Source organism: Streptomyces sp. NH27, from assembly GCF_056859195.1.
In genome coordinates this window covers 1-44,221 of sequence record NZ_JACEGK010000005.1, presented here as the reverse complement: position 1 = coordinate 44,221, position 44,221 = coordinate 1, and the positions used below count along the sequence as shown (strand labels likewise).

Sequence of the window (44,221 nt, the reverse complement as noted above, 5' to 3'; positions counted from 1 at the left end):
CCACGATGTCGCTGGCCGCGCCGCGAATCCTGCTGCCGGCGCTGCTCGGGGCCGGCCGGCGCGCCGCCTCATCAGGCCCGCCGGCCGACCCGCTGGCACCCCGCGACCGGCGCCCGCACCCGGACGCGGCGCCGGAGACCGCCTGACCCCCGGCCGCCGCTCAGGACTTGGCCGCGTTGGCCACCTCCTGCTCCAGCACCCAGCGGGTGAGCGCCACCCGGCTGGACAGGCCCAGCTTGGCGAAGGTGTGGCGCAGGTGGCTGTCGACGGTGTGTGGCGAGAGGATCAACTGCGCCGCCACCTCCCGGTTGGTGAGCCCTTCGGCGACCAGCCGGGCGACCTTGATCTCCGATCGGGTCAGCTGGTTCCACGCCGAGGCAGTGGGCTGTGCCGGCCCCGCCGCGACCCGCGCCCCGGAGGACCGGCCGAGCCGGTCGGAGACCCGGTCGGCGTCCACCCGCAGGCCCGCCCTGGCGAACAGCTCAAGCGCCCCGCGCAGCAGGTCCGTCGCCTCGTAGCGCTGGCCGGCGTGCTGCAGCGCCGTGCCGAGGTCCTCCAGCGCCTCGGCACGCAGCGGCGTCCAGGGGCTTTCCTGGTAGGCATCGACCGCGACCCGCAGCATCGCGGGATCCGCCTCCAGCAGCCCCCTGGAGTGAACGTCCGCGGCGGCCAGGGTGACGCAGCTCGGGTTGCGGCGGGACAGCCGGCTGGCGGTGTCCGCCACCAGCCGCGCGGTGTCCCGGTCGCCAGCTCTGAGGGCCAGCCGCACCACCTTCGAGGCGGCGCCCGGCTCCTGCACGAACAGCACCACCCGGTCCGGCAGGGCCTTCAGTACCGGATCGAGGGACCGGATGGCCTCGGCCGGACTGTCCTCGGCCTCATGGACCAGCGCCGTGCACCACGCCAGGTCCTCGACCCGGGAGCCGAGCCCCTCCGCGTCGAGTCGGCGGGCCTGCTCCAGTTGTGCGCGTGCCGCCCCCAGATTCCCGGCGCGCAGCGCGAGACGGGCCAGGATGCCGAGCAGCGGCACGCTCATCGCCACCGTGGTGAGCTGTTCGGCCATGCGCATGCCTGCCTCGGCCTCCGCTATGGCGTCGTCGATCAGCCCGCGGGCCAGCCACAGTTCGGCCCGGTGGTAGTGCCACAGCGGATGCGACCAGGCGGTGCCGAGCCGGTACGCCTCGCGCTGGCCGTATCCGTACACGGCGGCGGCCTCGGTGAAGCGGTCGGCAGCCGCGAGGGCGGTGCCCAGCCAGACGCGCGGGTGGTACGTCGCGGACTCGCCACCTGACTCGTCGGCGACCTGGACCGCCTCGCTGGCCAGCGAGATGGCGCTCGACACGTCGCCGGAGGACAGCGCGGCGATGCTCTTGGCGGCGATCCCGAGGGCCATCGAGGGATACTCCTCCGAGCTGCGGGCGAGCTGTACGGCCTGGTCCGCCGCCTCGGCCGCCTCCCGCAGGTCGCCCGCGTTGAGCAGCGCGTGGGCCCTGATGGCCAGCACCCGCGCGCGGACCGGGTCGGCGACGCTCGGCAGGGCGAGCGCCCGCTCGGTGTAGCGGACCGCGGCGACGTCCTGCCCGGCGTGCTTGAGCGCGGAGGCGAGGCCGTACAGCAGCATCGCCTCGGTCTCCGGGTGCATCCCGGTCTTCAGGACGGACTCGCCGAGCTCCTGCGCCTCGGCCAGCCGACCGACGCTGGACAGCAGACCGACGGCCTCAGCGGCCAGCCGCGGCCGCATGACGTTGTCGTTGTCGTTGTCGTTGTCGCCGATGGCCGTCAGAGCGCGCAGCGCCAGGTCGGCCGCGGTGCCAGGGGCGGTGTGCGCGAGCTGCACCACCGCGGTGTGCAGCGCGTCCACGGTGTGGCTGTTCCAGTGCGAGCACCCGTTGATGATGTGCTCGGCGATCTCGGTGGAGGGGCGGTTCTCCGCCCGCAGTACGATCACCGCCTCGCGGTGCAGAACCTTGCGCACCGGACGGGAGATGGCGCTGTAGACGGACTCGCGGATCAGGTCGTGCCGGAACGCCAGTTCGGTGCCGGTCTCCACCAGGGCGTCCTGCTGCATCGCCTCCTCCGCGGCCATGACCAGGTCCACGGCCCGCTTGCCCCACAGTCCCGCCGCCTCGTGCACGGTGAACGGGCGGCCGAGCACCGCGCCGGCTTCCAGCAGCCGGTGGGCGTCGGGCGAGAGGCCCTGCAGATGGCGCTGCACCGCGCCGATGAAACCGGCGGGTAGCTCGGCGTCGGGTGAGTGGCTGTCCTGCTGGTGGGCCGGCCCGCCGTTGGACAACCGAGTGTCCTGCCCGCGCAGCGAGAGCAGCAGTTCCTCAAGCAGGAAGGGGTTGCCGCCGCTGCGGTGGACCATACCGAGCAACTGCCGGTCGGGTTCAGTCCCCAGGAACGCCGCGCACAGCGCGCTCGCCGCGGTGTCGTCGAGGGGCTGGACGTTCATCCGCTCGATGCCCGCGTCCTGCAGCAGCAACTCGACCGCCTTGCGGCCGGGGGAGTCGGCCGGCGCGGGTCGGCGGGCGAGCAGCCAGAGCACCGGGGAGGAGGTGAGCGAGGGGACCAGCAGGCGCAGCGCCAACGCGGTCAGCTCGTCGGCCCACTGGACGTCGTCGAGGGTGATCAGCAGTGGCTGCTTGGCGACGTGCCGCTCCAGGATCTCGCCGAGTCGGTCGATCAGCCAGAACCGGCTGGAGGGCGGGGCGTCCAGCCGGTCGATGGCGTCGATGGCGTCGGCGAGGGCCGAGTTGTTGCGCAGTGCGCCGAGCAGGGTGCTCAGTGGCGCCGCGTGGTCGAACTCGGTGGCCTGCCCGGTCGCCGTCGCCACGTTCTGCTCGGCTGCGTAGGCGGTGGCCGCGGCCAGCAGCCTGCTCTTGCCGATGCCCGGCGGGCCGTCGATGACCAGGCACCCGCCCCCGCCTGCCACGGCCCGGTCAACGGCTGCGCGCAGCCGGGCCAGTTCAGCGTTTCTACCGACTATATGCCTCAGTACCATTTTCGTTTGTCCTCCCCCGCGTAAGGCGTACCACCGTCCTACCCGTGTGGTACGCCATCGCTACTACACGATGAACAATTCAGCCCGCCCGCCATCGGCGGTTACCGGCGTTGGGCTGATTCTGCAACACATACATGAGTAAACGACCGTCGTTCATCGGTCATCTGACACAGAGTCAATGTGACCCCTGCGATTGCCGTGACCAGCCATCTCGCCGCCGGAGTGGAGGATGACAGGGCGGGAGCCAATCGGAAGAATGGCCTGAACCGCTCACCGGACCCGGACTGCCCGGCAGTTCGCGGACATGACGGCGCCCCGACCGGGGCTCCGGTCGGGGCGCGGGGGCGTCGCTGCCCATGGGATCGATACGCCCTCGGGCCGCCGTGCGGCGGCCCGAGGGCGTCAGTGTCAGGCGCGTTCCCGCCGAGGAACCAGCAGGCTGACCGCCGCGATGGCGATGGCCAGCCCGGCCGCGATGAGGAAGACCACGTCGTACCCGGAGGCGAGGGCCGATGCCCCGTTTCCGCTGCCTGACTTGGCGCTGGCGGCCGTCGCGAGCGCCGCGAGGCCCACCGACCCGCCGACCTGGTTGGAGGTGACGGTCACGCCGCCGACGATCCCCGCGTCGCTGGCCGGGGCGCCGGAGGTCGTCGCGGCCATGAGGGTGGGGAACACCAGGCCGATGCCGAGCGAGATGAACAGCGTCGGACCGAGGACACCGGTCAGATAGCCGCTGCCGGCGTCGGCCTGGGACAGCCAACCGAAGCCGGCCACAAAGCAGGCACACCCGGCCACCACCAGCGGACGCACCCCGGTGCGCGGCAGCAGGGACGACGCCCAGCGGGCGATCAGCATGAACATCACCGCGGCGGGCGTCTGCCCGAGCCCGGCCTTCAGCGCGCTGTAGCCGAGCACGTCCTGCATGAACAGCGAGGTGAAGTACCACATCGCGATGGCGATGCCGCCGAACAGGAACAGCATGGCGCTGCCGGTGGCGATGCCCCGGACCCGGAACAGCCGCAGCGGCAGGATGGGCTGCTCGGCGAACCGCTCCTCAAGCACCACGAAGAGGGCGAGCAGCACCAGACCCGCCACGATCGGACCGAGGACCTGCGCGGAGGACCAGCCGTGGTCGGAGCTCTGCATGACCCCGAAGATCAGCGCGGCCAGACCGGCTGTGCCGGTGACGGAGCCGGGCACGTCGAGGAACTGCCGCTTGCCGGCCGTCTTACGGACCAGCGCCACCACGGTCGTGCCGATCAGCACCGCGCCGATCGGCACGTTGATGAGGAAGACCCACCGCCAGGACAGGCCGGTGGTGAGCGCGCCGCCCGCGACCGCGCCGGCCATGCCGCCGACACCACCCGAGGCGGACCACGCGCCGAACGCCTTGGCCCGCGCGCCCTCCTCGGTGAAGTAGGTGTTGAGCACCACCAGCGTCGACGGGGCCATGAACGCCGCGCCCAGGCCCTGGGCCACGCGGGCCCCCACCAGGATCCCCGGAGTGCCGGCCAGGCCGCCCACCAGGCTGGACGCCGAGAACAGGAACAGTCCGACGACCAGCATGCGGCGCGGTCCGAACAGGTCCGCGGCGCGGCCGCCCAGCAGCATGAACCCGGCGAAGGTCAGCAGATAGCCGTTCACCACCCAGGCCAGGCTGGTCCCTGAGAAGCCCAGGTCCTTGTCGACCGAGGGCAGAGCGACGTTCACGATGGCCGAGTCCAGGATCACCATGAACTGGCACGCGCACGCCAGCGCGAGGACCATCCAACCCGGTGGGGTCCTCGGCCTGGCAGCATCCTGGCTGCGGGGCAGATCAGTTTGTTCGGTCGCCACGAGGCGTCCTCCTGAATATCTGCGTTACATATGAAAAACGGGAACTCAAACGGGTTTCAGGACCTGCGGTCGAAGCCCGCCGCGGCCGCCGGGGACATCGCGAGCTCGCTCGCCGCGCCCCTGACCTGGTCGATGACACCGTCGGGGTCGGCCGGGCCGTGGTCCCCGCGCCAGGCGACATGCTGGTCCGGGCGGACCAGTACCAGGTCGCGCTCCCACAGCTCCCGTACCCGGCTGTCCTTGACCACGAGATGGCGGACCGGCAGGCCCCGTCGGGCGGCGGCGGTCAGCAGTGCCTCGGCTCTTCCGTCGCCCACGGTGTCCACCAGCGTGAACTCGGGGCCGAACCGGTCGAAGAGCTGCCCGCCGTCGGCCAGGATCACGCTCGGCGGGCGGACACCCGGCCAAGTGCTCGGGGTGTATTGCAGCGGGTCGAAGGCCGGTTCGCCGGTCCCGTCCGTGCAGACAATCGAGGAGGTCGGGTACCGGTAGTCCAGGTAGACGCCCTCGTAGGTGTTCTCGCCGGGCTGGGCGTTCAGGAACTCGCTCAGCCGGGCCGGCGGCGCCCCCTCGTGGGTGAGCCGCATGTACGCGAAGTGCACGCCGAGGTGTTCGCGGGACGCCGCCATGTTGCGCAGGCCGACAGGCCGCCGCTCCGCCTCGTAGGAGTCCAGCAGTCCGGGTCCGCCGTAGCCGTTGATCAGCGCCGAGAGCTTCCAGCCCAGGTCGACCGCGTCGCCGGCGCCGGTGTTCATGCCGTGGCTGCCGGAGGGGAACATCTGGTGCGCGGCGTCGCCGGCCAGCAGCACCCGCCCGGACCGGTAGCGGTCGGCGATCAGGTACGTCGGCGTCCAGCGCGAGGTGACCTGCACCTTGTCGATGTCCAGGTCCACTCCGAGCTCGGAGCGTATCCACGCCGCGGGATCGGCCGGCGGCGGGTCGAAGGACTCGTGGCGCAGCGAGTGGAACGCCCAGGTCCCCGCCTCGTCGAGCGAGATGATGACGTAGCTGCTGGTGAAGTAGTGCCAGAAGTAGCCGTGCCGGAACAGGCTCTCCTGGTCGGTGCTGTGGAAGGTCACCGAGAAGGCGGCCGGCAGCTCGCGAACCTCACCGCCCTCGCCGTCCGCGACGCCGCCACTGCCCAGCGGGATCCCGACCGCACCGCGCACCGCGCTGCCGGCCCCGTCGCAGGCGGCCAGGTACTGGGACCGCACGCGGTGGCGGACGTCGTCGGCCAGGTCGTGGAAGGTGCTGGTGACGCCCTCGTCGTCCTGGCTGAGCGACTCGAACCGCCAGCGGCTGCGGACGTCGATCAGCGGATGGCGCCGGCAGTGGTCGAGCAGCACCGGCTCCAGGTCGGCCTGGGACACCCGCTGGTACGGCTGGCTGGGCTGGCTGCCGTCGTTGCGCTCCCTGATCTCCTGCCACTTCTCGTCGACCGAGGGCTGCTTCCAGACCGCCAGCCGCTCGCGGTTCAGCCCGGTCGACCACAGGACGTCGAAGGAGTGCGCGGCAGGCACGCCCGCCCGGCGGATGTCCGCGGCGGTCCCCAGCCTGGCGTGATGCTCCATCGTCCTGGGGTTGCTGAACTCCATCTTCGGATGGACGGTGGGGCCGGCGTTCTGCTCCGCGAGCAGGCTGGGCACACCGTGGTAGGCCAGTTCCAGGGCGGCCATCATCCCGACCGGGCCGGCACCGACCACGACTACAGGGGCGTTGTCCATGCGCTCCTTGCCTCCACTACCTACCGAATGTCGCCCCAGTGTCCACAGGCCGCAGCGGCCGACACATCACGTGTTCCTGGGATCTTGGACGTCGAAGCCGAAACGCGGGTGCGACGGCCCGGGCGTTCGGGAATTACGGCGGGCCGGTGCGCGACCCGCCACGCGCCGGAATCGGTTCTACCGTCGGCCGCAGCCCGCCGGAATGGCGCGTTCACGTGATATCCGCGCCGTCCGGGCCGACCGGGGTCCGCGTGATGGCGGCCTCCGCACTCGGACCGTATGCTCCGTGCGCACATGCCTGAGTGCCCCTCCGACACGACAGGAGAACTGATCCGTGCCTGGTCATTCCGTCACCGTCACCATGTGGTCGGACACGAGCTGCCCGTGGGCGGCCCTCGCGCTGGAGACGCTGCACACCGAAGCGAAGCGGCTGGATGTCGAACTGCTGGTCGACCACCGCGCGTTCCCGCTTGAGCTGTTCAACAAGATGCCCACGCCCAAGCACATAGTGGAGAGCGAGATCGTCGCCATCGCCGGGCGGCTGCCCGACCTCGGATGGCGGCTGTGGAACGCCCCACCGCACACCTACCCGGTGACGATGCTCCCGGCGATGGAGGCCGTACAGGCCGCGAAGGACCCCGAGGTGGGTGGGCTGGCCGGCAGCGACGAGCTCGACATCGCGCTGCGGCGCGCCTTCTTCGTCGAGAGCCGGTGCATCAGCATGCCGTCGGTGATCCTGGAGACGGCCGAGCAGTGCCCGCAGGTGGACGCCGAGCGGCTGGCGAGCGCGATCGCGCAGGGCAGGGGCCGCCCCGAGGTCTACCGCGACTGGCGGGAGGCGCAGGCGATTCCCGTCCAGGGCAGTGCCACGCTGGTCTCCGCGGCCGGGGAGCCGTTGCACAACCCGGGAGCGCAGTACCACTGGTCGAAGCCCGACAGCCCGCTGGAGGGCGGCTTCCCGGTTGTCGAGGGCTACAGCGCCGACTGGGCCGCCGAGTTGCTGACCCGGACCGGCTGACGGGGGAGCGCCGACAGGCCGGCGCCACGGCACACCCCCGCCGGAGTGTGCCGTGGCACGGCGGCCCCGGCGGGGACTTGGTTTTGGTCACATGTCCGAAGGTGCCCGGACGGCCGGCGTCAGCTGCACGGTGTGGTGGTGCTGCCGGATCTCCTCCACCGCCTGGCGCAACTCCTCCTCGTCCGACGGCGGGTTGGCGAGCAGGTCCGCGATGGCCTGCTGGTAGTGCTCGTGGCCGGCCGGCGTCGCCACGAGCAGGAACTTCATGGGCACGTCGCCGGGGTTGCGGAAGCCGTGCGGGCAGCCCTTCGGCACGTACATCACCGTGCCGGGTGTCGCCCGGGTGATCTTCTGGCCGGTCCTCGACTCCCAGTTCGTCCACGAGCCGGGGTCGCTGCTGCGCACCACCGGCTCGAAGGCGAACATCTCCACCTCGCCTTCGAGGACGTAGAAGATCTCCTCGTGGGTGTTGTGGAGATGCGCCCCGACGTCGAACCCCGGTGCGAAGTTGCACTCGACGGCCAACATGTTCGGGGTGTGTGCCTCCCCCACCTTCAGGTTCACCTGGTGGCCGATCGCCCTGCCCTCACCTGGCGCCAAGCCGAATCCGTCGGGCACGCTCATGGCTGCTTCCCTTCGTGTTGCTCTGCACGCCGGGGCCGGCCCCGGCGTGACCGCCGCTGCCGAAAAACACCTGCAGCATCCATTTGCCGCCCGCACGGTCACATCACGTGTTTCTGGGATCCTGCGCCGGCGAGAGGCCGCCGGGCCCGGTGGAAGGCACCGGTCACCAGCGACGCCGCGAAGGTCACATGAATACGTGATGTTGCGCGACCCCGGGTGGGAGAACCTGATTCCACACCTCTGCTGGGCATTGACGAGCACCGATGTGGCCGAGTGCCCGATCGGCCGGCGCACCGGTCGCGGCGGCATGCCGCCGCGCCGCCGCTGGCCACTTCGCCCAAACCCGGATTGGAGATGACTGATGTCGTCCAAGCATGTGCGGCTCGACGAGCAGGATCAGGACCTGCTCTTCCGCGAAGCGCACACGACGCACACCTTTACCGACGACCTGGTCACCGATGAGCAGCTCGCCGCACTCTACGACCTCGTCAAATGGGCGCCGACGTCGTTCAACCAGCAGCCGCTGCGCGTGGCGCTGATCCGGTCGGAGCAGGCGAGGAACCGCCTGGTGCCGCTGATGTGGGACAGCAACCAGGAGAAGGTGGCGAACGCCCCGCTGACGGCGATCCTCGCCGCCGACCTGAACTTCCACGAGCTGCTGCCCGCGTTGCTCCCGGTCTTCCCGGGCGTCGTGGACGCCTACTTCTCCGACCAGGCGGACCGGGTCGAGTCGGCGCAGCTGAACGCCACACTGCAGGTCGGGTACTTCATTCTTGGCGTGCGTGCGCTCGGTCTGGCGGCCGGGCCGATGACCGGGTTCAACGCGGAGAAGGTCACCGAAGAGTTCTTCGACTCGGCGCGGCACCGCGCGCTCGTCATCGTCAACCTCGGCACACCGGGCCCGAACGCGTACTACCCGCGTCAGCCCCGACTGGAATTCGACAGGGTTTTCACCACGCACTGAGACGGGGAGCTGAAGCACCATGACAGATACTCTGGCGGACCCGCGGACCCGTTCCCTGGAACCGCTCAAAGAGCTCTACTACGCGCACTACCGCTTCCAGTACCTGAGCGCCGCCTGCCAGTTCGGGCTGTTCGAGATCCTCGGCCGTGAGCCCGGGCTCACCCGCGCGGAGATCGCCGAGCGGCTGGGGATCGAGAACCAGCCGGCCCGGATCCTGCTGCTCGGCTGCACGAGCGCCGGCCTGCTACGCAAGGAGGACGACCACTACTTCAACACGCCGGTCTCCGAACCGCTCGCCGGCAAGCTGGACGACGTGCCCGCGGCGTTCGTGCCGTGGGAGCAGACGGTCAACTACCGCCCGATGGCGTGGTTCTACGAGTCGCTGAAGGCATACAGCAACGTCGGCCTGCAACGGGAGATCCCCGGTGACTCGCCGACGCTGTACGGCCGACTCGCGGAGGACTCCCGGCAGGAGACCGTCTTCCACAACATGATGGGCTCCGTCAGCCGGCTGGTCGCCGAAGAGCTGGTGCAGCACCTGGACCTCTCGGGCCGCACCCACCTGCTCGACATCGGCGGCGGCACCGCGATCAACGCCTCGCACCTCGCGCGCCGCTGGCCCCACCTGCGGATCACCATCGCCGACCTGCCCACCGTGGCGGAGCGGGCGAACGAGAAGATCGCCGCGCTCGGACTGAGCGACCGGGTCCGCGCGGTCGGACTCGACGTCTTCCAGGACGAGTTCCCCGAGGGCTGCGACGCCGTCCTGTTCGGGCACTTCCTGGAGATCTGGTCCATCGAGCGGAACAAGGAGCTGATCGCCAAGGCCGCCCGTGCCGTACGACCCGGCGCCGGCGTCTTCGTGGTCACGCCCGAGGCGCACGACGACGACACCGGCCCCGACGTGGCCGCCGCGCTGTCGGCGTACTTCCTGACCGTCGCCTCCGGCGAGGGCATGGTGTACACCTGCCGGGAGTACGAGGAGTGGATCTCCGAGGTCGGCTTCGAGCCGACCGGCCGGCTCTCGGTCGGCATCGGCGACGCCGTCATCACCGGCGTCAAGCGCTGAGCCGCACACCGTGGACGTCTGCTCCCCGCCCGTCCAGACGGGCGGGGAGCAGACGTCTGTGCGTACGGCCGGCCGCTCAGGCGGGTGTCGCGGAGGTGGCCGCCCGCAGCGCGGCCAGTACGTCCCGCGTCGGCGGGACGGCAGCGCAGCGCTCGGCCGCGTAGGTCAGCGCCAGGCGGTGGTATTCGGGGGTGAAGTCCGCCACCGCGTCGGCGACCAGGAACGGCTGGATGTCGTTGCTGAACGCGTCGACGGCGGTCATCAGGCACCCCACGTGCGCGTAGATGCCGCAGATCACCAGTTGGTCGCGACCGGTCCTGCGCAGGAAGTCCAGTAACGGCGTACGGTGCAGCGCGCTGTACCGCCACTTGGTGAGCACCAGGTCGCCGGGCACCGGCCGCAGCGACTCGATCACCTCCCGGTGCTCGGGCTCGGCAGTCATCCCGGCCCCCCAGAAATCCTTCAGCAGTCCACGCTGCTCGTCGGACATCGAGCCGGGCTGTGCCGTGTAGGCCACCGGCACACCCGCGCGGGCGCACTCCCGGCGCAGCGACTCCACGTTGCGGACCAGTTCGACGGCGGGCGACTGCCGCCGGGGGAAGAACTCCAGGAAGAACTTCTGCATGTCGTGGATCAGCAGCACCGCGCGTTCCGGGGCCACCGTCCACCCGACCCGGCCGGGCGGGACCTCGTGCGCGGCCGGCATCGGATAGGGGCTGATGGTGGGAATAGTCGAGGCGCCCGGCCGGTCGTCGTGACCGCTGCCGCCGCTGTTCGGGTTCGTCATGAGTCCTCGTTCCGTTCGCTTCCGGTCGTGGCTTCGACGTGCTCCGGGGGTCTCCCGCCCGCACACGGCCGAGCAGACCGGTGACGGCGCGAGCCGGCACCGGTCTGCTGGGGGGGTCGGGGCGGCGCCGGGTCAGACGAGCGCCGCACCGCCGTCGACGTACAGGTCCTGCATGGTGATGTGGGACGCGTGGTCGGAGAGCAGGAAGAGCACCGCCCGGGCCACCTGCTCGGGCGTTCCGACGCGGCCGATCGGTATCCCGACCTTGAACGTCTCCAACGACCCGCGCACCGTGGCGGCGGCCGCCGCGTCCGCGTCGCCGCCCTTCTCCCACATCCCGCGCAGCATGGGGGTGTCGGTGGATCCGGGGGAGACCACATTGCAGCGCACGCCCTGCCCGGCCAGTTCCAGACCCAGGCATCGTGTGTACATCGCGGACGCCGCCTTGGACGCGGAGTACGCGGCCATGTCCCAGCGGGGCACCCCGCCGGCGTTGGAGGCGACGGTGACGACGGCTCCCCGGCCGCGCCGCGCCATCCGCCCGGCGACACAGCGCGAGACCGCGACGACCCCGCGCACGTTGACCGCGAAGGTCTCGTCCCACTCCGCGTCACCGAGGCCGACGGCGGAGCCCAGCCGGAGCACGCCGGCCACGTTCGCCAGCAGGTCGATGGCACCGAGTTCGCGCTCCACCCGCTCGGCCGCCGCCTCCACCTCGGCGCTGTCGCGCACGTCCACGCACATGGCCAGGCACTTGACACCGGTGGCGTCGAGTTCCGCGGCCACCTCGCCGATCGCCTCGGGGTCCTTGTCCCACAGCGCCACCTGCGCGCCCTGCCGGCCCAGTAACCGGGCCACCGCGGCCCCGATGCCGCGGCCGGCTCCGGTGACCACGGCGACCCGGCCGGTGATCCCGCCGGGTTCGGTCGGTTCCACACCGTTCATGAGTTCGCTTCCCCCAGTGCGTCGTACCCGAACAGCCACGCTCGCTGCCTCAAACCGAAGTCCGCGTCGAGGGCAGAGTCCCGTCGGCGCTGCTCGGCGCCGTCCTCGACATGATGGTTGCGCTCGTTGTCCTGGATGAACCTGTGGACCTGTTCCGTACGCGGCCGGCGCACCGTCTCGTAGCGGCGCAGCGCGTCGGGGACCGTCTTGGCCGTCGCTTTCTCCAGGAAGGCGGCCAGCACCAGCGCGTCCTCCACGCCCAGCGAGGCCCCCTGGGCGCCGAAGGGCAGCATCGGGTGCGCGGCGTCGCCGATCAGCGCCACCCGCTCGCTGCTCCAGTGGTCCACCGGGTCCCTGTCGTACAGCGCCCAGCGGGTCACGCTCGCCGCCGCCGCCAGCAGCTCGAGCAGCTCCGGCGCCCAGCCGGCGTAGGCGTCGAGCAGGTCCTGCGGGGAGCCCTGGGCCGACCAGGACTCCTGCCGCCAGTCCCCGGCCGGGGTGCTGGCGGCGAAGCTGACGGAGCGCCCGCCGGAGATCGGGTAGGCCACGCAATGCTGGCCAGGACCCATCCAGATGGAGACGTGCGGCCGCTCCGCCGACGCCGGCCAGGCCGCCCGCGGCACGACACCGCGGTAGACGGACTGGCCGGAGAAACGCGGGGTGTCGCCGATCAGCTGCCGGCGGACGGCCGAGCGGATGCCGTCTGCGCCGATCACGGCGTCCGCCCGGAATTCGAACCCGTCGGCGAACCGCAGCACGACCCCGTTGTCGGACTCGGTGATGGCCACGCACTCCAGGCCCAGGTGCAGGGCGGGCTCGGGCAGCTGCTCCACCAGGGCGCTGTGCAGATCGGCCCGGTGCAGGGCGACGTAGGGCGCACCGTAAATCCGCGTGCACGCGTCGCCGAGGACGGTCGTGGCCAGCTGCCTGCCGTCCTGCCAGTTGCGTACGTCGATGGAGTCCGGCCGTACCGCGGTGCGCTCCAGGGCGCGACCGATGTCGAGGGCCATGAGCAGCCGTGAGCCGTTGGGCGATATCTGGATCCCGGCACCGACCTCCCGCAGGTGCCGGGCCCTTTCGAACACGTTGCAGTCGATGCCGCGCTTGGACAGGGCCACGGCGAGCGCGACCCCGGAGATGCCGGCACCGACGATGGCGACCTTCGGTGGTTGGTTTCCCATGCGCTGCTTCCTTTCGTGCCTCCCGGCCGACTGCCACAGTCGCGGGTGCTGGGTTTCTGACAGGGGCTCGGACGCCGGTCAGTAGTAGAGGAGCGCCTTGCTCCAGTCCTCGTCAGGACCGAACAGGCTGCGCGGCTTGACCACGTCATGAACGCCGGTGAGTGCCTCGGTGGGCACCAGGGTGCCGAGCGGTACGGAGTCGATCCGTGCCGGTACGGCGCCGTACTCGGCCTCGACCGCGGCGGTGAGCGCGGTACGGGCCGCGTCGCGGTGCTCGGCGTCCACCTCGATCTCGATCTCCAGCAGGTCGGCCCCGGCCCGGCCCCGCCAGAACATCACACCGTGCTCGACCGGTAGGCCGAAGACCAGTTCCTCCAGCCGGGCCTGGGTCACGGTGGCGCCACCGACCCGGTGGCCGAAGGCGCTGCGCCCCAGCACCCGCACGGTGGGCAGTTGCCAGCCGCAGGAGCACGGGTCCGTGGAGACCTCGACGTGGTCCGCCAGGTTGTAGCGCAGCAGCGGCATGGCCTGCCGGTACAGCGGGGTGACCACCAGCTGGCCGGAGCCCTCCTGGGACAGCGTGCCGGTGTGCTCGTCGTACACCTCGAAGATGGCCCGGTCCGCCCACAGGTGCAGCCGGCCGGCGCGGCACTCGCCGGCCAGGCTGCCGGTCTCGGTGGAGCCGTACTCCTCGACGACGGGGACGCCCCAGATCTCGCTGATCCGCCTGCGGCGCGCGGGACTGAGCGGTTCCCCGCCGACGAAGACCGCGCGCAGGGCGGGGAAGTCCCGGTGCGGGACCAGCCCGGCGGCGCGTGCCGCCGCGGCCCAGATCAGGATCTCGGTGGGCATCGACCAGGTCAGGCTGACGCCGAGGTCGTGCAGCACCCGCAGGACCCGCGAGTACGGCATGGCCAGCGAGCGGTTGTCGCCGGGGACGACCGTGGCGCCGTTCAGCCGCGCCGCCGCGTGCGCGAGATGACCGGTGATCATCAGCGCGTAGGGGGTGCGTACCAGGAAGACGTCCTCCGGGCCGATGCCCACCCACTTGCGGGCGTAGCGCTCGGCCAGGTCGGTCCAGTCCTCCTGGGTGTAGTACGAGGGGGTGGGGCTTCCCGCGGTGCCGCTGGACTCGTGGTAGGTGGCCAGCTCACTCCTGGGGACGGCCAGCATCCCGAAGGGGTAGGCGTCCCTGAGATCCTGCTTGCCGGTCAGCGGCAACCGCTCGAAGTCGGCGCGGACGGCCGGTGCCCGGCCGTCCGCGAAACGCCGCTGGTAGAAGGGAGAATCCTGGGCCCACGCGAGCAGCTTGGGCAGCTGCTCGTCCTGTAGTTTGCGCAGCTGGTCCTGGTCGCGCCAGTCGCCCGTCCGGGGCAGGCGCTCGGGGCGCCGCTGGGTCATGGTGCCTCCAGTCGGAGTATTCGCAGGGCGTTCCGCCACAGCACCTGGTCCAGCAGGGACTGCGGAAGCCGGAGGGTCTCGTACTTGGCCAGTTCCGCCGAGGGGTGCTGGAGCGGATACTCCGCGGAGTAGAGCACTCGTTCCGCGCCGAGCCGGCCGATCGCGGTCCGTACGGTGGAGCCGAAGGCGCCGGACGTCTCGACGACTACGTTCCGGCAGGGCGCCACCAGGTCGATCGCGTAGCTGTCGATCAGGCCGATGCCCAGGTGGCCGAGGACGAACACCGTCGCCGGGCGTTTGTCGGCGAGCGTGACAAGGTCGCGGACCCGGCTGCCGGCCCGGTCGACGCACACGATGTAGACGGGGTGCCCGAAATCCGCGGCGAGGTCGAGGAACGCGGCGTAGCGCGGGTCGTCCAGTTGCAGGCCGTGCACCGCGGGGGACAGCTCCAGGGCGCAGCACAGCGCACCGTGCTCGCGATAGCCGGCCGGGTCCCCGTGCGGGTTGCCGAACCAGAAGGGCGCCAGCCGGCCGCCGGCGGCCGCGGCGGCCTCCAGCACCGACCGGTTGTCCGGATCGGCGGTCACGTGCCCGCCCTCCACCAGCTGGCGGGCGAGCACGTCCAGGTCGATCACGCCGCCCGCCGCGACCCCGGCGCGCTCGACCCCGCTCTCGTCCATCGCGGACAGCAGGCGGTCGAGCGCGCCGGGTACGGCGGGCAGCCGGGCGTGGAGGTCGAAGACGGGTTGCTGTTCCACGGGACCGGGCCACCCTTACTTCTCAAGGCAGAACTCGTCGATCGGGTACCCCACATGACGATCGGCGTCGGGCAGGTAGCCGAGGACCTTGTCGCCGGGCTTGAGCTCGGTGCTGTTGAGCACCGCCCCGCCGGGGCCGAGGACCCGCACGTGCCAGTCGTCCTGGAGGATCAGGTTGGCCGTGCGCCCGTTGGGCGCGACCGCGTCGACGGAGATCAGCGGACGGGACTCGATCTTCACCCGGCCGACGGTCACCACCCTGGTCCGGCCCTTGACGTCGACCGCCAGCACCTTGCTGCCGGCCTCCAGTTCGCTGAGGTAGTTGGTGCGGTCGTTCTCGCCGGAGATGGTGTACGACATGATCGCGCCGGCGTTGACGCGGAACGGCCGGGTCGGCATGTAGGGCAGCGGGTGCGTCTCGCTGACACACAGGATCATGCCCTTGGAGTGCGAGCCGACCAGGATGCCCTCGTCCTGACGGAAGTGGGAGCAGGTGTCGACGCAGGCCCGCTCGCCCATGCCGATGTGCGCGGTGCGCACCACCTCAAGCTCGACGAGGTCGAGGTTGCCGGGCCTGGCCAGCGCGGCGCCCTTGAGTGCGGTGGCGTCGCCGACGGCCCTGGGGGCCATCATCACCCCGTCCGAGCCGTGCTCCAGGACGCCGAAGAGGATCCCGGCCTCCTCCACGTCCGCTGCGACGGTGATGACGGTGCCGTCGGCGCCGGCCGCGGCCGCGAGCACGATCTCCAGCGGGATCTTGGTGGGATCGCGGAAGAGCAGCACCGCCCACTTCTCGTGGCGCGACACCTGGCAGGCGACGTCCAGCGTCTCGGCGTCGATGATCTCCACGAAACGGCCGAACTCGACCGTCGGGTGGGCCTTGGCGAGTTCCCTGGCGTCACCCTGATCGGAGAGGACCACGACATCGGCCGGGCCGAACTCCGCAGGCAGTTCCTTGCCCTGCGGGAAGAACACCTTCTTCACCGTCGGCGGCAGCCCCTTGAGGTCCGCGAGGCTCGAACTGACCACACCGTCGATCCGCTGGTGCACGGCCTCTTCCACGATGGCCCTCTTCGCGCTCTTCACGGAGCGGACATCGATCCAGGCGAGTTTCACAGGTACACGACTCCTTCGGTCTGGTGCGTGGTGGTTGTGGGACCCGGCAGGTCGGCACCAGGCGGCTGCCGGGTGCCCGGCGCCGCTACCGGGCGCCGACGGACACGGCCTCCTGCCGCGGGGGACGGACGTCGGCGCCCTCGCCGAGGTCGTGGACGATCCGGGAGATCCTGCCCGCCACCGCCCCGGGGTCCGGCGACTGGAAGACGTTGCGGCCCATGGCGACCCCGGCGGCGCCGCCGCGGACCGCTTCGCGTACAAAACCCAGGACCTGCTCCTCGGTGTCCATCCGGACGCCGCCGGCCACGATGACCGGGATGGGGCAGGCGGCGGCGACGTCCGCCATCTCGGCGGCGGAGCCGACGTAGAGCGTCTTGACGATGTCCGCGCCCAGGTCGGCGGCCAGCGTGGCGGCGTGGACGACGAGTTCGGGATCGCGCGGGTTGGTGATCCGGGGTCCCCGTGGATACATCATCGCCAGCAGCGGAACGTTCCAGCGGTCGCACATGTCCGCCACCGCGCCCAGGTCCGCGATCTGCTGCCGCTCCTCCCGGGAACCGACGTTGATGTGCACACTGACCGCGTCCGCGCCCAGCCGCAGGGCCTCCTCGACCCCGGTGACCAGGTACTTGGCGTCCGGGTCCGGCGCGTGCGCGGTGCTGGCGCTCAGGTGCAGGATCAGCGACATCCCGGTGAACCTGTCGGTCTGGACGTGGCGCAGGCTGCCCTTGTGCAGGACTACCGCGTCCACCGCGTTGCCGGCCAGCCGGCCGATCAGGGCGTCGAGGTCGCCGTGCGGGGCGAGTGGACCGTCCGAGACCGAGTGGTCCAGCGGCACGATCATCAGCCGCTGGTCTCCGTGCCGGAAGAGTCGATTCATGCGCAGCGTGCGCGCGAAATGGTTCACTGACATGCCTACCCTTCAACTTCCCCGTGGCTCAGAGCGCCACTGGCTGCTCGGTTCCCGCGCCTTGCGCAGACAGGTCGAACTCCCGGTGCAGCAGGCACACCGCCTCCTCCCGGCGTTGCGCGGGCACGGTGACCGAAGCCCGTAGCTGGGAGAAGGACACCCAGCTGGTGGAGATGCCGGCGGTGGCCAGCACCGCGGTCATCCGGGCCACGTACTCCGGACGGTTGAGCATGCCTATGCCAATGAGCGAGACCTTCGCGACGTCCTCGTCCACCCGGACGTAGCCGCCGTGCACGGAGACCGCGCTGTTCAGGGCGGCGCCGACCTCGGGAACATGGCTTCTGCGGATGGTGAAACCCATCCGGAACTCCTCCTCGTTGGGCCCCGAACGGGCCACCAGATCCACCGGCACCGCGTGCCGGGCGAGGATCGCCAGCACCTCGACCGCCAGGTCGCTGCGCCCCTTGGCCTGTACGAGGACCCGCGCCACGTCGGGATCCGACGTGACGGCGACAACCGTCCCCCCTGTCTCCAGCGAGGTCATCCCGTCCCCCTGTACTTGTCCGACAATGGTTCCCTCCTGTGGTCCGAGCGAGCTCCGAACGTGCAGCTCGACCCGGCGTATGGCGGCGAGTTCGACCGCCCTTGAGTGCAGGACCCTGGCCCCCGCGAACGCCATCTCGGCCATCACGGGGGCGGCGACGAAGGCGATCTTCCGCGCACCGGGAACAATGGTCGGATCAGCGGTGTAGACCCCGTCGACGTCCGTGTAGATCTCACAGCAGTCGGCTTCCAGCGCGGCGGCCAGCGCGACGGCGCTGGTGTCCGAACCTCCGCGGCCGAGCGTGACGATGTCCCCGTAGTCGTTCTGACCCTGGAAGCCGGTGACCACGGTGACACTGCCCTGGTCCAGCAGCCGGGTGACGCGGACCGCGTCGATGCGGTCGACGATGCCGCCGCCGGGCTTGCCCACCACGGCGATACCCGCCTGGGCGCCCGTCAGCGAGACCGCCGGCACGCCGAGCCGCAGCAGCGTCAGCGCCAGCAGGGCGGCCGAGGCGCTCTCGCCGGTGGCCAGCAGCTGGTCGGTCTCCCGCAACTCCTGTGCCACGAAGGCGGAGCCGCCCGCCTGGGCGGCCGCCGCGAGCAGTTCGTCGGTCACGCCACCGCGAGCGGACACGACGACGGCGATCGACGCGCCTCCGCGGTATGCCTCGGCGATCCGGGCCGCCACCTTGTCCAGTCGCTCCGTGCTGGCCAGGGAGCTGCCTCCGTATTTCTGTACCAAGACTCCCATGCGGACTCCCCCGTCGGCTGTGGTCTCTCGGCTGCCCAGCCGCCCACCGCAGGGACTCGGTGACCTGGTGAGTGACCTGGTGGCGGTTCTGAGCCTCCGTTCGTACCGTGTCGGCCAGCCTGGTCCAGTGCAGGGCCGCGGTCATCGCGGGTTCACGGGATATCTCCCGTGACTCTGCGCAACGCACGGAATCCCAGGGATCACGCGAAGCCGTGATCCCTGGGATCGGACGCACGGTGAGGATGTCGGGAACGCCACGTGTCCACAGGGGCCGTGCAGGACCTGAAGGAGCTGCCGGAGGTGGCTGGGGAAGAACTGAGGGATCGCAAGAGGGACGACGCACGCGTGCTGGTGGCCGGCGCCGGACCCGTCGGCGCGACCCTGGCGCTGGAACTGGCCCGGCACGGCGTACGCAGCCTGGTGGTCGACCGGGCCGCGGCACCGCCGCTGTTCCCCAAAATGGACTACATCAACGCCCGCAGCATGGAGTTGCTGCGCCGGCTCGGCGTCGCGGACCAGGTCCGCGAGGGCGCGGTGCCGGCGCGGTTCGACTCGGACTTCCTGTGGGTACTCGGCCTGGACGAGCCGCCGGTCGCGGTCTGGCGCCAGCCCTCGCCCCGCCGGCAGGCCGCCCGGTACCTCGCGGCAGGGGACGGCGCCGGCGCGGTCGAGCCGTACCTGCGGATCACCGGCTCGCTGCTGGAGGACGTGCTGCGCGGGGCGCTGCGCGCCCACCCGCTGGTGGACTTCGAGGAGAGCGTCGAGGTCACCCGCCTGGATCAGGACGCCGGATCGGTCACCGCCACCCTGGCCGACCGTACCGAGGGCACGCCGGACCGCGGCCGCCAGGTCCGGGCGGAGTACCTGGTCGGCTGTGACGGCGGGGGCAGCACGGTACGGCAGGCGCTCGGGATCGACATGCCGGTCAGTGGCCCGTCCAGCAGCCGCTGCTCGGTGTACTTCCGCAGCTCCGACCCGCTGCTGCGGCGCCAGGGGCGGGCGTTCATCACCACGAGCGCCCGCGGCGTCACCCTGGTCTCGCGGGACGAGGGCGAGCTGTGGACGGCCTCGTTCCAGATACCCGACGGCACCCGCTTCGACGGCGACCCGGTGGACGCGCTGCGCGCGAAACTCGGCGAGGAGTTCACCGTCGACGAGGTGCTGACGATCAGCCACTGGACCGGCACGCTGGCCGTCGCGGACGGCTACCGCGGCGGGCGGGTCTTCCTCGCGGGCGACTCGGCACACCAGTTCTACCCATTCGGCGGCCACGGCGCGAACACCGGGATCGCGGACGCGGTGGACCTCGGCTGGAAGCTCGCCGCCCGGCTGGGCGGCTGGGGCGGCGAGACGCTGCTGGACAGCTACCAGGACGAGCGGCGGCCGGTCGCCCTGTTCAACAAGGAGATGTCCACCAACCTGCTTGAGGTGTGGCGGCGCTTCAGCCGACTGGCCGGGGACGGTGCGTCCCGCGAGCAGCTGGCCGGCTTCCTGGAGCGCGAGTCGTACCAGGTCGACAACTCCGGCATCCACTTCGGCCACCGCTACCACCACTCGCGGGTGATCGCGGCCGAGCCGGGCCCCGCCCCGCGCTGGGACTGGACGGGCATCAGCGTCGGCGTCTGGCCCGGCGCCAGGGTGCCGGCGGTGACGCACCCCGACGGCTCCCCGCTCTTCGACCACTTCGGGCCCGGGCTGACCCTGGTGGACCTGTCCGGTACGGACGCCGGCGAGGCACTGGTCAAGCCGGCCGCGGAACAGGGCGTACCGCTGGAGCACTGCGTCGTGGACAGCCCCGCGATCCGGGCACTCTGGGGCGCCGACCTGGTGCTGGTCCGCCCCGACCAGCACGCCGCCTGGCGGGGCGACCGCGTCCCTGATGACGCCTCGGCGCTGCTCGACCTGGTGCTGGGCCGCGCGACGGCGGTGCGGTCATGAGCGGCCTGCTGGACCTGCTGCTCGGCTCCGCGGATTCCGGTGTCGCGGGCGCGCCGCAGTCCGCAGGACCCGCGACGCCCGAGGCGTTCGCCCTGCTGTACAGGCCCGAACGGAACGCCGACCAGGTGGAGATCCTGCTCGGCGAGCCCGGTACCGCACACCTGCTGGCCGACCTGCCGTCGGCGGCCCCCGCCACCGGCGCCGCCGGCGAGCCCCGCCACGAGCTGCTGGCCCTGATCCCCTACCGGCAGATCGTCGAGCGCGGCTTCGTGTGCCAGGACGACCGGACGCCGATCCGCACCCTGGCGGTACGCCGGCAGGGACCCGTCACCGTCGAGGAGATGCTGCGGCGGCTGCCGCGTACCCCGACCGAGCTCCGCGACGCCGGCTTCGACGTGGACGACGAGGAGTACGAGCGCATCGTCCGCGACGTGGTCCGGGACGAGATCGGCACCGGGCAGGGCGCCAACTTCGTCATCCACCGCACCTACACCGCCGAGCTGCCCGGCTTCGGCGTACGTCAGGCACTGGCCGTCTACCGCCGGCTGCTCGCCCGCAGCCAGGGCGCCTACTGGGTGTTCCTGGTGCACACCGGCGACCACATGGTGCTCGGGGCCACCCCGGAGCGGCACATCAGCCTGGACGCCGACGTCGCGGTGATGAACCCGATCAGCGGCACGTACCGCTACCCGCCGTCCGGCCCCGGCCTCGGCGACCTCGCACGGTTCCTCGACGACCGCAAGGAGGCCGACGAACTGCTGATGGTCGTCGACGAGGAGCTGAAGATGATGGCCGGGTTCTGTCCGGACGGCGGCACCGCACGCGGCCCCTACCTCAAGGAGATGGCCCGGCTCGCCCACACCGAGTACCTGATCGAGGGCCGCACCCGGGTCGGCGTCGACGAGATCCTGCGCGGCACCATGTTCGCGCCGACCGTCACCGGCAGCCCGCTGGAGAACGCGTGCCGGGTGATCGCCCGGCACGAGCCGCAGGGGCGCGGCTACTACAGCGGTGTGGTGGCGCTGATCGGCCGGGACGCCTTCGGCGAGGTGGCGCTGGACTCCGCCATCATGATCCGGATGGCCGAGGTCGACGCCGAGCGCCGGCTGCGGCTGGGGGTCGGGGCCACCCTCGTACGGCTTTCCGACCCGGCCGCCGAGGCCGCCGAGACCCGGACGAAGGCCGCCGGTGTGCTCGCCGCCTTCGGCGCGGACGACCCGGCCGGTCCCACCGGGTCCGGCAGGTCCGGCGGGTCCGCGGAATTGGGCGAGCACCCGGAGATCCGCCGGCTGCTGAGCGAACGCAACCGCTCGCTGGCCCGGTTCTGGCTGGAGCCCGGACGTGGCGACATACCCCGGCACATGGTGCTTGAGGGCCGCCGCGGGCTGGTCGTCGAGGCGGAGGACACCTTCACCGCCATGCTGGCCCGGCAGCTGCGGGCGCTCGGCTGCCGGATCGAGGTGCGGTCCTGGCAGGAACGGCCTGACCCCGACCCGTCGGAGTTCGACTTCGCCGTGCTCGGCCCCGGCCCCGGCGACCCGGGGGACCTGGACCACCCGAAGATCGCGGCACTGCGGCGGACCTGCCGCGGCCTGCTCGCCAAGGATCTCCCTTTCCTGGCGATCTGCCTGGGCCACCAGGTGCTCTCCGGCGTGCTCGGACTGGAGCTGCGGCGGCGCGAGAAGCCCAACCAGGGCGTGCAGTTGCCGGTGCGGATGCCGTGGGGCGAGGAACTGGTCGGCTTCTACAACACCTTTACGGCGGTCAGCCCGACGGACCGCTTCGAGCTGCCGGGCCTGTCCCGGCCGGTCGAGCTGTTCCGCGACCCCGCCACCGGCGAGGTGCACGCGATGCGCGGACCCGGATTCGCCGGCGTGCAGTTCCACCCCGAGTCCGTCCTCACCGAGCACGGCGTCCGGATCCTCGGTGAGCTGCTGCGCGGGGTCCTGGCCCAGGTGCCCGTCTGAGCGACGACCGGCTACATCGAGGTTCCCGAGGACGACGAGGTCCCCAGGGACGACGAGGACGACGAGGACGAGGACGAGGAAGCCCGATGCCGCAGCCCACCCCATCCATCACGCTGCCCGGCGGTCCCCCCTCGGGCGGCGCTCCGCCCGTCGACCCGCCCACGCCGCCGGAGGTCCTGCGCCGCTCCGCGGTGGCCTGGCTGGGCCGGCACCTGCTCGACCGGCAGGAAGGCGGCGTCCATCGGGCCGCACCCGCGGTCGGCGGCAGCCCGATCGCCGACCACAAGCACCTGTACGACCAGTCCGCCGCGGTTCTGGCCTTCGCCGACGACGCGCCGGACGAACTCACCGTCGCGCTGCGCGGCCTGCACGCACTGCTCGACCGCGACGGCCGGCCCGGCTTCTCCGAGCTGGCCGACCGGTCCTGGCGGGTACGCCCGGAGGGCCGGGTGCGGACCCTGCACCACCAGTTCCACGCGGCGACCGCGCTGCTGGTGGGCAGCGGACCCACCGCCGACACCGTCGCCCGGGTCAGGGCCGTCGACCTGCTCAACCGCTGCCTGAGCACCTGCCGGAACGGCTTCTTCCCCGGCCGGGTCAGCGAGGACTGGACGCAGACCGTGGACGAGGGCCCCTCCCCGCTCGCCATGGTCGCCGCGGTGCGCGCGCTGACCATCGCCGACGCTCTCGGCGAGTCCGACACGGACGCCGAACAGCTGCCGCTGATCGCCGCGGCCCTGGGCCGGTTCGTCCGCGAACTGCCGTCGCCCGGCGGCTATCCGCAGATCGCCCTCGCCCTGGCCCACGCGGCCAACCTGCTGGGGTCGGACGAACACGCCGACACCGCACACCGCGTCCTGGACCAGACCACCCGCCACTTCACGTCCGCCGCGGACACGGTGGGCATCGGCGGCGGCGACGCCGCCGACCTGCTGCGGGCCGGCGCCGTGGTCCGCTCCCGCGGGTACGACGACCGCGGCGCCACCGCGGTCTCCCGGGCCGCGATCGACCTGCTGGCCGACCGCCGGCACGGCGGCTTCCACACCGACACGGCCCAGATCGGTTCGCCGACGGCCGTCAAGTACGCCCGGGTCCAGTCCACCCTGGCCCGCGCCCTGGGCGCCACGTCCGCCCTGCCGCCCTACTGCGAGGACCCGCCCGCCGATGACCTCGATACCTGAGCCCGCCGCGCTGCTGCCCGCCGACCCCGCCGCCCCCGGTCCTGCTGCGGCCCGGCCGCGCCGGTGGACGAGCCTGACCGCCCCGCAGAACCCGCAGTGGCACAGCCACCCCGCCTTCCCGTCCAGCATGGACGACCTCGCGGCCGCACCGGCCCTGGTCCGGCCCGCCGACCTGCCGCGGCTGCGGTCCGCGCTCGCGCGGGTCGCGCTCGGGCACGCGGTGGTCGTGCAGGCGGGCGACTGCGCCGAGAGCTTCTACCAGTGCACACCCGAAGCGGTCGGCGCCCGGATGGACATGCTCGACCTGCTCGCCGAGGTGCTGGAGTCCAGGACCGGCCTCCCGGCGGTGCGTATCGGCCGCATCGGCGGCCAGTACGCCAAACCCCGATCCAATCCGGTCGAGCGCGTGGGCGACCGGATGTTGCCGTCCTTCCGCGGACACCTCGTCAACTCCGAGGTGCCCAGCCGCGCCGCGCGGGAGCCCGATCCGCGCCGGATGCTGTGGGCCCACCAGGCCGCCTCACAGGTGATGGGCTGGCTGGACGAGCGCCGTACGGCCCGGTCGGCCACCGACGCCGCGGCGGACCGCGGCGGGCTGCCGCTCGGGCCGTGGTCCAGCCACGAGGCCCTGGTGGTCGACTACGAGGCGGGGCTGCTGCGGGAGGACGAGCGGATCGGGTCGTACCTGGCGTCCACCCACCTGCCGTGGATCGGCGAGCGCACCCGCGATCCCGACTCGGTGCATGTGCGCATGCTGGCCGGCATCGCCAACCCGGTCGGCTGCAAGGTCGGGCCGACCGCCCGCCCTGACCACCTGCGCCGGCTCTGCGAGCTGCTCGACCCGGACCGCACTGCGGGCCGCCTGGTGCTGATCGCCCGCATGGGCCGGGACCGGGCGGCCGAGTCGCTGCCGGACCTGGTCGCCGCGGTACGGGCGGGCGGCCATCCGGCGGTGTGGCTGTGCGACCCGATGCACGGCAACACCGTGACCGCGGCGGGCGGTCTGAAGACCCGCTACCTCGACACGCTCGCCGACGAGGTGCGGATCTTCCTGCGGGTGCTGGCCGAGCAGGGGGTGCCCGCGGGAGGCGTCCACCTGGAGGCCGCGGGCGAACCGGTCACCGAGTGCGTCGGCGGCCCCGTGGCGGACGAGCGGGACCTGACCCGGCGCTACACGACCCTGTGCGACCCGCGGCTCAGCCCGGAGCAGGCGGTGCGGCTGATCGAAGGCTGCTTCCCTGAGCCCCGCCGGTGACGGCGGGCGCACCGCGCGGGACCGGGTCCGTATCGAAGCCTGCGTCGGCGAGCCGGCACTGGACCGAGGCGCTGTGTGCCATCGGATGGAGTACCGACAGTTGGCGTCAACTACCTGGCCCTGAAGGGTCGGGCTTGGAGGTAGAGCCCGGCTGGGTGCTGGGTTGTCTCCTCCGTCCAGCACCCTAAGCGGGTGCAGGGGCGTGTGACTCCGCCCCGCTTCGCCACAACTGCCACGCACGGGCACGGATGTTGCGGGAGGCATTGCGGTCGGCGTGATCAACGAATCCGCACGACCGGCACGCGAACCGCCCCTGAGAGACACGGTTCAGCTTGTCTGTGTATCCGCACTCCGCGCACATGCGGGAGGTGTAGGCGGGGTCGACGAACAGGACGGGGACACCGGCCCTGCGGGCCTTGTACTCCACGAACCGTCCGAGTTGGGCGAAGGCCCAGGAATGCAACGCGACCCTCCCCCAGCCTTCGGCCGGGAGGTGCCCCCAGGGCTTTCTCAGCCGTACCCGCTGGCGGATACCGGCAAGGTCTTCCATACCGATCCCGCACCCGGTGCGTTCAGCCTCGGTCACGATGCGCTTGGAGACGATGTGGTTGGCCTCAGCCGCTTTGCGCTGCTCCTTGCGGCGCTGCCGCTTGAGGACCCGCTTGGCCGACCGGGTGCCCTTCTTCTGGAGCTTCGCCCGCAGGGCAAGCTGACGCTTACGGTAGCGGTTCAGGTCGCGTCCGGCGTGGATCGTCCCGTCCGAGGTGGCGGCGATATTGACGATGCCCAGGTCCACGCCGAGGAAATCGGCCGGCTCGTACCGCTCGGCCTCGGGGACTTCACACGTGGCGATGAGGAACCACATGCCGTCGCGGTGGACGAGATCGGACTCGCCCTTGCGGTGGTCGGCCAGTAGCTTGCGGGCCTGGTCCGAGCAGACGAAACACACCCCACGCATACGCCCGGCGGTGGTCCAGATGGAGACGGTCCGCTCGTCGACCTGCCAGGAAAGACACCGGTCGTCGTACGGCTGTGCCGCATCTTCACGGAAGACGACCGGCTTCGACTCGGCCTTGGCCCCGCGCTTCGATCCAGGCTTGCCGAGGTTCCCGGCACGGACATCGGCGCGCACGGTGGTGTAGGCGTCGGCAACCATCCGCAGCACATGCAGCGCCGGCTGCGCCGACAGGCCCCGGCCTTTCAAGTCGCGGTAGGCGAAGCCCTGCAACGCCTTACGCGAGGTCTCCCCCCGCTCGTGCGCCTGGCCAGACAGCCAGTTCGCCGCGTCCGCGCACTACCTCCGCAAGGAGTACACCGACCACATCCGCAAGCACCTGTGGGGCACGCACTTCTGGTCACCCTCATACTTCGCGGCCTCCGCCGGCGGAGCACCACTGTCCGTCATCAAGGAGTACATCGAGCAGCAAAGACGCCCGCTGTAACGCGAGCGTCAAAACAGTCCAGAGAAGCCATTCCTCCCGAGCCCTAAAGGGCCGGGATTCCTGGCTAGATCATGTCGAAAGTCCCGATCTCCTGTGCTCGGCAGCCTTGCACCAGGTCGTAAGGTTCCGGTCGTGGAGCCTGACTGCGTACATGGGTGGTGCGCCTTTCAAAAGGGGCCGGCCGGCGAGGCCGGCTTCCGAGCGTGCGGGCCGGTCGCGGTGGCGGCATCGGCGGTGGCGGTGTGCGGGGTGGGGCCCGGCGACCTGGGCGAGGACAGGACCCAGCCGGCGAAGGCTTCGGTGCCGTCCACGATCGCCTCGGAGCGCGGCGAGTGGTAGAGGTCCATCACGTGCTGTCCGCCGGGCAGTTCGGCGTAGACGACGGCGTTGTGCGATACGTCGCGCAGCCGGCCGACGAAGTTCCGGGCGCCCTCGACGGTGCCCAGCGGGTCCTTGGTGCCGTGGACGACCAGGAACGGCGGCGCGCCGGGATTGAGGTATCGGTAGGGCTGCTCCGGGGGCGGCGTCTCTTCGGGCTGCTCGCCGAAGAAGTGGCCGTAGTAGCCGTAGAGGCAGATCGCGGCGGTCACCGAGGTGTCGGCGTCCTCGAAGCCCGGCTGGAACGCCGGGTCGTTCGGGGTGAGCGCGCAATGGGCCGCCATGTTGGCGCCGGCCGAGCCGCCCGCCACGAACACCCTCGATGGATCGGCGCCGTACCCGGAGCCGTGCTCGCGGACCCAGGCGATGACCTTCTTGGCGTCGATCTGGTGGCCGGGGAAGGTGGTCTGGGGCCGCAGTCGGTAGTTGGCGCTGATGCACACCCATCCCTGTCCGGCGAGCCGGTGCAGCAGGGGACGCCCCTCGCGGCTCTTCGCGCCGCGGGAGTAGTGGCCGCCGTGGAAGTAGATCAGGACCGGTGCGTTCGGCGGTGCGTCGCGGCGGCGGTAGAGGTCGAGCAGATTGCGGCGCCCGGCGTCCCCGTAGCGGATGTTGGGGATCCGCTCCACGCCGCGCGGTCGCAGGAGGCCCGGTGGCGGCAGCAGCAGGATGCGGGCCCAGGCCCGGTGGCGGCGCGGCGGCGCGTGCACGTGATCCCGCCAGTCGGCCCCCAGCCCTTCCCGGAGGCCCTGCCCGACGGCCCGGTCCGACCGCACGCCGCGCCAGGCGGCGACGGCCAGCCCGACGACGGTGGCGGCGGCCACCCCGACCACCGCCCGGGCGCCCGTCGACCCCAGGTCACCCTGGGCCGCGGCGAGTGCGGTGGAGGCCACGAGGGCGTAGATGGCCACGAACGGCAACTCGTTGGGGAGCAGGCCGAAGACGAAGCTCATGCTCGCCACCGGGCCGCGCCGACGCGGGGAGACAACGGCGAAGAAGGTGCACCAGGCGATGAGCGCCACGGTGATCAGATAGCCGACTGGCACGAAACCTCCAAGGACGTGAACGCTGACCGAAGATCGCAGCCCACATGAGCGTAGACGAGGGACTGCCGCCGCAACCGGGTCGAGCGCGACGGCTCGGGCGGCGGACACGGCGTTCCCTTCGGTCGGCTCCGGGAGTGTGCCGAGAGTGATCCTGTGGGCGCCGTCCCGTACGGACAGGCCCGCCAGCCGCTCGAGTTTCCAGGACTCACCATCCCGGATCGCCGCCCGCCGCTCCCGAAAATCCTGCTTGTAGTCCTCGCGTGTGCGGTGTGTCAGGATGTGCCCCTCATGACCTCGCCCGACCCGCAACTCGACCCGCAACTCGACCCGCAACCCGCTCCCGGGGTGCCCCCCGCCACCGCTCGCGACCCTGATCGCGGCCCTGATCGCGGCCCCGGTCCCGCCCCCGGTCATCGCTTTCGCGCGGGCCTCGTGCTTCGGGTGGAACTGCTCGGCTGGTCGCTGGTGCTGCTGCTGGCCTCGGCGGTGTCGTTCGCCCTGCTGTTGCTGTGGAGCATGGCGGTGGGCCTGGTCCCGATGGGGGCCGGGCTGCCGGTGGCGCTGCTGGCGACGGTGCTCGTGCGCCGGTTCGCCGACCGGCACCGTAACTGGGCGGAGCAGTGGGGCGGAGAGCCGGTCGCCGACCCGTACCGGCCGGTCCCGGAGGGGAACTGGCTGACCCGGCTGTGGGTCATCCTGCGCGACCCGGCGACCTGGCGGGACTGGGCCTGGCTGGTCGTGGACTCGGTGGCCGGGTGGTTCACCGCCGGCGGTTCGTTCCTGATCTTCGCGGCCGGGGTGTTCTCGCTGACGTATCCGCTGGTCTTCGCCTTGACCCCGGCCCAGGTGTTCCGTACCCCGTTGGGCCCGTACTTCCATGTGCGGACCGTCGCCGAGTCGTTCGCCATGGTCCCGCTCGGCCTGATCCTTCTCGCGCTCTGGTATGTCAGCGCGGTGCCGTTGGCGCGGCTGAACGCGTGGGTGATCCGCTCGTTGCTGGCCCCGACCGAGCAGGCCGGGCTGCGGGCTCGGGTGGCGCAACCGGCTTCCTCACGGGCGGAGTCCGTCGACACCCAGGCCGGCGAACTGCGCCGGATCGAACGGGATCTGCACGACGGCGCCCAGGCCCGCCTGGCCTCGCTCGGGATGAGTCTCGGTCTGGCCGAGCAGTTGCTGGCGGACGACCCGCAGGCGGCGGCCCGGCTGCTGGCCGAGGCCCGCGAGTCGACCTCGACCGCCCTGGTCGAACTGCGCGATCTCGTACGGGGCATCCATCCGCCGGTGCTGGCCGACCGGGGCCTGGACGGCGCGATCCAGGCGCTGGCCCTGGCCAACCCGGTGCCGACCACGGTCACCATCGGCATTCCCGGGCGGCTGCCGGCTTCGGTGGAGTCGGCGGCGTACTTCGCGGTCGCCGAGGCCCTGGCGAACTCCATCAAACACGCGCAGGCGCACCACATTTCGATCCGCCTCGACTACACCGGGGACGGCGGCGGTCTGTTGAGTATGGTCGTCGGTGACGACGGCCGCGGTGGGGCCTCATTCGAGGGCGGGACCGGATTGCGGGGCATCGAACGGCGGTTGAGCGCGTTCGACGGAACCGTGCGAGTCGACAGTCCGGTCGGCGGACCTACCGACGTGAGGATGTCCCTGCCATGCGTGTTGTCGTAGCGGAGGATCTGGCCCTGCTGCGCGACGGGCTGATCCGTATCCTCGATGCCTACGGGTTCGACGTCGTCGAGGCGGTGGACAACGGCCCTTCCCTGGTACGGGCGTTGGACACCCATCGCCCCGACGTGGCCGTGCTCGACGTGCGGCTTCCCCCGACGTTCACCGACGAGGGACTGCGCGCCGCGATCGACGTCCGTACCCGCATCCCGGGCCTGCCGGTACTGATGCTCTCGCAGTACGTGGAGCAGCTCTACGCCCGCGAGTTGATGTCCGACCGGGCCGGCGCGGTCGGATACCTGCTCAAGGACCGGGTGTCGAACGTGGGGCAGTTCATCGACACCGTGTGCCGGGTCGCCGCCGGTGCCACGGTCATGGACCCGGACGTGGTCGCGTCGCTGCTGGCCAGGCACGAGGGCGACGAACCGCTACGGGCGCTGACCCCCCGCGAGCGCGAGGTGCTGTCGCTCATGGCCGAGGGCCGCTCCAACGCCGCCATCGCCGCCCGGATGTTCGTGACCGAGAAGGCGGTGAGCAAGCACAGCAACAGCATCTTCACCAAGCTCGGGCTACAGCAGTCCGAGGAGGACAACCGTCGGGTCCTGGCCGTCCTGGCCTACCTACAGGCGTGAGGACGTCGCCGGCGCAGCGGCCGCGGCCGCGGGTCGTAACGACCTGGGAGGTAATAGGGAGTGGATCAGGGAGCGGCGTCATGTGGCTTCGGATCCAAGGCGGAGGAGGGAGGCGATGCTGGGGGCACTCCCCCTGGCTTCGCCGGGGGCACCCCCACCCACGCCGCAGGCTGTGGGGGAATCGTCGACCGACGACAACGCCGGAGGCGGAGTCGCAGGGCGGCGCGAGCCCGCTCCCTACTACCCCCCAGGTCGTAAGCCTCACCCCAGCAGGGTGAGGTACGGATCGCCGGCCGTGCGCATACTCGGGAGCATGAACAAGCACGGGCAGCTCGCGGACTTCCTGCAAGCACGCCGGGGCCAGTTGCAGCCCGAAGACGTCGGACTGCGGACCTACGGTGAGCGGCGCCGGGTGCCGGGGCTGCGGCGGGAGGAGCTCGCCATGCTCGCGGGCATCAGCGCGCCCTACTACACGCGGCTCGAACAGGGCCAGTCGCACAACGCCTCGCCCGAGGTGCTCGACGCCCTGGCCGGCGCGCTGCGGCTGGACGAGTCCGAGCGGGCTCATCTGCACGCGCTGGCCCGCGCACCGAAGAAGGGCCGGGCCACGACCCGGCCGCGTCCCGAACGCATCACCGGGGCAACCCGCGCCCTGCTGGCGGCGATCGAGGGCACACCCGCCATCGTCATCGGCCGCCGCAGCGACGTGCTGGCCTGGAACGGTCAGGGGCATGCGCTGTTCGCCGGGCATCTCGACCCGGCCGCTCCGGACGATCCCGGGCGGCGGCCGAACATGGCCCGGCTGGTGTTCCTCGACGCGCACACCCGTGACCTGTACGCCGACTGGCCCGCCAAGGCGAAGGCCGTGGTGGGCAACCTGCGCCTGACCGCCGGCCGTTATCCCGACGATCCGCTACTGGCCGCACTGATCGGCGAACTGACCATGCGCAGCGCGCAGTTCGCCACGATGTGGGCCGACCACCGGATCCGGGCCTGCGATGTCGCCGACTACGACATGCGCCATCCCCTGGTCGGAACGCTGACCGTCACCCAGCAGACACTGCAGAGCCCGCAAGGCAACGGCCCGGCCATCGTGGTGGCCACCGCCACCCCGGGTTCCCCCTCCGCGACAGCCCTGACGCTGCTCGCCCACGCCACCACACCCCAGGACCACCGAACGACCCGCCCCGGACGCAGCGCCGACACCCCCACCAACTGACACCCCGCCAGCTGACGCCTCCGCCAACTCACCGCACCACCAACTGACTCCACCGCCAAACCCGCACCACCGGACTTCCGCCGCCGGCCCCGGGCACCCCGGGCACCCCGGCTGCGCCCTGCACGCGCCGCCCGGCAACGCGTACACGGCTTCCCTTCGAAGTCCCTTCCTCAGTCCCCTACTTGTGACCACGGCGCCACGCCGCGGCCCCCGCATGCCCGAAATACCCACGAACACCCGAAACGCCCGGAACGCCCCCCTGAACGACCACCGATGACAGCCCTGCCGGGCGACCCCGGCCAGGACCCGGCAGCACACGAAGAAGACCAGGAGCACACACCATGAGCGACATGACCCTCGGCGACGTCGAGATCACCCGGGTCGAGGAGATGCACGGACCGGTCGGCATGACCCCGGACGTGTTCTTCCCCGGCTCGCCCAAGCAGGACTGGGACGTGCACCGCTCCGTTCTCGTCCCCGACTTCCTCGACGACGAGACCGGGATCTGCGAAGTCGCTATGCAGACCTGGGTACTGCGCAGCGAGGGCAGGACCATCCTGATCGACACCGGCATCGGCAACCACAAGGAACGCCCCGCCGTGCCGTCCTGGAGCCACCTGGAACTGGACTACCTCGGCAACCTCCAGCGGGCCGGCGTGCACCCCGACGACGTCGACATCGTGGTCAACACCCACCTGCACGTCGACCACGTCGGATGGAACACCCGCCTGGAGGACCGGACCTGGGTGCCGACCTTCCGCAACGCCACCTACCTGATGCCCAAAGCCGACTTCGAGTACTGGAACCCGGCGAACAACCCGAACATCGCCGGCGGAGTCAACGAGAACGTCTTCGAGGACAGCATCGCGCCCGTACACGCCGCCGGTCAGGTCCGGCTCTGGGAGTCCAGCCACGCCATCGACGCCAACCTGCGCCTACAGGCCGCTCCCGGCCACACCCCGGGATCGAGCATCGTGAAACTGGCCTCCGGCTCCGAGCGCGCGGTCTTCGCCGGCGACCTGCTGCACTCGCCCTTCCAGGTCATGCAGCCGGACCACAGCAGCTGCTTCTGCGAGGACCCGGCAACCGCCCGCACCACCCGGCGCGAGATCCTCGGCTGGGCCGCCGACACCAACGCACTGGTCATGCCGGCCCACTTCACCGGCCACGGCGCGCTGGAAGTGGAACACAGCGGCAGCTCGTTCGCCATCAAGCAGTGGGCCCCGCTCGACCGGCTCTGACACCCGGCCGGACCGCAACCACGGCCCCGGGCACCACACCCCGGGGCCACCGGCCCACCCCCTTCGGAGACGAGATGTCATCCCCCGGTCCCTCCGGCCTGGACGTCACCACCACCTCGGGCCCGGTCCGCGGCCGCCGCTACGCCGACGGCGCCGCCGCCTTCCTCGGTGTGCCCTATGCGGAGGCCCCGGTAGGGGCCAACCGCTTCTCCCCGCCTCGCCCGCACGAACCCTGGAGCGGCATCCGGGACGCCACCCGGCAAGGCCCCACCGCGCCCCAGCCGCACCGTGACCACTTCGGCACCCTCGACATGTCGCCGTACTTCGGCCCGGGCTGGGTCCAGGGGGACGACTACCTCACGCTCAACATCTGGAGGCCAGATCCGCGGCACCGCCCGGCCCCGGTGATGGTCTTCGTGCACGGCGGCGGCTTCGTCGCCGGGTCCGCCAACTGCGCGCTCTACGACGGCCGGTCCTTCGCGCGCGACGGCGTCGTGCTCGTCAACGTCAACTACCGCCTGGGCATCCCCGGCTTCCTGCACCTGAGCGACGCACCCGACAACCGCGGCATGCTGGATGTCCTCGCCGCGCTGCGCTGGGTCCAGGACAACATCGCCGCCTTCGGCGGCAACCCCTCCAACGTCACGCTCTTCGGCCAGTCCGCCGGCGCCATCCTCGTCAACGGCATCCTGGCCGACCCCGCCGCCCGGGGACTCGTCCACCGGGCCATCATCCAGAGCGGAACCGGCACCGGGGCCTTCACCCCCGAGCAGGCCCAGCGCGTCACCGACGCGGTCGGCCGGCAACTCGGACGCCCGCCCACAGCCATGGCCATGGCCGACATCCCCGACGGGGAACTCGTGGCGATCCTGCCGCACCTGGGCGCTGTGGACCTGCGCACCCAGGACGCCTTCCACCCCCTCGGCGGCATCACACCCTTCAGCCTCGTCCTCGACCAGCAGCCCGCCGACACCATCGCCGCAGGAGCGGGCGCCCACGTGGATCTGCTGATCGGCTCGAACACCGAGGAAGGAAACCTCTACCTCGCCCCGCACGGCCAGTTGGTCGACACCAGCGAGGAGGACCTCCTGCACGCCGCCGCGCAGTCCCACCCGCATCCCGCCGAACTCGTCCGGCACTACCGCGAACAGCGCCCGAGCGCCTCCAACCCCGAACTGCACTCGGCGATCGTCAGCGACGCCCTGTTCGGAAACGGCACCCGGCGCACGGCCACCGCCCACGCGGGCTCACATCCCGCCAGGACGTTCCACTACGAGTTCGCCTGGCGGTCCAACGCCCTCGAAGGACGCCTCGGCGCCGCCCACACCATCGAGCTCCCCTTCGTCTTCGACAACGTCCGGCTCCCCCGCCTCCACGGCCCGCAGGCGCTGCTGGGCACCGGGACCCCACCCGCCGACCTGGCACAACGGGTGCACCGGAGCTGGATCCGCTTCGCCACCACCGGCAGCCCCGGATGGCCTTCCCACAGACCCGCTCATCCCCACACCATGCGCATCGCCGACACCTGGACGTGCCGGTAGCCGGCCGTGCTTCGCGCCGCTGTGCCGGTCACCAGCGGCGCGGTCAGCGGCCGGCGCGGTCGGCCGGCGCGGTCAGCGGCCGGCGCGGTCAGCGGCCGGTGTTCACCATGGCCTCGATCTGCGCCTCGACGATGTCGGGGCGGTCGACGGGTATGTCGTGGGAGCTGCGGGCGGCGGTGACGAGGTGCCGGTTGGGCGCCGCCTTGACGAACTCGGCCTGGGCGGTGCGCCACGCCTTCGCGTCGGACGGGGAGGTCGGGAACGGGGTCTGCTCGGACACGATGACATTGACGGGAACGCTCGCCGGCCATGCGATCCGGTGATAGGCACGCTGGTCCGGCACGTAGTCGGCGGCAACGGCCAGGAGTTGACGGTCCGCCTTCGTGAGGGTCTTGCCCTTCAACGCGTCGACCTGGCCCTGGGTGGCAGCCGCGACCCTGGCAACCTCGGTGTCGGTGGAGAACTGCGGCACACTGGCATCCACGAGGACGGCCCCGGCGAACTGGCCGGGATGCTGCCGGGTCAGATACGTCGCGATCTCCCCCGCCTCGGAGTGCGACACCAGAACCACGTCGTGGGTGGCCCCCAGGTCGGTGAGCCCGGCCTCCAGATCCGAAACAGCGCTCTGCACCTTCCACGGGCCCGGAACCGCATCGCTCGCGCCCATCCCCGCCCGGTCGTACGTGATGATCTCCGACCCGGTCTTCTTCGCCAGCACCGGGACGATGCTCTTCCAGTAGGACGAGTCGAGGCCGCCACCCGCGTCCAGGACGATCGCGGGCTGACGGCCGGGCGTCACGTGGAAGGCCAGCCGGTGCCCCTGGTTGGTGATCATGTGCAGGGTCGAACCGGTGCCGGTGCCGGAGTCCGCAGCAGAGGCCGCGCCGTTCGTCGCCTTGGCCGGCGTACTCGCGGCGGAGTGGGAAGCGGTGGGGTGGGAGGCGGTGGAGCTACCCGAATGCCCGCAGCCCGCGAGGACCCCGGTCAGAGCCGCGGCCACACCCACGGCGACCGCCACACGCCGGCCCTTGGACGAACGCACGATCTTGACGGTCATGATGATCTCCCCAGAGTGACAGTCCCGGCACAGACGGCCCGAAACGGTGCTTTCTTCGACGAGATCAACTCTGCCTGCGCCACAGGATCCGCACCCTGGTGCTGAAACCCCAAGGTGGGGTAGACAAAACCCCACTGTCCGCCGGGAGGAAAACCGCCCAGGACGAGCGCACCAAGCCGTCGAGGGGTTCTGCCGCAGCCGCGCCCGGGGCCTCGTGACCACGGCCGGGCGAAGGCGACGTATGGGCCGCACCTGGACCGTGCGCGTAAGCCGCCCGTAAGCCGCACGTGGGCCACCCTTGGATCGCGCGTAGCCGCACGCGAGCCGCGCCCGGCGCCGCACGTGGGCGGCTGACAGCTCACCCCCGGGCCGGACCGGCCGGAATCACACGAGGTTCACGGTCACGTTCGTGACCTGCCCGCCGCGCTCGATCGGAGCGATCCACCGGTACGACCGGCCAGGCTCGTGCTGATCAGCCGGGCGAGCGGGGCCGCGTGTGCGGTGAGGTAGAAGTGGCCGCCCGGGAAGGTGACCAGGTCGAACGCGGACGTGGTGTGCTCCTGCCAGGCAGCGGCCTCCTCGGCGGTCACCTTCGGGTCGTCGGCGCCGGTCAGCACGGTGATCGGGCAGTCCAGGAGCGGGCCGGCGGCGCACCGGTGGCTCTCGACAATGCGGTAGTCGGCGCGGATCGCCGGCAGCACCATCCGTACGAGTTCCTCGTCGGCGAAGACCCGGGAGTCCGTGCCGCTCAGCGCGCGGATCTCGCGCAACAGACCGTCGTCGTCGAGGAGATGGGCCCGCTCGGGCCGCTGCCGCGAGGGGGCGCGGCGGCCCGAGACGAACAGGGCGGCCGGCGGCCGGCCGGCGGCCTGTAGCCCGCGGGCTGCCTCGTAGCCGAGGACCGCGCCGAGGCTGTGCCCGAAGACGGCGAGCGGCCGGTCCGTCCACGGCAGCAGTTCGGCCACCACGTCGCGGGCCAGCGCGTCCATGCTCGGCGCGAACGGTTCGCCGCGGCGGTCCTGCCGGCCGGGGTACTGGACCGCGAGCACGTCCACGTCGTCGCCGAGCAGGGCGGGCAGTTCCGCGAAGAAGCCGGCCGAACCGCCGGCGTGCGGAAGGCAGGCCAGCCGTACCGGGGCGTCGGGGCGGGGCCGGAAGCGGCGGATCCACAGGCTGTCGCGCGGGTCGCCGCTCATGCGGCCCTCGGGGGGTCGTAGCGGTGGAAGCCGTGGCCCGTCTTGCGGCCCAGCCGGCCCTCCTTGATCAGCCGGTCCAGCAGCGGCGGCACGGCGTGCCGGGGGTCGCCGGTGCCGTTCTCCATGTTGCGTGCCACGTCGGCGATGACGTCGAGGCCGATCAGGTCGAGGACGGTGAGCGGACCCATGGGGTGACCGCAGCCGAGCGTCATGGCGCGGTCGATGTCCTCGGCCGTGGCGATGCCGGACTCGTACATGCGCACGGCGGCCATGAGGTAGGGGATGAGCAGCGCGTTGACGACGAAGCCGCTGCGGTCCTCGGCGCGCACGATCTGCTTGCCGAGCGTCTCGGTGACCAGCGCCTCGGCGCGCCGCGCGGTGCGGTCGGTGGTGTCTGCGGAGCGGATGACCTCCACCAGCGGCATGGTCGGCACGGGGTTGAAGAAGTGCAGGCCGATCACGTCGCCGGGGCGGCCGCTGGCCTTGCCCAGATCGGTGATGGACAGGGAGGAGGTGGTGGTGGCGAGGATCGCCGCGGAGTCCTCGACGGTCCTCGCCAGCGCGGTGAACACGCGCAGTTTGGTCTCCCGCTCCTCCGGCACCGCCTCGATGACGAAGTCCCGGTCGGCGAGCGCGTCCAGGTCGTCGCCGAACTCCGCGCGCCGTTCGGCGTCCGCGCGCGCCGCGTCGTCGATACGGCCCTTGGCGTGCGCCCGGTCGAGCAGGCCGAGGACGCGGCCGCGGGCGCGGCCGGCGGAGGCCGCCCCGGAACCCAGGACGCGCACGTCGAGGCCGGCGCGCAGGCACTCGGCGGCGATGCCTGCGCCCATGGTGCCGCAGCCGACCACGCCGATCCGGCGGGCGTTCATGCCGCGCTCCGCAAGGCGGGCGCCGACCAGCGCAGCAGACCCGCGGCCACCGCCATGCCGGCACCGAACGCGGCGAGCAGTACCAGGTCGCCGGGGTGCAGAGCGCCGGCGCGGTTGGCCTCGTCCAGGGCGATGGCGACCGAGGCGCTGCCGGTGTTGCCGGAGTGGTCCAGCGGCAGGTGGGTGGCCGCGCCGGTCAGCCCGCAGGCGTCGACGAGTTCGGCGACCATCATGCCGTTGGCCTGGTGGGGCACGAAGTGGTCGATGTCGGCCGCCTTGTGGGCGCAGCGCTCCAGCAGGGCGTCTATGACGCCGGGCACGTTGTCCATGACGTAGTCGTGGACCTGACGGCCCTTCATGTGCAGGACGTGGCCGTGGTCGGCGACGGTCTCGGTGGAGGCGGGGTGGCGGCTGCCGCCGGCGGGGATCTCGATGAGGTCGTAGGCGGCGCCGCCGCCGACCATGTCGAGGTCGATGAAGCCGGCGCCGTCGTCGACGGCGGCGACCACGGCGGCTCCGGCGCCGTCTCCGAACAGCACGCTGGTGGCCCGGTCGCCGAAGTCGATGAACCGGGAGTACACGTCGGTGCCTATGACGAGGGCCTTGGCGGCGGGCCGCAGGGTGATCAGGCCGCGGGCCAGGGCCAGGGAGGTGACGAAGCCGGAGCAGGCGATGTTGACGTCGAAGCAGCCCGCGCGGTGGGCGCCGAGCGTGTGCTGCACGAGGGTGGCGGTGGCCGGGATGGGCGCGTCGCCGGTGGTGGTGGAGACGATGAGGTAGTCGATGTCGTCGGCGTCGAGGCCGGCCGCGTCGAGCGCGGCACGAGCGGCGTGCACGGCGAGGTCGGAGGCTGCCTCGTCGGGAGCGGCGAAGCGACGCGAGACGATCTTCGTCTTGCGTTCGATCCACTCCTCGCTGGTGCCGGGCACCATCCGGACGACATCGGCGTTGGTGACCACCCGTTCGGGCAGGTACGAGCCGGTCGCGAGGATGCCGATGCCGATGCCTATGCCGTCGGTCGGCGGGTCGGTGGTCAAGTTCGTGTCCCTTCGGATGTTGTCGGGCGACCGGATCAGCCGGCGGCAGCCGCGGTGAACGACCGCAGCGGGGTGAGGGTGTCCTCGCCGATGCGTGCGCGCAGTTCGGGCGCGGTGACGCCGAGGCCGGGCGCGGGGGCGAGGCAGAGCACGCCGACCTTGCCGATATGCCGGTTGAGCTGCACCAGCCGGGTCGCCTCCCCGACCTCGGCCAGCGGGTACACCGCGGAGACCACCGGGGCGATGCGGCCCTGCTCGAAGAGGCGGGCGCACTCGGTCATCTCCTGGAGGTTGGCTATGTGGCTGCCGATGATCCGTTTCAGCTTCATCCACAGGTAGCGGTTGTCGAAGGTGTGCTGGTAGCCGGTGCTGGACCCGCAGGTGACGACGGTGCCGCCGCGCCGGACGACGAACACGGAGATGCCGAAGGTGGCGCGTCCGACGTGCTCGAACGCGATGTGCGGGTCCTCCCCCACCTCGCGGCGGATGATCGCGCCGAGCCGTTTGCCGGCCTTGACGGCCTGCTCGGGGTCGTCCCCGGTGTCGTCGCCGATGCCGATCTGCTCACGGTTGATCACCACGTGGCAGCCGAGCCTGCGGGCGACGGCCTCCTTCTGCTCGGAGCCGACCACGCCGACGGCGATGCCGCCGCCGTTGCGGACCAACTGGGCGGCGTACGCGCCGAGCCCGCCGGAGGCGCCCCAGATCAGCACGACGTCACCCTGCTTCATGCGGGCGCCGCGATCGCTGACGAGCATCCGGTAGGCGGTGCCGCCGCACACGGCGATGCTCGCGGCCTCCTCCCAGCTCAGGTGTGCGGGCTTGGGTACGAGCTGGCTGGCGCGGGCGATCGCGTAGTGGCCGAGCCCGCCGTAGTTCGTCTCGAAGCCCCAGGCGAGCTGGGCCTCGCTGAGCATCCCGTCGGTCTGGGTGGCCGGCTCCTGGTCGTCGACGTGGGCGGGGCTGACGATGACGTGGTCGCCGATCCGCCGGCGTCGTACGCCGGAGCCGACCCGTACGACGACCCCGGCCGCGTCGGAGCCCAGTACGTGGAAGGGCTGGTCGTGCCGGGTCGCCCAGCCGCCCTCCCTGCCGTAGGCGCGCAGGAAGCGGAAGGTGGACAGCGGCTCGAACTTCGCCGACCAGACGGTGTTGTAGTTGACGGAGCTGGCCATCACGGCGACCAGCACCTCGTCCGGGGCCAGTTCGGGCATCGGGACCTCGCCGACATGCAGGGTGCGGCGTACGTCCTTGTCCTCGGTGGTGTCCGCCCGCGTGAAGATGTTCTCGTCCTCGACGCGCAGGTGCGCGGCGGTGAACGTGTCGGGCAGCGGGGCGCGGGCGAGCTCCTCCGGAGGGGCTCCGGACAGCACGGCGTCGGTCAGGGACATCGGTACCTCACTGGCTGGTGGACGGCTCGACGGACAGCACGTGATGGAAGACGTTGCGGGGGTCCCACTGCGCCTTGATCCGCTGGAGCCTGGGGTAGTTGTCCTTGTAGTAGAAGGTCGACCAGGGCACGCCGGAGGCGTTGTGGGCGGGGTCGGCGAGGTCCGAGTCGGCGTAGTTGATGTAGCAGCCGTCCCAGGTGCCGTCGGGCACGGGCACCCCGCCGGTGTGGGCGTAGACGTCCTTGTACATGCCGCGCACCCAGGCCAGGTGCTTGTCGTCCTGGGTCGGGTCCGTCCACCACGCCTGGTACTGCATCTTGACGACCGAGTCGCGCTGCGGGATGGCGGTGGCGTCCGGGGCGACCGTGGAGATCTGGCCGCCGTACGGGAAGATGATCAGGGAGGCGCCCGGGTTGCTGTAGTCCGTCGCCGTCAGGTAGCGGTGGATGGTCTGCGCCTGCTCGGTGGTGAAGTTGCCCTTGAGATAGGCCGACTTCGCCTTGACGCGTACGGCGGGGGCCGCGTAGTTCGAGGTGGAGATGTACCGGGTGGCCTGGCCCCAGGTCGCCTTGGTGGGTGCGGCGACCAGTGCCGCGCGGACGGCCTCGGCGGTGCCCTCGCCGATCGCGGTGAGGTAGTCGGTGAGGATGTCCGCGGCGCCGTCGACGGTCGCGTCGACCTGGGTGATGAGCGTGAGGGCGCCGGCGGCGACCTGGTTGAGGCCGAACAGGCTGGACAGCGCGGTCTGCGGGGTACCGGGGGCGCTGTGGGCGCTCAGCCAGTCGATGTAGTTGCGCAGCAGCCGTACGAAGTCGGCCTCGTCGATGGCGCTCCAGGGGATGGCCGTGACGTTGAGCAGGACGTGCGAGGGGGGCTGGGGCAGCAGGGTGCGCGGGTCGTCGCCGGACGCGCCCGGGGTGCGGAACCAATACCGCGTGACCACGCCGAAGTTGCCGCCGCCCCCGCCGGTGTGCGCCCACCACAGGTCGTGGTGCGGGTCGTCGGGTTCGGCGGTGGCCACGACGGCGCGGGCCCGGCCGTCGGCGTCCACGACGACGACCTCCACGGCGTACAGGTGGTCCACGACCAGGCCGAACTGGCGTGACATCAGCCCGTATCCGCCGCCGCAGGCGTGGCCGCCCATGCCGACCGAGTAGCACAGCCCACCGGGGAGGGTGACGCCCCAGCGGTGCAGCAGGGTGTCGTAGACGTTGAGGAGGATCGCGCCGGGCTGGACGGAGAAGGCGCGGCGCTGCTCGTCGTACGTCACCTCGTCGAGGGTGGACAGATCGAGGACGGCCTCGATCTCCGGGTTGTAGACGAAGTTCTCGAAGCAGCCGCCGCCGCTGCGCACCGAGATGCGCTTGCCGGCGGCCACCAACTCCTGGACGGCGGCGACCGCTTCCGCGGTGGAGCTGATGACCCGGATCTGGTCCGGGGTGCCGATCCAGCGCTGGTTGTAGCCGCTGGTCATGTCGTCGTACCGGGCCTCGTCCGGGGTGACGACGATCGGCGCCTGGTCCGTGCCGGATGCCTGGTCCGTGCCGGACGCCTGGTCCGTGCCCGATGCCTGGTCCGTCTCGGCGGCCTGGGCCGTGCCGGATGCCTGGTCCGTGCCGGCGGCCGTTACTGCCACGGTTGCTCCCGCGATCGCGTATCCGAGTAGCTGCCTGCGGCCCGGTTCAGCCATGGGCCACCGCCGGCATGCGGGTGATGGCGCTGACGAAGTTGCTGGTGATGCGGACCGGCTCGCCGATGTGGAAGTCCGGTGCGCGGTGGAGGAGTTCTTTCAACAGGACGCGAAGCTCCATACGGGCGAGAACGTTGCCCAGACAGTGGTGGGGGCCGCCCCCGCCGAAGCTGATGTGGCGGTTGGGGGTGCGGGCCAGGTCGAGGATGTGCGGGTCGGCGAAGACGCGCTCGTCACGGTTGCCGGAGGGGTAGAAGAGCGCCATCTTGTCGCCCTCGCGTATGTGCCGGCCGTGCAGTTCGGTGTCGCGGGCCGCGGTGCGGCGCAGGGTGAGCACCGGGGTGGACCAGCGCAGCAGTTCCTCTATCGCCTTGCCCGCGCGGGCGTCGAAGTCGGCGGCGAGGAAGGCGCGTTGCTCGGGGAAGTCGGACAGGGCCTTGCCGGCGTGGCTGATGGTCTGGCGCGGGGTGTCGAAGCCGGCGCCGATCAGCAGCAGGAAGAAGGCGCTGATCTCGGCGTCGGTCAGGCCGTCGCCGTCGACGCGGGCCTGCACCAGGTCGGTCATCACGTCGTCCTGGGGGTCCTCCCGGCGGGCCTGGGCGATCTCGACGGCCTTGCGGGAGACCAGTCCGACGACCTCGTTGACGATGTCGGCGCGCTCCCGGCCGAGCTTCTCCGCCTCGTCGCGGCTGGCCAGCATGATGGTGATCGCCTCGGTGAAGCGGTCCAACTCCGCGGCCTCCAGGCCCAGCATGGACGTCATCGTCCAACGGGCCATCGGCATCGACACCTTGGCGACGAAGTCGCACTCGCCGGAGGTCGCGAAGTCCTCGACGATACGGCCGACCTCGGCCCCCATCGCGCCGAGCATCTGGTCCATACGGGCGGGGCTGAAGGCGGCCGTGACCAGGCTGCGCACCTTCAGGTGACGGGGCGCGTCCATGGCGACGATGGACTGGGTGGCCTGGAGGATCTCCTCGGGCAGTTCCTCGAACTGCACGCCCCTGCTGGAGATGTAGAGGTCCGGTCGGCTGCTCACCGCCACGATGTCGGCGTGCCGGACCACCGCCCAGAAGCCGTCGTCCGGGGGTGTCGGCAGCAGGCTGCCCTCGGGCGCCTTGTGCCAGGAGATCGGACGTTCGTCGCGCAGGACGCGGAAGGTGTCGTCCCAGGCCGCCGGGGGCTGCGACCAGAACTCGATGGACGAAATGTCGGCGGTGTCGAACTGCCGGGCCGCGGTGGTCACCTGGGTCTCCTCCTCCGGGAACGGCACGTGAGGCCGTGGGGATTCGGCACGGCCTGGCGTGCCGACGCATCGCCTGAGCATGCGGCCGTCCCCTTGCCGAGACCTTGTCGGACCGCTTGCGGCTTCCTTGCGGGGACACGCCGCGAGGTGCCGAAACAGCCCTACGGAAGGGGCCGACCGTGAAAGCGCGAAGTGCTTCCGGGCAGGGGAAAGCCGTGTCGAGCGGGTGGGGAATGCCGGTCCGCTGGCGCCTTCAGGGCGCAGCACACGGCGAATTGACGGGTCGGCCGCAGGCGGGGCCGGGTGGAATCCGGTTCACCCGCTCTTGCGCAGCCGTGTCCGCTCCGTGCCGCTCAGCTCGGCGAGCAGCACCTCCTGGATCAGCGCGTCCCGGAACGTGAGCCGGAACGGCGGCCGTGGCACCCGCCGTAGCAGCCCGCAGCGGGCCGCCGCCTCGATGGCCGCCTCCGGGTCCGTGCCCGGCACCACGACGTGCCGGACCAGTTCCGGGTCGAAGTCGGCGCCCAGCGCCGAGCAGCAGCGCAGTACCTCCAGCACCGGCTCGGGCAGCCCGGCCAGCCGCCGGCCCAACGCCTGTCGTACGCCCAGCGGCACGTCCACCAGCGCCGTCTCCACCGCCGTACGGTGGTGCAGCACCTCCGGGTCGCCGACGCCCGCGAGGAACTCGTGCAGGAAGTACGGGTTGCCGCGACTGCGTCCGTGCAGGACGCGCAGCACGTCGTCCGGCACCCTGACCCCGGTCTGCAGGCCGACGAGTTCGGCGGTTTCGCCTCTCGACAGCCCGGCCAGCCGCAGACTGCGGGTGCGCGGGTCGCTGAGAATGCCGGTGACCACGCCGCCCTTCATGAAGTCCGATGCGACCCCGGTGTCCTCGGCGATCACGACGACGCCGAGCGGTTCGCCGTGCAGTCGCGTGCGCAGCAGCCCCAGCAGTTCCAACGAGCGTGCGTCGGCCTGGTCGAGGTCTTCCAGGACGACGACCAGCGGTGCCTCGGCGGCCAGCACGAGCAGCGTCTCGCACATGGCGTCCTGGATGCGGAAGCGGGCCAGGGTCGACGGCTCCTGCGCGGTCGGGCACCGCCGGTCCGTCTCGGGGTCGAGCATCAGCGGAGCGAGCAGGCTGCCGAACCGGGCCTCCGCCCGGCGGAACGCCTCGGTACGGGAGACGGCCAGCTGGCGGAATATCTGCGACCAGACCCAGTACGCAGGTATGCCCTCCCCGGATGTGCAGCAGCCCCACACCACCTCCTGACGGGCGTTGAGGTGCGCGGTGGTCTCCTCGACCAGCTCGGTCTTGCCCACGCCCATCTCGCCCAGCACGGCGTAGAGATGGCTGCCGCCGTTCAGCGCGTCCAGGATGTGCGCACCGAGCACGGCACGCTCGCGCTCCCGTCCCACGAACGTGCCGTTGGCCCCACGGGTGACTCCGGGAGCGAGGGCGCCGGGAGCCGGGGCGCCGGGCACGCGCAAGCCGGCGGGCGCGGCGGCGGCCAGGCCGAAAGCCGGGTCCACGGCGGCCTGGACGCCATGCGGTGCCGGGTGGGACCCGGCCGTGGAGGTGCGGGGCGGCAA

General features: G+C 71.6%; 33 protein-coding genes and 2 pseudogenes. 13 read left to right on the top strand and 22 right to left on the bottom strand.

The features are described from left to right. Positions 1-160: 160 nt before the first annotated feature. The 3 genes from AC13HU_RS01370 to AC13HU_RS01360 all read right to left on the bottom strand — a co-directional run bounded on the left by AC13HU_RS01370 (position 161) and on the right by AC13HU_RS01360 (position 6,564). A complete protein-coding gene (locus AC13HU_RS01370) occupies positions 161-3,004 on the bottom strand; it encodes a helix-turn-helix transcriptional regulator (protein ID WP_483039818.1) in 2,844 nt (947 codons plus the stop codon). 408 nt (positions 3,005-3,412) lie between these two features. After that, complete coding sequence (locus AC13HU_RS01365; protein ID WP_483039817.1) at positions 3,413-4,771, bottom strand: MFS transporter; 1,359 nt, start codon at positions 4,769-4,771, stop codon at positions 3,413-3,415. 125 nt (positions 4,772-4,896) lie between these two features. Continuing rightward, positions 4,897-6,564 (bottom strand): FAD-dependent monooxygenase, encoded by a 1,668-nt coding sequence (locus AC13HU_RS01360; protein ID WP_483039816.1) that lies wholly within the window; start codon positions 6,562-6,564, stop codon positions 4,897-4,899. A 334-nt stretch (positions 6,565-6,898) separates the two neighbouring features. Here AC13HU_RS01360 and AC13HU_RS01355 point away from each other — a divergent pair, with 334 nt between their 5' ends. Further along, positions 6,899-7,582: a DsbA family oxidoreductase gene (locus tag AC13HU_RS01355; protein WP_483039815.1), complete on the top strand. Its 684-nt coding sequence runs from the start codon at positions 6,899-6,901 to the stop codon at positions 7,580-7,582. An 87-nt stretch (positions 7,583-7,669) separates the two neighbouring features. Here AC13HU_RS01355 and AC13HU_RS01350 read toward each other — a convergent pair whose 3' ends face one another. Beyond that, positions 7,670-8,206 carry a cupin domain-containing protein gene (locus tag AC13HU_RS01350; RefSeq protein WP_483039814.1) on the bottom strand — a complete coding sequence of 179 codons (537 nt, stop codon included), beginning with the start codon at positions 8,204-8,206 and terminating at the stop codon, positions 7,670-7,672. Between the two features lie 361 nt (positions 8,207-8,567). On the opposite strand from AC13HU_RS01350, the gene AC13HU_RS01345 reads away from it, so the two are divergent. Both AC13HU_RS01345 and AC13HU_RS01340 read left to right on the top strand, forming a co-directional pair. Continuing rightward, entirely contained in the window at positions 8,568-9,170 is a 603-nt protein-coding gene (locus AC13HU_RS01345; RefSeq protein WP_483039813.1) for a malonic semialdehyde reductase, read from the top strand. Between the two features lie 19 nt (positions 9,171-9,189). Then, a complete protein-coding gene (locus tag AC13HU_RS01340) occupies positions 9,190-10,239 on the top strand; it encodes a methyltransferase (protein WP_483039812.1) in 1,050 nt (349 codons plus the stop codon). Between the two features lie 76 nt (positions 10,240-10,315). Here the strand turns inward: AC13HU_RS01340 and AC13HU_RS01335 are convergent, their stop codons facing one another. The 8 genes from AC13HU_RS01335 to AC13HU_RS01300 all read right to left on the bottom strand — a co-directional run bounded on the left by AC13HU_RS01335 (position 10,316) and on the right by AC13HU_RS01300 (position 18,634). Then, a complete protein-coding gene (locus AC13HU_RS01335) occupies positions 10,316-11,026 on the bottom strand; it encodes an isochorismatase family protein (protein ID WP_483039811.1) in 711 nt (236 codons plus the stop codon). Between the two features lie 132 nt (positions 11,027-11,158). Continuing rightward, positions 11,159-11,971, bottom strand: a complete 813-nt coding sequence (locus AC13HU_RS01330; protein ID WP_483039810.1) for a 2,3-dihydro-2,3-dihydroxybenzoate dehydrogenase — start codon at positions 11,969-11,971, stop codon at positions 11,159-11,161. Beyond that, positions 11,968-13,152 (bottom strand): FAD-dependent monooxygenase, encoded by a 1,185-nt coding sequence (locus tag AC13HU_RS01325; protein WP_483039809.1) that lies wholly within the window; start codon positions 13,150-13,152, stop codon positions 11,968-11,970. The genes AC13HU_RS01330 and AC13HU_RS01325 overlap by 4 nt, the downstream gene beginning before the upstream one ends. 78 nt (positions 13,153-13,230) lie before the next feature. Continuing rightward, complete coding sequence (locus tag AC13HU_RS01320) at positions 13,231-14,553, bottom strand: phenylacetate--CoA ligase family protein (protein WP_483039808.1); 1,323 nt, start codon at positions 14,551-14,553, stop codon at positions 13,231-13,233. Beyond that, positions 14,550-15,311 carry an amidohydrolase family protein gene (locus AC13HU_RS01315; protein WP_483039807.1) on the bottom strand — a complete coding sequence of 254 codons (762 nt, stop codon included), beginning with the start codon at positions 15,309-15,311 and terminating at the stop codon, positions 14,550-14,552. The genes AC13HU_RS01320 and AC13HU_RS01315 overlap by 4 nt, the downstream gene beginning before the upstream one ends. A 15-nt stretch (positions 15,312-15,326) precedes the next feature. Continuing rightward, the gene (locus tag AC13HU_RS01310) at positions 15,327-16,427 is read right to left on the bottom strand and encodes a 3-dehydroquinate synthase II family protein (protein ID WP_483039806.1); all 1,101 of its coding nucleotides are present in this window, start codon (positions 16,425-16,427) and stop codon (positions 15,327-15,329) included. An 85-nt stretch (positions 16,428-16,512) separates the two neighbouring features. Then, positions 16,513-17,340, bottom strand: coding sequence for a 2-amino-3,7-dideoxy-D-threo-hept-6-ulosonate synthase (locus tag AC13HU_RS01305; RefSeq protein ID WP_483039805.1), 828 nt, complete (start codon positions 17,338-17,340; stop codon positions 16,513-16,515). A 25-nt stretch (positions 17,341-17,365) separates the two neighbouring features. Further along, positions 17,366-18,634: an aspartate kinase gene (locus AC13HU_RS01300; protein ID WP_483039804.1), complete on the bottom strand. Its 1,269-nt coding sequence runs from the start codon at positions 18,632-18,634 to the stop codon at positions 17,366-17,368. Between the two features lie 258 nt (positions 18,635-18,892). On the opposite strand from AC13HU_RS01300, the gene AC13HU_RS01295 reads away from it, so the two are divergent. The 4 genes from AC13HU_RS01295 to AC13HU_RS01280 all read left to right on the top strand — a co-directional run bounded on the left by AC13HU_RS01295 (position 18,893) and on the right by AC13HU_RS01280 (position 24,975). After that, complete coding sequence (locus AC13HU_RS01295) at positions 18,893-20,572, top strand: FAD-dependent monooxygenase (RefSeq protein ID WP_483039803.1); 1,680 nt, start codon at positions 18,893-18,895, stop codon at positions 20,570-20,572. After that, the gene (locus AC13HU_RS01290; protein ID WP_483039802.1) at positions 20,569-22,539 is read left to right on the top strand and encodes an anthranilate synthase family protein; all 1,971 of its coding nucleotides are present in this window, start codon (positions 20,569-20,571) and stop codon (positions 22,537-22,539) included. The genes AC13HU_RS01295 and AC13HU_RS01290 overlap by 4 nt, the downstream gene beginning before the upstream one ends. Positions 22,540-22,625: 86 nt before the next feature. Next, positions 22,626-23,720: an AGE family epimerase/isomerase gene (locus AC13HU_RS01285; RefSeq protein ID WP_483039801.1), complete on the top strand. Its 1,095-nt coding sequence runs from the start codon at positions 22,626-22,628 to the stop codon at positions 23,718-23,720. Continuing rightward, on the top strand, positions 23,704-24,975 hold the full coding sequence (locus AC13HU_RS01280) for a 3-deoxy-7-phosphoheptulonate synthase (RefSeq protein ID WP_483039800.1): 1,272 nt from the start codon (positions 23,704-23,706) through the stop codon (positions 24,973-24,975). The genes AC13HU_RS01285 and AC13HU_RS01280 overlap by 17 nt, the downstream gene beginning before the upstream one ends. Positions 24,976-25,159: 184 nt before the next feature. On the opposite strand, the pseudogene AC13HU_RS01275 reads toward AC13HU_RS01280, so the two are convergent. Continuing rightward, positions 25,160-26,263, bottom strand: a pseudogene (locus tag AC13HU_RS01275) (RNA-guided endonuclease InsQ/TnpB family protein); the annotation flags it as partial. Here AC13HU_RS01275 and AC13HU_RS01270 point away from each other — a divergent pair. Beyond that, a pseudogene (locus AC13HU_RS01270) lies at positions 26,262-26,417 on the top strand (transposase); the annotation flags it as partial. The pseudogenes AC13HU_RS01275 and AC13HU_RS01270 overlap by 2 nt on opposite strands. A 167-nt stretch (positions 26,418-26,584) precedes the next feature. Here AC13HU_RS01270 and AC13HU_RS01265 read toward each other — a convergent pair. Next, complete coding sequence (locus tag AC13HU_RS01265) at positions 26,585-27,841, bottom strand: alpha/beta hydrolase (protein ID WP_483039799.1); 1,257 nt, start codon at positions 27,839-27,841, stop codon at positions 26,585-26,587. Positions 27,842-28,129: 288 nt separating this feature from the next. Between AC13HU_RS01265 and AC13HU_RS01260 the strand changes: the two genes are divergently transcribed. The 5 genes from AC13HU_RS01260 (at position 28,130) to AC13HU_RS01240 (ending at position 34,142) form a co-directional block, all read left to right on the top strand. Beyond that, the gene (locus tag AC13HU_RS01260; protein ID WP_483039798.1) at positions 28,130-29,512 is read left to right on the top strand and encodes a sensor histidine kinase; all 1,383 of its coding nucleotides are present in this window, start codon (positions 28,130-28,132) and stop codon (positions 29,510-29,512) included. Continuing rightward, positions 29,497-30,141 carry a response regulator gene (locus tag AC13HU_RS01255; RefSeq protein WP_483039797.1) on the top strand — a complete coding sequence of 215 codons (645 nt, stop codon included), beginning with the start codon at positions 29,497-29,499 and terminating at the stop codon, positions 30,139-30,141. Before AC13HU_RS01260 ends, AC13HU_RS01255 begins: the two co-directional genes overlap by 16 nt. A gap of 313 nt (positions 30,142-30,454) precedes the next feature. Then, positions 30,455-31,360 carry a helix-turn-helix domain-containing protein gene (locus AC13HU_RS01250; protein WP_483039796.1) on the top strand — a complete coding sequence of 302 codons (906 nt, stop codon included), beginning with the start codon at positions 30,455-30,457 and terminating at the stop codon, positions 31,358-31,360. Between the two features lie 341 nt (positions 31,361-31,701). Further along, positions 31,702-32,601 (top strand): MBL fold metallo-hydrolase, encoded by a 900-nt coding sequence (locus AC13HU_RS01245; protein ID WP_483039795.1) that lies wholly within the window; start codon positions 31,702-31,704, stop codon positions 32,599-32,601. A gap of 74 nt (positions 32,602-32,675) precedes the next feature. Next, positions 32,676-34,142: a carboxylesterase/lipase family protein gene (locus AC13HU_RS01240; RefSeq protein ID WP_483039794.1), complete on the top strand. Its 1,467-nt coding sequence runs from the start codon at positions 32,676-32,678 to the stop codon at positions 34,140-34,142. Between the two features lie 88 nt (positions 34,143-34,230). Here AC13HU_RS01240 and AC13HU_RS01235 read toward each other — a convergent pair whose 3' ends face one another. The 8 genes from AC13HU_RS01235 to AC13HU_RS01200 form a co-directional block, all read right to left on the bottom strand. Further along, positions 34,231-35,199: an alpha/beta fold hydrolase gene (locus AC13HU_RS01235; protein WP_483039793.1), complete on the bottom strand. Its 969-nt coding sequence runs from the start codon at positions 35,197-35,199 to the stop codon at positions 34,231-34,233. A 401-nt stretch (positions 35,200-35,600) separates the two neighbouring features. After that, positions 35,601-36,395, bottom strand: a complete 795-nt coding sequence (locus AC13HU_RS01230) for a thioesterase II family protein (RefSeq protein ID WP_483039792.1) — start codon at positions 36,393-36,395, stop codon at positions 35,601-35,603. Beyond that, positions 36,392-37,264: a 3-hydroxybutyryl-CoA dehydrogenase gene (locus AC13HU_RS01225; RefSeq protein ID WP_483039791.1), complete on the bottom strand. Its 873-nt coding sequence runs from the start codon at positions 37,262-37,264 to the stop codon at positions 36,392-36,394. The genes AC13HU_RS01230 and AC13HU_RS01225 overlap by 4 nt, the downstream gene beginning before the upstream one ends. Continuing rightward, entirely contained in the window at positions 37,261-38,301 is a 1,041-nt protein-coding gene (locus tag AC13HU_RS01220; protein ID WP_483039790.1) for a 3-oxoacyl-ACP synthase III family protein, read from the bottom strand. The genes AC13HU_RS01225 and AC13HU_RS01220 overlap by 4 nt, the downstream gene beginning before the upstream one ends. A 35-nt stretch (positions 38,302-38,336) precedes the next feature. Then, positions 38,337-39,692 carry a crotonyl-CoA carboxylase/reductase gene (gene ccrA / locus AC13HU_RS01215; protein ID WP_483039789.1) on the bottom strand — a complete coding sequence of 452 codons (1,356 nt, stop codon included), beginning with the start codon at positions 39,690-39,692 and terminating at the stop codon, positions 38,337-38,339. 7 nt (positions 39,693-39,699) lie between these two features. Further along, positions 39,700-41,328: an FAD-binding oxidoreductase gene (locus AC13HU_RS01210; RefSeq protein ID WP_483039788.1), complete on the bottom strand. Its 1,629-nt coding sequence runs from the start codon at positions 41,326-41,328 to the stop codon at positions 39,700-39,702. Positions 41,329-41,374: 46 nt separating this feature from the next. Then, positions 41,375-42,628: a cytochrome P450 gene (locus AC13HU_RS01205; RefSeq protein WP_483039787.1), complete on the bottom strand. Its 1,254-nt coding sequence runs from the start codon at positions 42,626-42,628 to the stop codon at positions 41,375-41,377. 315 nt (positions 42,629-42,943) lie between these two features. Further along, positions 42,944-44,221, bottom strand: a 1,278-nt coding sequence (locus AC13HU_RS01200) for an ATP-binding protein (RefSeq protein ID WP_483039786.1), incomplete at its 5' end; no start/stop codon positions are given.

Bases quoted from the DNA above. Each gene is read 5' to 3' on its own strand.
- AC13HU_RS01370 (WP_483039818.1), bottom strand. From the start codon at position 3,004: ATGGTACTGAGGCATATAGTCGGTAGAAACGCTGAACTGGCCCGGCTG.
- AC13HU_RS01365 (WP_483039817.1), bottom strand. From the start codon at position 4,771: ATGGTCCTCGCGCTGGCGTGCGCGTGCCAGTTCATGGTGATCCTGGAC.
- AC13HU_RS01360 (WP_483039816.1), bottom strand. From the start codon at position 6,564: ATGGACAACGCCCCTGTAGTCGTGGTCGGTGCCGGCCCGGTCGGGATG.
- AC13HU_RS01350 (WP_483039814.1), bottom strand. From the start codon at position 8,206: ATGAGCGTGCCCGACGGATTCGGCTTGGCGCCAGGTGAGGGCAGGGCG.
- AC13HU_RS01345 (WP_483039813.1), top strand. From the start codon at position 8,568: ATGTCGTCCAAGCATGTGCGGCTCGACGAGCAGGATCAGGACCTGCTC.
- AC13HU_RS01340 (WP_483039812.1), top strand. From the start codon at position 9,190: ATGACAGATACTCTGGCGGACCCGCGGACCCGTTCCCTGGAACCGCTC.
- AC13HU_RS01335 (WP_483039811.1), bottom strand. From the start codon at position 11,026: ATGACGAACCCGAACAGCGGCGGCAGCGGTCACGACGACCGGCCGGGC.
- AC13HU_RS01330 (WP_483039810.1), bottom strand. From the start codon at position 11,971: ATGAACGGTGTGGAACCGACCGAACCCGGCGGGATCACCGGCCGGGTC.
- AC13HU_RS01325 (WP_483039809.1), bottom strand. From the start codon at position 13,152: ATGGGAAACCAACCACCGAAGGTCGCCATCGTCGGTGCCGGCATCTCC.
- AC13HU_RS01320 (WP_483039808.1), bottom strand. From the start codon at position 14,553: ATGACCCAGCGGCGCCCCGAGCGCCTGCCCCGGACGGGCGACTGGCGC.
- AC13HU_RS01305 (WP_483039805.1), bottom strand. From the start codon at position 17,340: ATGTCAGTGAACCATTTCGCGCGCACGCTGCGCATGAATCGACTCTTC.
- AC13HU_RS01300 (WP_483039804.1), bottom strand. From the start codon at position 18,634: ATGGGAGTCTTGGTACAGAAATACGGAGGCAGCTCCCTGGCCAGCACG.
- AC13HU_RS01290 (WP_483039802.1), top strand. From the start codon at position 20,569: ATGAGCGGCCTGCTGGACCTGCTGCTCGGCTCCGCGGATTCCGGTGTC.
- AC13HU_RS01285 (WP_483039801.1), top strand. From the start codon at position 22,626: ATGCCGCAGCCCACCCCATCCATCACGCTGCCCGGCGGTCCCCCCTCG.
- AC13HU_RS01280 (WP_483039800.1), top strand. From the start codon at position 23,704: ATGACCTCGATACCTGAGCCCGCCGCGCTGCTGCCCGCCGACCCCGCC.
- AC13HU_RS01260 (WP_483039798.1), top strand. From the start codon at position 28,130: ATGACCTCGCCCGACCCGCAACTCGACCCGCAACTCGACCCGCAACCC.
- AC13HU_RS01255 (WP_483039797.1), top strand. From the start codon at position 29,497: ATGCGTGTTGTCGTAGCGGAGGATCTGGCCCTGCTGCGCGACGGGCTG.
- AC13HU_RS01250 (WP_483039796.1), top strand. From the start codon at position 30,455: ATGAACAAGCACGGGCAGCTCGCGGACTTCCTGCAAGCACGCCGGGGC.
- AC13HU_RS01245 (WP_483039795.1), top strand. From the start codon at position 31,702: ATGAGCGACATGACCCTCGGCGACGTCGAGATCACCCGGGTCGAGGAG.
- AC13HU_RS01240 (WP_483039794.1), top strand. From the start codon at position 32,676: ATGTCATCCCCCGGTCCCTCCGGCCTGGACGTCACCACCACCTCGGGC.
- AC13HU_RS01235 (WP_483039793.1), bottom strand. From the start codon at position 35,199: ATGACCGTCAAGATCGTGCGTTCGTCCAAGGGCCGGCGTGTGGCGGTC.
- AC13HU_RS01230 (WP_483039792.1), bottom strand. From the start codon at position 36,395: ATGAGCGGCGACCCGCGCGACAGCCTGTGGATCCGCCGCTTCCGGCCC.
- AC13HU_RS01225 (WP_483039791.1), bottom strand. From the start codon at position 37,264: ATGAACGCCCGCCGGATCGGCGTGGTCGGCTGCGGCACCATGGGCGCA.
- ccrA (WP_483039789.1), bottom strand. From the start codon at position 39,692: ATGTCCCTGACCGACGCCGTGCTGTCCGGAGCCCCTCCGGAGGAGCTC.